General features: G+C 61.7%; 52 protein-coding genes, 2 tRNA genes and 3 pseudogenes (1 of these 57 running past the window's edge). 18 read left to right on the top strand and 39 right to left on the bottom strand.

The features are described from left to right. From JWP26_RS10865 to JWP26_RS10840, 6 genes are all read left to right on the top strand, one after another. Positions 1-511 carry the 3' portion of a sugar ABC transporter substrate-binding protein gene (locus tag JWP26_RS10865; RefSeq protein WP_299727088.1) on the top strand. The gene continues 761 nt to the left of window position 1, outside the view, so the window shows 511 of its 1,272 coding nt (coding positions 762-1,272); the start codon falls outside the window, past its left edge; it ends in the stop codon at positions 509-511. Between the two features lie 80 nt (positions 512-591). Further along, the gene (locus JWP26_RS10860; protein WP_299727086.1) at positions 592-1,446 is read left to right on the top strand and encodes a carbohydrate ABC transporter permease; all 855 of its coding nucleotides are present in this window, start codon (positions 592-594) and stop codon (positions 1,444-1,446) included. Continuing rightward, entirely contained in the window at positions 1,446-2,282 is an 837-nt protein-coding gene (locus JWP26_RS10855; RefSeq protein ID WP_299727084.1) for a carbohydrate ABC transporter permease, read from the top strand. Before JWP26_RS10860 ends, JWP26_RS10855 begins: the two co-directional genes overlap by 1 nt. A gap of 49 nt (positions 2,283-2,331) precedes the next feature. Further along, on the top strand, positions 2,332-3,249 hold the full coding sequence (locus tag JWP26_RS10850; RefSeq protein ID WP_299727081.1) for a nucleoside hydrolase: 918 nt from the start codon (positions 2,332-2,334) through the stop codon (positions 3,247-3,249). Positions 3,250-3,337: 88 nt separating this feature from the next. Next, positions 3,338-3,763, top strand: coding sequence for a gluconate 2-dehydrogenase subunit 3 family protein (locus JWP26_RS10845; RefSeq protein ID WP_299727078.1), 426 nt, complete (start codon positions 3,338-3,340; stop codon positions 3,761-3,763). Beyond that, entirely contained in the window at positions 3,753-5,399 is a 1,647-nt protein-coding gene (locus JWP26_RS10840; RefSeq protein ID WP_299727075.1) for a GMC family oxidoreductase, read from the top strand. The genes JWP26_RS10845 and JWP26_RS10840 overlap by 11 nt, the downstream gene beginning before the upstream one ends. A 162-nt stretch (positions 5,400-5,561) precedes the next feature. Here JWP26_RS10840 and JWP26_RS10835 read toward each other — a convergent pair whose 3' ends face one another. Beyond that, positions 5,562-6,152 (bottom strand): TetR/AcrR family transcriptional regulator, encoded by a 591-nt coding sequence (locus tag JWP26_RS10835; protein WP_299727072.1) that lies wholly within the window; start codon positions 6,150-6,152, stop codon positions 5,562-5,564. Positions 6,153-6,255: 103 nt separating this feature from the next. Between JWP26_RS10835 and JWP26_RS10830 the strand changes: the two genes are divergently transcribed. Further along, complete coding sequence (locus tag JWP26_RS10830) at positions 6,256-7,413, top strand: FAD-dependent monooxygenase (protein WP_299727069.1); 1,158 nt, start codon at positions 6,256-6,258, stop codon at positions 7,411-7,413. Positions 7,414-7,673: 260 nt separating this feature from the next. Here JWP26_RS10830 and JWP26_RS10825 read toward each other — a convergent pair whose 3' ends face one another. The 9 genes from JWP26_RS10825 to JWP26_RS10785 form a co-directional block, all read right to left on the bottom strand. Continuing rightward, positions 7,674-8,678, bottom strand: coding sequence for an SIS domain-containing protein (locus tag JWP26_RS10825; protein ID WP_299727066.1), 1,005 nt, complete (start codon positions 8,676-8,678; stop codon positions 7,674-7,676). Between the two features lie 35 nt (positions 8,679-8,713). Further along, on the bottom strand, positions 8,714-9,616 hold the full coding sequence (locus JWP26_RS10820) for an N-acetylglucosamine kinase (protein ID WP_299727063.1): 903 nt from the start codon (positions 9,614-9,616) through the stop codon (positions 8,714-8,716). Positions 9,617-9,651: 35 nt separating this feature from the next. Continuing rightward, on the bottom strand, positions 9,652-10,767 hold the full coding sequence (locus tag JWP26_RS10815) for an ABC transporter ATP-binding protein (RefSeq protein ID WP_299727060.1): 1,116 nt from the start codon (positions 10,765-10,767) through the stop codon (positions 9,652-9,654). A gap of 13 nt (positions 10,768-10,780) precedes the next feature. After that, a complete protein-coding gene (locus JWP26_RS10810; protein WP_299727057.1) occupies positions 10,781-11,635 on the bottom strand; it encodes a carbohydrate ABC transporter permease in 855 nt (284 codons plus the stop codon). Beyond that, entirely contained in the window at positions 11,632-12,519 is an 888-nt protein-coding gene (locus JWP26_RS10805; protein ID WP_299727055.1) for a carbohydrate ABC transporter permease, read from the bottom strand. Before JWP26_RS10805 ends, JWP26_RS10810 begins: the two co-directional genes overlap by 4 nt. 68 nt (positions 12,520-12,587) lie before the next feature. Then, complete coding sequence (locus JWP26_RS10800) at positions 12,588-13,859, bottom strand: ABC transporter substrate-binding protein (RefSeq protein WP_299727052.1); 1,272 nt, start codon at positions 13,857-13,859, stop codon at positions 12,588-12,590. A 123-nt stretch (positions 13,860-13,982) separates the two neighbouring features. Continuing rightward, complete coding sequence (locus JWP26_RS10795; protein WP_299727049.1) at positions 13,983-15,143, bottom strand: ROK family transcriptional regulator; 1,161 nt, start codon at positions 15,141-15,143, stop codon at positions 13,983-13,985. Positions 15,144-15,579: 436 nt separating this feature from the next. Then, positions 15,580-15,653, bottom strand: a tRNA-Gly gene (locus tag JWP26_RS10790). A gap of 88 nt (positions 15,654-15,741) precedes the next feature. Then, positions 15,742-15,826, bottom strand: a tRNA-Tyr gene (locus JWP26_RS10785). Between the two features lie 182 nt (positions 15,827-16,008). On the opposite strand from JWP26_RS10785, the gene rlmB reads away from it, so the two are divergent. Beyond that, positions 16,009-16,761 carry a 23S rRNA (guanosine(2251)-2'-O)-methyltransferase RlmB gene (gene rlmB / locus JWP26_RS10780; protein WP_299727046.1) on the top strand — a complete coding sequence of 251 codons (753 nt, stop codon included), beginning with the start codon at positions 16,009-16,011 and terminating at the stop codon, positions 16,759-16,761. Then, positions 16,761-17,150: a hypothetical protein gene (locus JWP26_RS10775; protein ID WP_299727043.1), complete on the top strand. Its 390-nt coding sequence runs from the start codon at positions 16,761-16,763 to the stop codon at positions 17,148-17,150. The genes rlmB and JWP26_RS10775 overlap by 1 nt, the downstream gene beginning before the upstream one ends. A 35-nt stretch (positions 17,151-17,185) precedes the next feature. Here the strand turns inward: JWP26_RS10775 and JWP26_RS10770 are convergent, their stop codons facing one another. Next, complete coding sequence (locus tag JWP26_RS10770; RefSeq protein ID WP_299727040.1) at positions 17,186-17,989, bottom strand: ABC transporter ATP-binding protein; 804 nt, start codon at positions 17,987-17,989, stop codon at positions 17,186-17,188. Beyond that, positions 17,922-18,832 (bottom strand): annotated as a pseudogene (locus JWP26_RS10765) (aldo/keto reductase). Before JWP26_RS10765 ends, JWP26_RS10770 begins: the two are co-directional and overlap by 68 nt. Before the next feature lie 487 nt (positions 18,833-19,319). Here JWP26_RS10765 and JWP26_RS10760 point away from each other — a divergent pair. Next, positions 19,320-19,499 (top strand): annotated as a pseudogene (locus JWP26_RS10760) (helix-turn-helix domain-containing protein); the annotation flags it as partial. Positions 19,500-19,673: 174 nt separating this feature from the next. Here JWP26_RS10760 and JWP26_RS10755 read toward each other — a convergent pair. From JWP26_RS10755 to JWP26_RS10715, 9 genes are all read right to left on the bottom strand, one after another. Next, positions 19,674-20,744 carry a zinc-binding alcohol dehydrogenase family protein gene (locus JWP26_RS10755; protein WP_299727037.1) on the bottom strand — a complete coding sequence of 357 codons (1,071 nt, stop codon included), beginning with the start codon at positions 20,742-20,744 and terminating at the stop codon, positions 19,674-19,676. A 92-nt stretch (positions 20,745-20,836) separates the two neighbouring features. Further along, a complete protein-coding gene (locus JWP26_RS10750) occupies positions 20,837-21,805 on the bottom strand; it encodes an ABC transporter permease (RefSeq protein ID WP_299727034.1) in 969 nt (322 codons plus the stop codon). Between the two features lie 21 nt (positions 21,806-21,826). Further along, a complete protein-coding gene (locus JWP26_RS10745) occupies positions 21,827-23,341 on the bottom strand; it encodes a sugar ABC transporter ATP-binding protein (protein WP_299727031.1) in 1,515 nt (504 codons plus the stop codon). A gap of 93 nt (positions 23,342-23,434) precedes the next feature. Beyond that, positions 23,435-24,418: an ABC transporter substrate-binding protein gene (locus tag JWP26_RS10740; protein ID WP_299727028.1), complete on the bottom strand. Its 984-nt coding sequence runs from the start codon at positions 24,416-24,418 to the stop codon at positions 23,435-23,437. A 124-nt stretch (positions 24,419-24,542) separates the two neighbouring features. After that, positions 24,543-25,433, bottom strand: a complete 891-nt coding sequence (locus JWP26_RS10735) for a GntR family transcriptional regulator (RefSeq protein WP_299727025.1) — start codon at positions 25,431-25,433, stop codon at positions 24,543-24,545. 359 nt (positions 25,434-25,792) lie between these two features. Beyond that, on the bottom strand, positions 25,793-26,995 hold the full coding sequence (locus tag JWP26_RS10730; protein WP_299727022.1) for an FAD-dependent monooxygenase: 1,203 nt from the start codon (positions 26,993-26,995) through the stop codon (positions 25,793-25,795). Further along, positions 26,995-27,702: a methyltransferase domain-containing protein gene (locus JWP26_RS10725; RefSeq protein ID WP_299727019.1), complete on the bottom strand. Its 708-nt coding sequence runs from the start codon at positions 27,700-27,702 to the stop codon at positions 26,995-26,997. Before JWP26_RS10725 ends, JWP26_RS10730 begins: the two co-directional genes overlap by 1 nt. Continuing rightward, positions 27,702-28,787 carry a type III polyketide synthase gene (locus JWP26_RS10720; RefSeq protein ID WP_299727016.1) on the bottom strand — a complete coding sequence of 362 codons (1,086 nt, stop codon included), beginning with the start codon at positions 28,785-28,787 and terminating at the stop codon, positions 27,702-27,704. Before JWP26_RS10720 ends, JWP26_RS10725 begins: the two co-directional genes overlap by 1 nt. A gap of 177 nt (positions 28,788-28,964) precedes the next feature. Continuing rightward, entirely contained in the window at positions 28,965-29,639 is a 675-nt protein-coding gene (locus JWP26_RS10715) for a phosphatase PAP2 family protein (RefSeq protein ID WP_299727013.1), read from the bottom strand. A 136-nt stretch (positions 29,640-29,775) separates the two neighbouring features. Between JWP26_RS10715 and JWP26_RS10710 the strand changes: the two genes are divergently transcribed. From JWP26_RS10710 to JWP26_RS10685, 6 genes are read left to right on the top strand one after another with little or no spacing between them, the layout of a single operon-like run. Further along, a complete protein-coding gene (locus JWP26_RS10710) occupies positions 29,776-30,369 on the top strand; it encodes a hypothetical protein (protein ID WP_299727010.1) in 594 nt (197 codons plus the stop codon). Positions 30,370-30,404: 35 nt separating this feature from the next. Beyond that, positions 30,405-31,175 (top strand): hypothetical protein, encoded by a 771-nt coding sequence (locus JWP26_RS10705; protein WP_299727007.1) that lies wholly within the window; start codon positions 30,405-30,407, stop codon positions 31,173-31,175. Positions 31,176-31,220: 45 nt separating this feature from the next. After that, positions 31,221-31,892, top strand: coding sequence for a response regulator transcription factor (locus JWP26_RS10700; RefSeq protein WP_299727004.1), 672 nt, complete (start codon positions 31,221-31,223; stop codon positions 31,890-31,892). Then, positions 31,885-33,288, top strand: a complete 1,404-nt coding sequence (locus JWP26_RS10695) for an ATP-binding protein (protein WP_299727001.1) — start codon at positions 31,885-31,887, stop codon at positions 33,286-33,288. Before JWP26_RS10700 ends, JWP26_RS10695 begins: the two co-directional genes overlap by 8 nt. Continuing rightward, positions 33,285-34,034 carry a COG4280 domain-containing protein gene (locus JWP26_RS10690; protein WP_299726998.1) on the top strand — a complete coding sequence of 250 codons (750 nt, stop codon included), beginning with the start codon at positions 33,285-33,287 and terminating at the stop codon, positions 34,032-34,034. The genes JWP26_RS10695 and JWP26_RS10690 overlap by 4 nt, the downstream gene beginning before the upstream one ends. Continuing rightward, on the top strand, positions 34,031-34,237 hold the full coding sequence (locus tag JWP26_RS10685) for a hypothetical protein (RefSeq protein ID WP_299726995.1): 207 nt from the start codon (positions 34,031-34,033) through the stop codon (positions 34,235-34,237). The genes JWP26_RS10690 and JWP26_RS10685 overlap by 4 nt, the downstream gene beginning before the upstream one ends. A gap of 161 nt (positions 34,238-34,398) precedes the next feature. Here the strand turns inward: JWP26_RS10685 and JWP26_RS10680 are convergent, their stop codons facing one another. The 17 genes from JWP26_RS10680 to xylF all read right to left on the bottom strand — a co-directional run bounded on the left by JWP26_RS10680 (position 34,399) and on the right by xylF (position 52,747). Further along, positions 34,399-36,657: a glycoside hydrolase family 95 protein gene (locus JWP26_RS10680; RefSeq protein ID WP_299726992.1), complete on the bottom strand. Its 2,259-nt coding sequence runs from the start codon at positions 36,655-36,657 to the stop codon at positions 34,399-34,401. Then, a complete protein-coding gene (locus JWP26_RS10675; protein ID WP_299726989.1) occupies positions 36,657-37,712 on the bottom strand; it encodes an ABC transporter ATP-binding protein in 1,056 nt (351 codons plus the stop codon). The genes JWP26_RS10680 and JWP26_RS10675 overlap by 1 nt, the downstream gene beginning before the upstream one ends. Before the next feature lie 24 nt (positions 37,713-37,736). Then, positions 37,737-38,768 (bottom strand): LacI family DNA-binding transcriptional regulator, encoded by a 1,032-nt coding sequence (locus JWP26_RS10670; RefSeq protein ID WP_299726986.1) that lies wholly within the window; start codon positions 38,766-38,768, stop codon positions 37,737-37,739. 112 nt (positions 38,769-38,880) lie between these two features. Beyond that, positions 38,881-40,908: a beta-galactosidase trimerization domain-containing protein gene (locus JWP26_RS10665; RefSeq protein ID WP_299726983.1), complete on the bottom strand. Its 2,028-nt coding sequence runs from the start codon at positions 40,906-40,908 to the stop codon at positions 38,881-38,883. Beyond that, entirely contained in the window at positions 40,905-41,726 is an 822-nt protein-coding gene (locus JWP26_RS10660; protein WP_299726980.1) for a carbohydrate ABC transporter permease, read from the bottom strand. Before JWP26_RS10660 ends, JWP26_RS10665 begins: the two co-directional genes overlap by 4 nt. Next, positions 41,723-42,685 (bottom strand): carbohydrate ABC transporter permease, encoded by a 963-nt coding sequence (locus tag JWP26_RS10655; RefSeq protein ID WP_299726977.1) that lies wholly within the window; start codon positions 42,683-42,685, stop codon positions 41,723-41,725. The genes JWP26_RS10660 and JWP26_RS10655 overlap by 4 nt, the downstream gene beginning before the upstream one ends. Then, positions 42,685-43,968, bottom strand: coding sequence for an extracellular solute-binding protein (locus JWP26_RS10650; RefSeq protein ID WP_299726974.1), 1,284 nt, complete (start codon positions 43,966-43,968; stop codon positions 42,685-42,687). Before JWP26_RS10650 ends, JWP26_RS10655 begins: the two co-directional genes overlap by 1 nt. Before the next feature lie 497 nt (positions 43,969-44,465). Next, entirely contained in the window at positions 44,466-45,182 is a 717-nt protein-coding gene (locus tag JWP26_RS10645; RefSeq protein ID WP_299726971.1) for a polysaccharide deacetylase family protein, read from the bottom strand. Between the two features lie 215 nt (positions 45,183-45,397). Continuing rightward, the gene (locus tag JWP26_RS10640; RefSeq protein ID WP_299726968.1) at positions 45,398-45,877 is read right to left on the bottom strand and encodes a YaiI/YqxD family protein; all 480 of its coding nucleotides are present in this window, start codon (positions 45,875-45,877) and stop codon (positions 45,398-45,400) included. Positions 45,878-45,896: 19 nt separating this feature from the next. Next, complete coding sequence (locus JWP26_RS10635; RefSeq protein ID WP_299726965.1) at positions 45,897-46,409, bottom strand: RES domain-containing protein; 513 nt, start codon at positions 46,407-46,409, stop codon at positions 45,897-45,899. Beyond that, complete coding sequence (locus JWP26_RS10630; RefSeq protein WP_299726962.1) at positions 46,406-46,900, bottom strand: antitoxin Xre/MbcA/ParS toxin-binding domain-containing protein; 495 nt, start codon at positions 46,898-46,900, stop codon at positions 46,406-46,408. The genes JWP26_RS10635 and JWP26_RS10630 overlap by 4 nt, the downstream gene beginning before the upstream one ends. 137 nt (positions 46,901-47,037) lie before the next feature. Further along, on the bottom strand, positions 47,038-48,165 hold the full coding sequence (locus JWP26_RS10625; RefSeq protein ID WP_299726960.1) for an S-(hydroxymethyl)glutathione dehydrogenase/class III alcohol dehydrogenase: 1,128 nt from the start codon (positions 48,163-48,165) through the stop codon (positions 47,038-47,040). Between the two features lie 130 nt (positions 48,166-48,295). Beyond that, on the bottom strand, positions 48,296-48,730 hold the full coding sequence (locus tag JWP26_RS10620; protein WP_299726958.1) for a hypothetical protein: 435 nt from the start codon (positions 48,728-48,730) through the stop codon (positions 48,296-48,298). Next, positions 48,727-49,395, bottom strand: a complete 669-nt coding sequence (locus JWP26_RS10615; protein WP_299726956.1) for a DUF1345 domain-containing protein — start codon at positions 49,393-49,395, stop codon at positions 48,727-48,729. Before JWP26_RS10615 ends, JWP26_RS10620 begins: the two co-directional genes overlap by 4 nt. Positions 49,396-49,511: 116 nt before the next feature. Next, complete coding sequence (locus tag JWP26_RS10610; protein WP_299726953.1) at positions 49,512-50,294, bottom strand: ATP-binding cassette domain-containing protein; 783 nt, start codon at positions 50,292-50,294, stop codon at positions 49,512-49,514. Between the two features lie 13 nt (positions 50,295-50,307). Further along, positions 50,308-51,627 (bottom strand): sugar ABC transporter permease, encoded by a 1,320-nt coding sequence (locus JWP26_RS10605; RefSeq protein ID WP_299726950.1) that lies wholly within the window; start codon positions 51,625-51,627, stop codon positions 50,308-50,310. A 76-nt stretch (positions 51,628-51,703) separates the two neighbouring features. Continuing rightward, the gene (xylF, locus tag JWP26_RS10600; protein WP_299726947.1) at positions 51,704-52,747 is read right to left on the bottom strand and encodes a D-xylose ABC transporter substrate-binding protein; all 1,044 of its coding nucleotides are present in this window, start codon (positions 52,745-52,747) and stop codon (positions 51,704-51,706) included. 204 nt (positions 52,748-52,951) lie between these two features. Here xylF and JWP26_RS10595 point away from each other — a divergent pair, with 204 nt between their 5' ends. Further along, on the top strand, positions 52,952-54,202 hold the full coding sequence (locus JWP26_RS10595) for an ROK family protein (RefSeq protein ID WP_299726944.1): 1,251 nt from the start codon (positions 52,952-52,954) through the stop codon (positions 54,200-54,202). 131 nt (positions 54,203-54,333) lie between these two features. Further along, the gene (locus JWP26_RS10590) at positions 54,334-55,761 is read left to right on the top strand and encodes a mannose-1-phosphate guanylyltransferase/mannose-6-phosphate isomerase (protein WP_299726941.1); all 1,428 of its coding nucleotides are present in this window, start codon (positions 54,334-54,336) and stop codon (positions 55,759-55,761) included. 15 nt (positions 55,762-55,776) lie between these two features. Here the strand turns inward: JWP26_RS10590 and cysN are convergent. After that, positions 55,777-57,657: pseudogene (cysN, locus tag JWP26_RS10585) on the bottom strand (sulfate adenylyltransferase subunit CysN). Between the last annotated feature and the right edge of the window lie 14 nt (positions 57,658-57,671).

Below are 57,671 nucleotides of genomic sequence, written 5' to 3'. Positions count from 1 at the left end.
CACCAGCGGCGACACCGCCTTCTATATTGGCGGCCCCTGGAATTTCGCGGCCTTCAACGCCACCGAAGGCCTGCACTATGGCGTCGCGCCGGTGCCGTACTTTGCCGGCGGCAAGCCGGTTGTTCCGACCGACTCCTGGGCCATCGCGGTTAGCCCTTATGCCGCACATCCGGCTGAGGCCAAGATGTTCGCCGAATACTTCTCGCTCGATCCCGAAGGCGCCCTGCTCTCGGTCAAAAACAACCCGATCCCGCCCGTCAACGAGATCGCCTACAAGACTTACATCGAAACCATCGCCGGCCTTGATCCCGAAATCGGCCCTGCCGCCAAGGAAATCATGACCTACGAGCTGGCCAACAATTCGGTCAGCCGGCCCCGTTCGATCGGCTACGTGGCGTTCGAGGAAATCATGAACCGCGCCTTCAGCGACATTCGCAATGGTTCGGCCGTGCAGGCGACGCTGGATCAGGCCCAGCAGCAGCTGACCTCGACACTGGCCCGTATCCAGTAAGATCGAGCCAAGCTATCGAGCGCGCCGGCCCCATGGCTGGCGCGCTCCACGCAAGACTGCCGACGGCTGGAGGGGCGTCCATGACACGAAACAAGAAACTGCTCTGGGCGTTGCTATTCCTGGCACCGGCGATCATTTCGGTGATCATATTGCGGCTCTGGCCGGCCTTAATGGCGCTGCACGAGTCCCTGCTGGCGCCCCGCGCTTCCACCTACAGCTTTGAAAATTATACCTATATTTTTTCCGATCCGGTGTTCCGGGGATCGCTGTGGACGACGCTGTTCTATTCGGTGATCGTCAATCCGTTGCAGATTGCCGTGGCCCTGGGCCTTGCCCTGCTGATGAACAACAAGCTGCCCACCACCGGCTTCTGGCGCACGCTGATCCTGCTGCCCGTCGCCATTCCCCAGAGCGTGTCCGCCGTGGTCTGGTCGGTCGGCTTCCGTCCCGACGGCCTGATCAATGCCCTCCTGGGCATGTTCGGCATCGGCGAGCAGCGCTTCCTGACCAGCCCGGAACAGGCTCTCGCCTGCATCATCATCATGGTGAGCTGGGTGGGCGTCGGCTACTGGATGACCTTCCTGATCGCCGGCCTGCAGGACATTCCGAAATCGCTCTATGAAGCCGTCACCATCGATGGCGCCAACAGTTGGCAGCGCTTCCGCTACGTGACACTGCCGCAATTGCGGCGCCCGCTCACCTTTGTGCTGGTGGCCGATACCGTGGCCAATTTCCTGGTCTTCGCACCCGTACAGATCCTGACCAAGGGCGGCCCGCAGGGGTCGACCAACCTGATTATGAACGAGGTATACACCCGCGCTTTCTTGTCCGGCGATAAAGGCAGTGCTGCCGCCGCCACCGTAGTTCTGGTGCTGATGGTCTTGATCATCGTGCTGCTGCAATTCCGCCTGATGAGCGACAAGGGAGCCGACTGATGCGGAACATGAGTGCCCGCGGGGCCCTGCAACTCGCCGTCATCGCGGCCTTCGGCCTGCTTTTCGTGCTGCCTTTGTGGTGGGTATCGATCAGCGCCTTCCGGCCCGAAGACGATATCTTCCGCTACCTTAATCCGCTCAGCTTGTGGACCTTCTTCCCCAATCGCGTGACCTTCGAACACATCGTCACCCTGTGGACCAGCCCGTTCGCGCGCGCCATCTTCAATTCGCTCTTCGTCGCCATCGCGACCGTGGCCGGTGGCCTCGTGGTGTGCACGCTGGCCGCATTCGCACTGGCGGTCATCGAATTCCCCGGCCGCTCGCTGGTGTTCACGATCATGATCGTGAGCTTCCTCATTCCCTTCGATGCTATCGCCGTGCCGCTCTACAACGTCATGCGTGGCTTTGGCTTGCAGAACTCCTATCTCGGCCTGATCCTGCCGGGCATCGGCAATGGACTGACGGTTTTCCTGCTGCGCCAGTTCTTCCTTGGCCTGCCCTCGGACCTGCGCGAGGCCGGGATGATCGACGGGATGGGATATTTCCAGATATTCTGGCGCATCTACCTGCCGCTCAGCGTGCCGGCCCTGATCAGCGCCGGGCTGATCATGTTCATCTTCCAGTGGCAGGCCTATCTGTGGCCGCTGCTGATTGCGCCTGCCACCGAATATAAGGTCGCGGCGGTCGCCATCGCCCAGTTCTCGAGCGCCTATGACGTCAATTTCGGCGTCATCTTTGCCGGCGCCATGTTCGTCTCGCTGATCCCGATGGTGATCCTGGTGGCATTCCAGCAGTATTTCACCACCTCGGTGGCGGCCACCGGCGGCAAGGAATAGCTGCAGGCCAACCCACACTTTCAAAAACAAATAATCTTGGAGGAATACCGTGCCCCTTTCCGATGCCGATCGCCTGAAGCTGCTCGCCCCCCGCGCCGGAAAGCTGCGCTGCGTGCTCGATACCGACACCTATAACGAGATCGACGACCAGTTCGCTCTGGTCCAGGTCGTGCTGTCGCCGGAGCGACTGTCGCTCGAGGCCATCTATGCGGCGCCATTCTTTAACGAGCGCTCGACCGGGCCCGGCCACGGCATGGAACTGAGCTATGACGAAATCTTGGCGCTGCTCGAGCGCCTCGACATCGACCCCGATGGCCTGGTCTATCGCGGCGTGCAGGACTATGTCGGCTTCGCCAAGAAAGCTCTGGAAGCTCCCGCCGTCGACGACCTGATCGCCCGCGCCCGCAGCGGCTCGCCCGATAACCCGCTCTATGTCATCGCTATCGGCGCCATCAGCAACGTGGCCTCGGCGCTGCTCAAGGCGCCCGACATCATCGATCGCACGGTCGTGGTCTGGCTGGGCGGCAATGCGCTGGAATGGCCCAACCAGCAGGAATTCAACCTCAAGCAGGATGTGGGCGGCGCCCAGGTTCTCTTCGACAGCGGCGTGCCGCTGGTCATCGTGCCCTGCAATGGCGTGGTTTCGCACCTGCACTCGACGGTCCCCGAGATCGAGAAATACGTCGAGCCCTACGGTGAGATTGGCAAATTCCTCGCCATGCGCTTCAAGGAATATGCCGACGATCACACTGGCTGGGCCAAGGAAATCTGGGACATGGCGCCGGTCGGCTGGCTGCTCGACGAAAGCTGGGCGCCCAGCGTACTCGTGCCCACGCCGATCATGACCGACAACACTACCTACAGCGTAGATCGCGGTCGTCCGCTGATGCGCTACGTCACCTATGTGCAGCGCAATCCGATCATCAAGGACTTCATCCTCAAGCTTCAGGCCCGCGCCGGCGCCTGACCACAAGCACTCAACTTTGCTGCCAGAGCGTGACAGTCGTCACGACCTCTGGCAGCCTGCCCACCCCACATGTTCCGAGCCCGTCATCATGACCAGCCAGGCAAATCTCGCGACCCCTACGCTTCGCGCCGTCATCGGCCGGATTATCCCCGCAGATCAGGATCCCGGCGCGCTGGATCTCGGCGCCGATAACTATGTCATCGCCCGGCTGCTTGAAAATGAGCCGCTGTCACAGTCCATTCAGCACGGACTTGTCCAGCTCGACACCGCTGCCCACAGGCGTTTTGGCAGCGCCTTCAATCAGCTCCCACCCAGCGAGCAGGACAAACTCATCACTCTCGATCAGCACACCAAATGGTTTGCCGCCCTAGCCGAACTGACCGCGGAGGGCTTTTACGCCGACCCTGCCAATGGCGGCAATCGCGATGCCCTGTCCTGGCGCATGATCGGCTATGAGCATCGCCTGCCCGATGGCCCCAACGGCCCCATGCCAAAAGCCGACTATGAGCGCTGATTATGACTGCATCATCGTCGGGGCCGGCGCAGGGCGCACCATCGTCGCGGCCCTCCTGGCCGAAGCCGGCAAACGCGTCCTGCTCGTCGAACGCGGTCGCGAAATGTCCTACGCCCGCGACGGCCGCCGCGACCACCTGCGCAACCAGCGTCTTTCCAGTCACGGCCACAATGCCGGCCCCGATGTCGACGGCAATCCCCGCGTCTTCGTCGCCCAGGACGGCACCGAACATATCGTACGACCGCACGAGCCCGGCTATCATAACAATGCCGCGGCCGTAGGCAGCGGCACCGTTGTTTACGGCGCACAGGCGTGGCGCTTCCTCCCCGACGATTTCCGCATGGCCAGCCGCTATGGCGTTCCCCAGGGATCGTCGCTGACCGACTGGCCGATAGGCTATGCCGATCTTGCGCCATTCTACGAGCAGGCCGAACAGCAGATAGGCGCGGCCGGCGACAGTCTCGGCAATCGCCAACAGGGACCAAGAGGCGCCGACTATCCCATGCCCCCGGTAGCGCAGCACCACAGCGCCGCGACCCTGCAGCGGGGGGCAGCCGCCCTGGGCATGAACAGTTTCACCCCGCCGCTGCTGATCAACACGATCCCCCACGCCGGCCGCGCCGCCTGCATCGGCTGTGGGTCCTGCGTGGGTTTCCCCTGCCCCAGCAATGCCAAGAACGGCACGCAAAACACCATGCTGCCGCGGGCTCTGGCCACCGGCAATTGCGAACTGCTGCCCAACACCATGGTCACCTCGATCGATACCGACGCCTCAGGCAAGGTGACCGGCGTGACCTTGCTTGCCGACGAAGACGGCACGCCGCAACGCCGGGGCGTTACTGCCGACGCGGTCGTCGTCAGCGGCGGCGCGATCGAATCCGCGCGTCTGCTGCTGCTGTCACGCTCGGCCCGGCATCCCGATGGCCTCGGCAATGCCAATGGCCAGGTCGGACGCCATCTTCAGGGTCACTATTATCCTTCCATTTATGGCTGGTTCGATCAGGACGTCCACGACGACGATGGGCCTGGCGTCACCATCGCCACCACCGACTTCAACCACGGCAATGACGGCATAATCGGCGGCGGCATGCTGGCGGATGACTTCATCATGCTTCCCGCCATCTTCCGGAAAACTGCCCTACCGCCCGACCTGCCCCGCTGGGGTCAGCCGGCTAAGGATTTCATGCGCGACGGCTATCGCCGGGTGCTGTCGATCAAGGGACCGGTGCATGAAATCCCAAGTCCAGACGCGCGGGTGTCGCTCGATAGCCGCGTCACCGATCGCTTCGGGCTGCCCGTCGCAAGACTGTCGGGCACTACCCATCCCGAAACCGTGCAGACGGCGCGCTTCATGTTCGAGCGGGCGCGTGATTGGATGACGGCATCGGGAGCCACGCGCGTATGGGGCCGCGAGCCGGGCCTGCAATTGTCGGCCGGCCAGCATCAGGCGGGAACCTGCCGCATGGGCGACAGACCTGAAGCGTCAGTGACCGACCAGTGGGGTCGCGTCTGGGGCCACGACAACCTGTTCGTCTGCGATGCCTCGCTGCATCCAACCAATGGCGGCTTCAACCCCGTGCTGACCATCATGGCGCTGGCGTTTCGCAACGGCGCCCATCTCGCCTCACAGCTTTAAGCCATTTTAAGGTGGCCCGACCACGTCGCTAACCTGGCCGCCGACGAGTCACGCGGCAATTGCTGCTGCCTGTTTCGCCGACGAACTCCTTGGCGGCCACGCGGGCCAGACACGGGCTATCAGCCTGCCACTTGGTCGTCCGTTGCTTCGGCCGGCCCTGCCCTACAGGTTCTGAGCGACCGCTACGCTTCGCCACCCTTGGTCGATGACCGCGAGAAAAGTCGCAGTGGCGCTTTCGCCGTCATGACTGAGGCGAAACACTCGGTGCCCCTCGAGGAAGGCTGTTGTCAATGTGGCCGTGATGAGCGCAGCGGCCAGATTGGTCGAGGTATCCGGCACTCTGGAGTCTGTTCCGCTCGATAGCGCAACGGCGATCGTCGCCGTGAGTTCGTCGCGGATTGCCCTGGCCCGTGCCTTGAGGGCTTCACTGGCCATGACTGTCGCCACGAACTTTTCGCTTCCCGGCATGAAGCGCGTGTAGGGCCTGCGCTCGGCGACCGCCTGGTGCACGAACAGCCTCAATGCTTCCACGGCCTGTAGATCGCCATCCTTGTCGAATTGCTCGAAGGCTTGATGCAGGTCCTCGCGGCCGAGCTCATCGAGATCGAAGAACATGTCTTCTTTTCGCGGGAAATGGTTGAACACCGTCATGCGGCTGACGTCAGCCGCTACCGCGATATCATCTACCGTCACCTGGTCGAAGCCGCGTTCCACAAACAGCCGGGATGCGACGTCGGAGATGTTCTGGCGCATGGCCAGGCGCTTTCGGGAACGCCGATCCAGTGGGGTTGACACTCCGTGAGCACCTCCATATTTATACTCAGTATAATAATATGCTTAGTATACGAAAGCAGTCATGACAGTTCAAGGTAACGACGCCCCCAATCGGCTCGAGAAACACACCGTTCTTGTCGCAGGAGCAAGCTTTGCCGGGCTCGCCACCGCTTACTGGATGAACCGGCTGGGTTATCACGTGACTGTCGTTGAGGTCGGCAAGGGTCTCAAGCGAGGCGGTACGCCCGTCGATATAAGGGAAGGCACCGTCGACATCATCAAGCGCATGGGCCTGTTCGAACGCACTTGGGCGCGCAAATTGCAGACGCGCTCCATGGCGTTCAAGAATGGCGACGGTGTCACGGTCGTGGAGACGCCTGCTCAACCTGCCGAGGAACAGAGCGCGTCCGGCGATTACGAGATCGATCGAGACGTACTCCTCGATATCATGTTTGACGCCGTAAAAGATGATGTTGAGTTCTTGTTCGGCGATAGCATTGCCGCACTGGACGAGACGGCAGACCACGTCGTGGTGACGTTCAAGGGCGGCTCACGTCGTTCCTATTCGCTGCTGTTTGGATGTGACGGCAATCATTCGTCCGTGCGACGTCTACACTTCGGACCGGAGTCCGAATATGCGTTCTTCCTGCAGAACTATTTCGCGGTTGAGGTTGTCAGCGGGCTGCTGATCGAAAGCAATACGTCCGTCATTTATAACGTGCCGGGCAAGGCCGTCATGATCAACAGCTATGAGGACAAGACAGACATCGTCGCGACCTTCTTCTCGGAGAAGGAAATTCCGTACAACTACCGCGATCAGGATGAGCAGCGACGCATTTTGATGAGTCATTTTTCCAAAGAGAACGCCACCTTGCGTGGATGGCTGGCGAAGATTGGCAACGCCGAAGATTTCTACTTCGACAAATTTTGCCAGATCAGGATGCCCAGTTGGACCAAAGGCCGCGTGGCCTTGGTTGGCGATGCTGGATACTGTGCTTCTCCGGCTGCCGGCATGGGAGGATCACTGGCAATTGTGGGCGCCACGGCTCTGGCTGATGCATTTGCGAAGCATCCGAGCAATGTCGCAATGGCGTTTCGGGAATATAACGAAAGCCTGCGCCCCTTCGTCGAGCAGGTGCAGGCGGACGCCATCGACTTTGGCCTCGACATGTTCGCCCCCCGCACCGCAGAGGCTATCCAGGATAGAAACGCCAATTTGACAGGTAACTCGCCTCCGTAGCGTGTCGACCGTTCGCATCTTGGGGTCTGGCAGAGCGTTGAGCACAGCTTAGTCACGCATGAGGGGTTCCACGTTCAAAAGTGGGCTGTCCACCCCACGTATGAGCTTCCAGCGTCCTAAGCTCCCTGGCTGAGTTTGAGATTTCTCTTGAGATCGTCTAGCAGTCGATGTGGTCTGCAAACCGGCCGCCCTGCCGTGGTCCCACAATTTCGACTGCAGCGGCACGGCTCCATGCCGCTGCAGAAGGTAACCAGTAGGACTCAAAGTGCCTCGAGCTGCGGGACCTTGGTGTCGCTCATCTTGTAGCGGAATTTGGTATCGGTCAGCCCGGCGGCGTCCGACAGTTCGGCGGCCAGGAGTTGGGCGGCGAAGATATCCAGAATTGCCTGGGCGATCAGGTTGTTGGCCTTCGGCACTTTGACGACCGTGAGGTGTTCCCCGTTGGGGACTCCGTCGGCAGTCGTTACCAGCAGAGTCGGGCAAGCAATGCTGTCGAGATGCTGCGCCAGTTCGATCTCACGTCCGGCGCCGAACACGACGACACCGGTGGTGGAGTCCATGGATTCCATTGGCCCGTGCAGATAGTGCCGGGTGTCATATGCGGCGGCGGGAATGCGGGAGGCTTCGCGGATCAGCAGCGAGGCCCCATCGGCGGTGCCGAGCGCCGCCCCCGCGCCGACGCAATCGATGGCGCGCCGATCGCGGAACAATTCACCCAGTCGCGACATGTGGCTGGCGGCGCCCGATAGCACGTCACGCGCCAGTTCCGGGATCGCGGCAAAGGCGTCGTCGGTTTCACCCAGCAGCTTTTCAAAGGCTATGCCCATGGCAAGCAGCGTCGCGGTGTAGCCCGTGCTTGATGGCGTGGCGTCCCCGCCATTGTTGAGGCGCAGATGCAGGTTCGCGGCCTTGGCGAGCGGGCTCTGCTTGTCGTTGGTAATGGCAAGGCGCGCAGCGGCAGGCAGGCGCTCCAGCGCCGTCACGGTCTCGACGCTACGGCCACGATGCGACAGTCCCACCAGCGCATCGCAGAGATTTCGGCCGTCATACATGTCGACGGAACGGATGGCGAAGGCACGGCGACCCTTGGCCTGCAACTCGGCGGCTCCAACCACGGCGGCGACGAAACTTGCGCCAATGCCGGTGATGCCGATGACCGGCCTATCCAGGATGGAAACATCAAGTCCGGCCAGTTCGGCGCGGCCGGCGGTGTAGGTGTCAGCCAGCGCCTCGGGCTGGCGGGCGACAGTGGCGCGATAACTCATCAGAAATATCCTTTGTTGAGGAAGCCGGTGCGGGTTCAGTTCGCAGCGGCTTGATGGGGTGAGGTGGCGAGCCGGACAGCGAGGCGGCAGGCGCCTTCCACCGGTCGGCCGGAAAAAAGACGGGGGGTAATTTGTGGTGTTGAGGCCGAAAGGGCATCGACAAAGGCCTGCCACAGGCGCGGTTGGGAGACGATGACGCTACCGCCCGCGACCGCATGAGTAGCGAGGGCCCCACGGCGATGCAGATGGCCGACAAGTTCGGCAAGGGACTGGCCGCCCTGACGGACAACGCCCGCCGCAAGTTCCGAGCCGTTCTCGGCTGCATCGAACACCGCAACCGCGAGTGCGCCGACGGCAGTGGCGTTGCCCAGTTGAGCCAATACCGTGCCCAAGCGCGGCACTGAGGTGAGCCCGAGCGCAGCAATGATGGCTTCGACCAGCGGTTCGCCGCGCGCGCCGCCTCTGTCGAAATGCCGCGATACCGCACGGACCGCGTCACGTACCAGACCCCCGGCACCGCCATCGTCGCTGATGATCCAGCCCCAGCCGCCGGCGGTCATCATTTCGCCGTCGGGGCCCCGGCAGACCGCAATTGAACCGGTGCCGGCAACCACGCCGATCTGGCCGGGAAGATCAAGCGCGAGCGGCATCAATTCGGCGTCGTTCACCACCTCCACCGGGCTCGTGGTGCGCGCGGAGATGGCAGACTGAAACGCGAGACATTCGGCAGCATCGTCGCAACCATGCGCACCGACGCCGATGGCAGCGATAGGGGCGCCCTCGGCCAATAGCGACATCATACCGACCAGGCCGGTCGCATCATCGTTCCAGTTTCGCACGCGCCAGTCGCCGCTGGGCACCACCAGGTCGCGCTCCGCGCCACCCGCCAGAGGAATGGCCCGCAAATGGGTCTTGGTGCCGCCGATATCGATGCCCACGATCAACGCGTCAGCGCCGTGGATAAGAGGAGCGATCATTGCTGGACCAGGCCCCTGCCCCGAAGGCGCAGGCCGTCGGCCGCGAACAACAACGCGCGTTCAAGGTCCAACGCAACGCGCGCGGTGTGACCGATCCGTCCTGCATCGCGCCCGGCGCGTAGGGTAACGCGCGTGCTATCGGGCAGATCGAGATGAACGAAGCTCTCGGCACCGAGTTCTTCAACAATGGCGACACGGCCCTCAAGCACGAGGCACTCCGGCGACGTTGCGCCCTCTGTGACCAGACGCAGATGCTCCGGGCGGATGCCGATGGTGACCGGACCGGCCGCGACCGTGATCCCGACGATCGGTAGCACCGCGTTACCACCGCCCCCGATGCCGGTGAGGCGTACGCCAGTTGCGTCGGCACCCACGAGCGTTGCCGGGAGGAAGTTCATCTTGGGCGAGCCAACGAAACCGGCAACGAACTGGTTGTCGGGATCGTCGTAGAGGACCAGTGGCGCACCGGCCTGCTGGATGCGGCCACCGCTCATCACCACCATCTTGTCGGCCAGCGTCATGGCCTCGACCTGATCGTGGGTCACGTAGATCATGGTCGTGCCGAGCCGGCGATGGAGGTCCATCAGTTCGGCACGCATCTGCACGCGGAGTTCGGCGTCCAGATTGGACAGCGGCTCGTCAAACAGGAAAACGCGGGGTTCGCGCACGATGGCGCGGCCAATGGCGACACGCTGTTTCTGCCCACCGGAGAGCTGACCGGGCTTGCGCTCGAGCAACTTATCGAGCTGCAGGATACCTGTTGCCTGCTGCACCCGCGCAGCGATGAACTCGGCTGTCTTGTGGGCCATGCGCAGGCCAAAAGACACGTTCTGGAATGTCGTCATATGCGGGTAGAGCGCATAGGATTGAAAAACCATCGCGACGCCGCGCAAAGCGGGCTCGACGTCGTTGACCACCTCATTTTCGATCGAGATGGTGCCGGCGCTGACGTCCTCGAGGCCTGAGATCATGCGCAGCAAAGTGGATTTGCCGCAGCCCGAGGGGCCAACGAACACCACGAACTGGCCGTGCTCGATATCGAGGTTGATATTCTCGAGAATCCTGGTGTTGCCAAAGATCTTGGAGACTGCGGAAATGTCGATGAAAGCCATATGCGTGCTCCGATTAGCCCTTGGTTCCCGACATCGCGATGCCTTCGACGATCTTTCGTTGGAAGATCAGGAAGAAGAGCAGCGGCGGGATTGCGGCCAGAAGATTTGCTGTCATCACCGTATCGACGGTGTGGTGCGAGAGAGGCGAATTGAACATGCCCACCACCTGCCCGACCGTGTACATTTCGGTACGCGTGCCGATGATCAGCGGCCACATGTAGTTGCCCCAAGTCTGGATGAAGGTGAGGATGGCCAGCGTGATCATGGCGTTGCTGCACAGGGGCAGTGCCACATGCCAGTAGATCTGGAAGTGGCCGGCGCCATCCAGCCGCGCCGCTTCGATCATCTCCTTGGGCACCGCGCGCATGAACTGCACCAGCATGAACAGACCGAACGCTGAGGCCAGGCCAGGCACGACGAGGCCCTGCATGGTGTTGAGCCAACCCAGCCGGCTGGTCAGCAGATAGGTCGGGATGATGGTGACAGCGGTTGGCACCATCAGCGCGAGCATGACGATGCCGAACATGATGCGGCGGCCGGGGAATTTGAACAGCGAGAACTCGAACGCGGCCAATGAGGCGATCAGCAGAACGCCGACGATGGTGAGCAGCGCGTAGGTGATCGAGATGAAATAGGCGCCGAGATAGCCTGTCTCCGTGAAGATCATGCGGATCTTGTCGATACCGGCGCTCAGCGAGGTGGGCCACAGTCGCGGGTTGAGCGACACGGGCTCGCCAGGCTGCGAGAAGACGACGTTGAACATCCACCAGATCGGGAAAACCGCGACGATCGCGATAGCAATGGCGAGGGTCCATTTGAGCACGGTCCAGACGGTGACCGGGCCGCGCAAAGCGGTGGTGCGGCTCATTTGCGTTCACTCCAGGCACGCAGCGCGAACATCAGCGCCGTGACGAAGACAATGGCGACGGTCAGCAGGAACCCGTAAGCGGCGGCTTCGCCGAATTTGACGCCGCCAAAGGCGCGCCCCATCATGTCCATCACTGGAAACAGCAGGGCATTGCGGCGGCCGCCATAGGAGGTGAAGGACGAGCCGGTCAGCAGCCATGGCTTGTCGAACACCTGCATGGCCGAGATCAGGCCATAGGTGAAAACGAAGAACAGCACCGGGCCAAGCATGGGGATCGTGATGTGGGTGATCTGCTGCATTTTGCTGGCGCCATCCAGGCGTGCAGCCTCATACAGCTCGGTCGGAATATTCTTGAGACCGGCAAGGATGATGACCATGTTGAAGCCGGCCGAAACCCAGATATCAACCGCGACCAGCGCGTAGATCATTGACCCGGTGTCGTTGAGGAAATTGACCGAAGGCACGCCGAACCAGCCCAGGATCATGTTCAACAGGCCGAAATTGGGGGCGTAAATCCAGCGCCAGATCGTGGCGGCGAGGAACGCCGGCAGCACCACGGGCATGAAGAAGGCGTTGCGGAAAAAGTTGGCCCAACGGCCGGTGAAACTGTCGACCAGAAGTGCAAGGCCAAGCGCCACGAAGATGCCCAGCGGCACCGTGATGGCGATGTAAAAGAACAGATTGCCCATCGCCCGCAGGAATTCGCGCGAGACGAGGATGCGATCGTAATTGCCGAGCCCAACGAATTCGGGCGCCTTGACGCCGTTCCAGTCGTGGAAGCTGTAAAACAGACCGCTCAGGATTGGATAGAGGAAGAACGCCGCGAACAAGATCATGAACGGGGCAATCATCAGATAATGCGGCAGGTAGCGACGGAACGACATGAACAGCCTCTGTCTATGCTGCGGCCGACGGGGAACGTCGGCCGCAGCGGTGTATTAGACTTGACCGATTATTGGGCCAGGCAGCCGTTCAGTTCGGCGATCATCTCCTTGGCGCCTTCGGCGGGTGTGTATTCCCCGTCGGTGGTGGCCGAGGCGTAGTCGATCACGGTCGAATTATAGCAGCTGGGCATCGTGTCCACGAAGTAAGGGGCAGCCAGATCCATTGCGCCATGGGCGGCCTCGACCGATACCCTGATCAGCGGCAATGCACTGACCTCCGGATCGGCCATGGCTGCGGCGTTCGCATTGTAACGCGACAGCAGCTTGGCCCAACGTGCCATCTGCGTCTTTTCGGTGATGAACGAGGCGAACTCGAAGGCCACCTCTTCGTTTGGACCAGGCGCCACGCCAACGATCTCGTAGCTCCGCACGCCGCCGGTCTTTCCGGCCGTGTCGCCCGGGATCAGCACGAAGTCGTACTTGAGGCCGCTCGATTTGGCAGCTTCCTCGTAGGTCGGGTTTACCCACGGCCCGATGGTGTGGAACGCCAGCTGGTTGGAGATGAACAGATCCTTGGTGGCCTGGTCGTTGCGGCTGGTACCCGTGTTGAGCGGGGCCATGTCCACAAACTTCTGCAGCACCTTGGTCATCGTCGCTTCGTCGATGCGGGTAGTGTGGTTATCCCAGTTAAAGCCCCAGGTCTGCGAATTGCCAGAGGTCGCGTAGATTTCGCCGATCGAATTGAACACCAGCGTTTCGTCAGGGATGGCAAACATGCCGGCTTCCTTGACCTTCTGCATCTGGGCAAACCACTCGTCCCAGGTTGTGGGCGGCGTGGTGGTGTCGATGCCGGCTTTCTCAAGCACGGTCAGATTGCGGAACAAGAGCGAGCCGAACCCCGTATAGGGCAGACAATAGAGCTCGTCCGGCTTGGGCATGCAGGTCGCCAGCGCGTCCTTGTCGAATTGGTTACGCACGTCCTCGGGCAGAGCCATGAACTTGTCGTAGATATTGGCGAGAGCGCCCACTTCGACCAGCTGCGCCCCAATATGCTGGGCGTTCATGAAGACGTCGGGGAGGTTGCCGCTGGCGGCGCCGGCGACTTGGCCGGCGGTGAGATCGTCATCGCCCTTGCCGGTAATGTTGACCTTCACGCCCGGATGGGCGTCGGTGAATTCCTTGATGAACTCCTGCTGCATGGCAAGCGCATCACCCTGCGCGAAGTCCGAATAAACCCAGTATTCCAGGGTTACATCCTGCGCAAACGCGGCCCCAGCTCCCCCGGCCGCCAGCAGAGTAGCGCCGGCGATTGCCGCACGCAGTGTGGTGTTGGTCCTCATGAAGTCCTCCTATCGCTCCCGCCGCACATGGCTCATCTCTCCGGGCAGGGAGTGTTAGGCACCTTAACTAATTAATGACGGAGGGCAATAGGCTTCGTGGATTGAGCACCCGATTTCGATGTGTCAGATGGTTTCGCCGAGGGCCAGCAACAGTCCGCGCTCCATGGCGAGGCGCTCGATGCCGAGCACGGTGGCGTCCGAGCCGAGGTCACTGCTGCGCACTTCGGCCGAATAGGAGAGCCGGCGAACCGTGTCGCTGACGCCAGGCAGCAACAGAGGCGACGATCCGAAACCGCCGCCAAGCACCACGACACCCGGGTCAACCACGCTCACGCAGGAGGCGACGATGGCGCCAATATCGGCTGCGTGCTTTGCCACGTGACGCTGAGCCCCAACGCCGCCGTTTCCGGCCATCAGCAGCAGTTCGGTCGTATCGAGGGGCGGAGCGCCATCATCTGGTGACCAATCGGCATGAACGCGGGCCATCAGGGCCTCAGTGCCGAGGTAATGCTCGACCTCCCCTGGCCGTGGCTCTGTGCCCGGCGCGAAAGGGAAAGCAAGGTGGCCGATTTCGCCGGCGGCCCCGTATCGGCCGCGGATCAACTGGCCGCCCAACACCAGCCCCATGCCGATCTTGAGCCCGATCTGAACATAGGAGAACGTCTCTTCGCCCTGCGCGGCGCCATAATGCATCTCGGCCACGGCCGCGCAGTTGACGTTGTTTTCCAGTAAGACCGTCGTCTGCTGGGGCGGCGTGAATGCGGTGAACACGACGTTCTGCCGGCTCGCCTCCGCGTCGCCATCCGGACCAACGACGCGCGTTGGCACCGCAATGCCCAATGTGCTCAGCGGTCCCCACTCCGGCAGGGTCGCCGCCAGAGCCGCAGCCACCTCGGCCGCCACCGCCCGGCTCACCTCGGCGCTGACCTCAAACTGACGCATGGGCAGACGGTGCACATGACTATAGAGCAGCCGCCGATCGAGGGTGGAAACGCGTAGTCGTATCGAGGTTGAGCCGGCATCGACCGCCATCACGTGACCGGCCTGCGGCCCAACGCGATATTGCGAGGCACTGCGCCCAAGCGGCCCACGCACAGCGCCGATCATTTCGACGTAGCCAAGATTTTCCAACTCAGCGATGGCCGCCGACATGGTGGGACGCGACAGACCAAGGGCCGAGCCCATATTCGGCCTGGTCGACGGACCATCGAGCACCAGACTACGGAAAACGGCCTTGGCGCTGCCGGTAATTGAGAGCCTCGCGGCGACTGCCTCAGTCCACACTAATGGGTTCCTCGAACTCGATTAGACATTCGTCCATCTCACGTCTGTCCAAGTTCCCGTCCATTGTCCAGCAGGCAAGCGAAAATCTAAGTGTTGGACCATGCCGGCCCAAATCAGCAATGCCGCAAGCGTCTGCTTTCTGGTGTCGCTGACCAAAAGCGGACAAGCCCACTCCATCTCGGCGGTTGCCGGCAGAACTGATTGAGCGGCAGAGGCGCGCTGCCCTTTATAAGTCCCCCGCAGGCGTGCCCGGCTTTTCAAGGTATCGAAAAATCTCGAAACGAACATCGGTCAGCGCCGATAATGGCAAAACGACAAATTAGGGAAAGACCCGAACTCAACGATCCTATTCCCGCGCTGGAAAGTCTTTCGATACGTCCGTGAAACGGACCGATGGGCTCAGTCGTACAACCGCAACAATTTCATAGAGAAGAGCTGGAGCGGGTAGCGGGAATCGAACCCGCATATTCAGCTTGGAAGGCTGCTGCTCTACCACTGAGCTATACCCGCCCGTTTGGCATGGGCCATGCGAGGATCGCTCGATGCTAGTTTCAATGCCGGGCCAAGGCAATGCCGGGCGGCATTCGAAACAGCGAAATGGTGGAGGGGACTGGATTCGAACCAGTGTACGCTAAGCGAGCAGATTTACAGTCTGCCGGATTTAACCACTCTCCCACCCCTCCACTGACTACGTCGCACGAGCGGGATAACGAAGCGCCTGGGCGCGTCGTCGGGCGGTTTATGGTGATCTGTGACAGGAGTGTCAACTGCTGTTGCAACTTGCCCGCAAGAAATCCAGCATGCTTGTTCATATAGGCACCCGGAGCGGCTTGCTGGACCCGCCCAAAGGCGCTACCCCTGCCCCATGAGCTTCAACAAATTTCCCGCCAAACCACGCTACGATCCCGATGACGGTCCGGTCTATCTTTATGGCCTGCACACGGTCCGCGCCGCGCTGGACAATCCCAACCGCACCAAAAAAGTCTTGTTGGTCACCCCTAACGCCTTGAATAGGCTCAAGGAAACCGGCGAGATCGGCAAGGTCTCCGTCAAGGAGACCACGCCCAAGGAACTCGATCACCTGCTCGGCGACGATGCCGTGCACCAGGGCGCGGCCCTGGAAGTCGATCCGGTCAGCCGCTTCGGCCTCAATGATATCAATCCCTTACGGCTCGTCGTGGTGCTCGACCAGATCACCGACCCGCACAATGTCGGCGCCATCCTGCGCACCGCCTGCGCTTTTGGCGCCGATGCGGTCATTACCACGGCGCGCCACTCGCCACGCGAGACCGGCGTCATGGCCAAATCCGCCTCCGGCGCGCTCGATCTGGTGCCGATGATCGAGGTGAAAAACCTCGGCGATGCAATCGAAACTCTCAAGAAACGCGGCATGTTAGTGCTGGGCTTTGATTCGGAGAGTGAACACCAGCTCAAGCCGCGCAGCGGCGACGTCCCGCTGGCGATCGTCATGGGCGCCGAGGGCAAGGGCCTGCGCCAGCGCACCCGCGAACTCTGCGACGAGGTGGTCAAGCTCGACATGCCCGGCCCGATCAAATCGCTCAACGTATCCAACGCCGCCGCCATCGCCTTGTTCGCGGCCACTGCCGGACGTTCCTGATGTCGCTCTTCGAACCCTTCGCCATCGCCCTACGCCTGTCGGGGGTCCGTGTAGGACAACTTGAGCTGGATGGGGCGCTCAAGCGCCTGAGCAGCCGCTTTGAGCCCGAGGATGACGCGGATAGTTCCTACGCTCAGGTCGACGTGGACGTGGACAATCCTGTCCGCGCAGTCCTGGAACTTGCGGAGAACTGCGGGCCGGCCATCGCCGCCATGCTGGCAGATCGCCGAATCGGCAAGGCTGTCCTCGATATCGCCTTCGACTTCCCCGAGGAGGGCGAGGCGATGTCGACCCGCCTACCCGCCCACATGGTCGCCGCCATCGCCGGCCACGACATCGATATCGAAGTCTCGGTCTATCTCACCGACGTCGAAGAGGCCGAGGACTAGTTTCGCACGTCCGCAAAAGCAGACGCTACCGTGGGTTAAGTGAGCAGAGGCATGGCGTCCCCGGCTGCGTCGAACAGCACGGCTTTATCGGGCGTGAAGCCGAGAGCCAGATCCTGGCCGAGGGCGATATTGGCGTCGCCATCGAGCGCGGCGATCAGATTGCGGCCGCTGGGCAGGTTGAGGCTAACGATGGTTTCGTTGCCGAGGCGCTCGACCAGCCCGACCTTGCCGTGGATGGGACGCGTGTCGGCAAAGGCGAGATAATTCGGGCGGATGCCGAGGGTGAGCTTGTCGCCGACCGACGCCTTGCCGATCGCCGGGATGGTGATGGCGGCTACTTCATCCGATGCCACGGTTATGCCCTCGGGTCCTATGGCGCTGACCGCGACCCCAAGGAAATTCATCTTCGGGGAGCCGAGGAAACCGGCGACGAAGAGATTGGCAGGGCGGTGATAGAGATCGAGCGGGGAGCCAAGCTGCTGCACAATGCCGTGGTTGAGGACGACTATCTTGTCGGCCAGGGTCATTGCTTCGACCTGATCGTGGGTGACATAGATCATGGTGGCGCCGAGATCCTGGTGGAGCTTTGAGAGTTCCATGCGCATATCCAGGCGTAGCGCCGCGTCGAGGTTGGATAGCGGCTCGTCGAACAGGAAGACTTCCCGTTTGCGCACAATGGCGCGGCCGATGGCGACGCGCTGGCGCTGGCCGCCGGACAGTTGAGCGCGCTTGCGTTGCAACAGATGTTCCATCTGCAGGATACGAGCGGCTTCACGAATCTTGGCGACGCGCTCCTTCTCCGGCGCCTTGGCCAGTTTGAGGCCGAAACCGCGCGCCAAAACCGCCTTCCGACAGGATTTCCTTGATCTTGGCCAGGTCCTCCGCTGTCAGCACCATATCGGCAGCGAAGCGTTCCGCCTTGCGGAAGCCGGGGATCGGCACAATGTCGTTGCCTTGCGCGAGCAACCGGGCGAGCGCCAATTGCGACACTGTGGCGCCCCTCAAACTGGCAAGCTCGGTCCACTGGCGAACAGCTTCGACATTCTTCTCGAAATCGCCGGGCTGCCAGCGTGGGTCGCCCCGGCGCATATCGCTCTCTTCAAGTTCGCCGGCAGGCCTGACCGCACCGGTCAGAAAGCCACGACCGAGCGGCGAGTACGGGACAAAGCCGATACCGAGCTCGTGCGTGACCGGAAACAGGACTTCAACCTCGCGCTCAAACACAGAATACTCGGTCTGGAGCATTGCGACTTCCTGCACGGCGTGCGCTTTGCGGATGGTTTCTGGTCCGGCCTCGCTCAACCCGAAATGCTTGACCTTGCCCTCGGCAATCAGGTCTTGGACGGTGCCGGCGACATCTTCGATTGGCACATTGGGATCGACGCGGTGCTGGTAGAGCACATCGATATAGTCGACGCCGAGATAGCTCAGGCTGTTCTCGGTGACGTCGCGGAGGTGCGCGGGCCGGCTGTCGGTTCCATAAGCGCGGGTAAAGCCGAACTTGGTTGCCAACACTACGTCATCGCGGAAGCCTTTGACGGCGCGGCGATGAACTTCTCGTTGTCACCCCAGCCATAAAGCTCGGCTGTATCGAAGAACGTCACGCCAAGATCGTAGGCACGACGGATTGTCGCCAGCCCCGCCTCTTCGTCGGCGGAGCCGTGGGCCAGATGAAAGCCCATGGCGACGTAACCGATGGCAGAGACTTCCGGGCCGTTGGTGCCCAGTTTACGTTTTTGCATGACCGTACCTTTCGTTATGTGAAAGGAATCTGGGTTACGGGCAGGCTTTTCGCCATGCCTGATGGTCCTGATAAATTGCCTGATCCCGCCGAGGGGTTGATCTTTTCAGGCAAGTGGCCCCCTGATGAGGCATGGACAAACTCGATGAAATCCGCGCCTGGCAGTCCGTCACGCCGGTGTCAAACATCCCGGCATGCCGCGGCTGAGCGTCATTAGCATCACTGAGCCGACCAAGATGAATTGCCTGGTTTTTGACCCGATGGCATTCATCCTGCTGCAAGCACCAAGCGGACGATAATCGGGGATCAGGTGTTCGAATATGGCCCCGGACAGACCATGGTCGTCGCTGCCGAGGTTACGGCCATGGGTCAGATCATAAGGCATCGCCGGAAAAGCCTTTCCTGGCGATCAACCTCCCGCGGTGATCATGAACGTGGTGCTTTACCTGTCCCAGACCCAGGAGCTGCAATACCAAAAGCACATCCGGCTGCAGGAAGCCCGCCGTCGCCTGGTTTCCAAGGAGGCCGACGCGGCCTCCATATCGTTCGCTGTCGGCTATAGGAGCACCTCGCAATTCAGCAGGGAATACAAGCGCCTTTTCGGCGAGCCTCCGCGTCGTGATGCCAACACGGTGCAAACGATGGTCGAACTGCCTCGCAATAAGCGTAGAGGCGTCTGGTTTTTTCCGTGTTTTCGTACGGTCCTCGGTGTCTGTTTTCTGAGATCAAAAAGCGAAGCTGCCAGTCCCTTCCCGCCCCACCGGGGCCGAAGCAGCCTCCGTTCAGTCCAACGGTTCGAGGCGCACCAATATCTTGGTGAAACTGCCGGGCTGGCTATCCCAGCGTGCCAGCGCAGCTGGAGCGTCGGCAAGACTGACAGTCGCGCTGACGATCAGGTCACCAGCCTCCGGATGCTCCGTCAGCCAGGCAATAACATCGTCGAAATCCGAACGCATGGCATTGCGTGAGCCACGGATATCGAGCTCCTTGGTGATGAACTGTTTGGTGTCATATTCGACAGGGTGCTTGGCGTAGCCGATATAGACGATCCGTCCGCACTGCCCGACAATATCGACCGCCTGCAGGAATGTGGCTGTCGTCCCGACAGCTTCGATAGCGACGTCCGGCCCCTCCGGCAGGATGGCGGCGATCTGGGCGCCGACGTCGCCATCTGCGGTACAGATGATGCTGGCGGCGCCGAGCTTTTTGGCGACCTCAAGCTTTTCGGGGCTCACATCGACGGCAATGACCGTCGCTCCACGGCGCAAGGCTCCCATCAGGACACCCAGCCCGATCATGCCACAGCCCAGAACCACGACCGTTTCTCCCCGGTTAATCTGGGCGCGATTGACCGCGTGAAAGCCTACCGAACAGGGCTCTATCAACGCCGCATCTCGCAGCCGCACTCCACCAATGGGCAGGACTTTCTCCCGCGGCACGACCACGCGCGCGGTCATGGCGCCTTCGCGCTGAACGCCCATTGTCTGGTTGTAAAGGCAGGCATTCGGCCGGCCGGCCCGACACGCCCGGCACTTGCCGCAGTTGAAATATGGCAGCACTGTCACGCTTTCGCCGACCGAAAGGCCTTCGACCCCAGCGCCCAAACTGGCGATCGTGCCCGCGATTTCATGTCCCGGCACACGGGGATAGCTGACCAGCGGGTTAAGCCCGCGATAGGAGGTGAGGTCCGACCCGCAATAGCCAACGAAGGCCAGATCGATGGCGACTTCGCCGGCAGCGGGCACCGGAACCGGCACCTCGATGATTTCGGCATTTCCAGGAGACGTGATGACGAGCGCTTGCATGAGCGTGAACCATTTCTGATTGGTATTGTTGGGCGGGCGGCGGGTCATGATGACTGCGCCCAGCCCCGTTTAGAATTTCCGCCTGAGCGACATTGAGGCAGCGATGCCGTTCACGTGCCGAGGCGGATGCCGGCCAGGCTCTAGCGTCCGCGCCGCCGCAACTGATCGAAAAACACGATGACGATGATCAGCACGCCGGTAATGATGCGCTGCCAGAACGAATTGACGTTGAGCAGGTTGGCGCCGTTGCTGATGGTCGCCAGGATGAAGGCGCCGATCAGGGGGCCATGCACGGACCCGACGGCCCCGAACAGCGACGTGCCGCCGATGACGCTCGACGCGATGGCCTGCAATTCCCAGCCCTCGCCCTGGGTCGCATTGCCTACGCCCAGACGGGCCGCCAGCATGACCCCCACAAAAGCCGCGCACATGGCTGAAAGGCCATAGGCGATGAAGATCATCTTGGGGACGCTGACCCCGGACAGGCGGGCCGATTCCGAATTGGAGCCGACCGCATAGAGATAGCGGCCCCATTTGCTGAGGTGCAGGAAGATATAGGCCGGCACGGCGACGATCACCACCATCCAGAACAGGTTGGGAATTCCCAGGAAGCTCTCGCGCGAAAACTGGGTGAATGCCGGATCGGTAATATTGATGGTCGATCCGTTGGTCATCAGCAAGCCCATGCCGCGCAAGGATGTCAGCGTTGCCAGCGTGATGATGAACGGTGGCAAGCCCATCTTGACGATGCCAAAGGCGTGGAAGAACCCGATTGCCAGGCCCATGAGCAGGGTGATGATGATCGCCAGCCAGATCGGCATGCCACTTTGAATCAAGCCTGCCACGATCACGGTGGAAAAGCCGACGATGGCCCCGACCGACAGATCGATGCCTCCGGTAATGATGACGAAGGTCTGCCCGATCGCGAGGATCGCAATCATCGAGCCTTGCCGCAACAGGTTCGAGATATTGTTAGGAGTGGCGAAATTGGGGGTCGCGATGCTGAGCACCACGCATAGCAGGAGCAGCAGCCCGACCAGCGTCAGCGCAAACAGGAAGCTGAAATTGCGCTTGGCCTTGGTCGTTGTCGGGGTAACTTCGGTTGTCATCAAGCTCTCCAATGGATGGCGTCAGACGCCGATGGCCTCGGCCAGAATGTGTTCGTGAGAGGATTGCCGATACGTCTGCGAGCCGGTGAGCCGGCCATCGCGAAACACATGCAGCGTGTCAGCCAGCTCATACACCTCGGGCAGGTACGACGAGATCAGGATGATCCCCGCGCCGTCCTTGAGCAGCTTGGCAAACAGGCGATAGATTTCGGCCTTGGTGCCAACATCCACGCCAACCGTGGGCTCATCGAAGATGAAGAGGTCAGCCCCGTGGTTGAGCCACTTGCCGATCACGATCTTCTGCTGATTGCCCCCGGACATCGAGGAAGCCAATGAGCGCCGCGACGGCGTCTTGATGCCCAGGTCCTTGATCTGCTGGTCGGCGCGCCGCTTTTCCTCGCCGACATCGACGAAGGGACCGCGCGTCAGCCGATCATAGATCGGCAGGTTTAGGTTCAGTCCGATCGGCAGGTTGAGGTTCAATCCCTGGTCGCGACGGCTTTCCGGTGCCAACGCAATCCCCAGCGCGATCGCCTTGCGCTCATTGCGGATATTGACCTCCTGGCCTTGCCATTCAATTGATCCCCCAGTCTTGGGATTGCGCCCGAACAGGCTCAAGGCGAACTCGCTTCGGCCAGCGCCGATCAGGCCATAAAGCCCCACGATCTCGCCCGCATGCACCTTGATCGAGATGTCCGAAAAGCCTTTGCCGGAGAGTTGCTTGGCCTCGAGCAGCAGTTTGCCGAAGGGTATGGTTTCCTTGTGGTAGATCTGGTCCAGCGTCCGGTTGATCATCATCGCGACCAGTTCGGTATCATTGGTCTCAGCGATATTGCGCGTTCCCACCAAGAGCCCATCGCGCAGCACCGAAACGCGGTCGGCGAGTTCGAATATTTCCTCCATGCGGTGGCTGATATAGACCACGGTCACGCCTTCACCCCTGAGCCGGCGGATCAGGGCAAACAATTGCGCGGCTTCCTGCCGGGTCAGATAGGCGGTGGGCTCGTCGAAGATGATGAACTTGGTGCCGCGCACAGAGGCGCGTGCCGTCGCCACCAATTGCTGCTGCCCGATGGTGAGCGAGCCCAGGATCGCATCCGCCTTCAGATCAAATCCGATGTCATCGAGGATTTTCTGCGCGGCGCGGGTCATGGCGCCTTTTTGCAGCATCCCGAACCGAACGGTTTCATCACCCAGGAAAATGTTGGCCGCGACCGATAGATGGCGGCATAGCACGACTTCCTGATGCACCGCGTTGATGCCGTGGCCAATCGCCTCGCTGGGATTGGCCAAGCCAACTTCCTGTCCGTTCCACAGGATGGCGCCGCCAGTGCGCTGAATGACGCCGGTCAACAGCTTTATCAGCGTCGACTTGCCGGCCCCGTTCTCCCCGACGATGGCGTGAATTTCACCACGGTTGAAATCGAGCGAACTCGGCTTGAGCGCCTGGATATGGCCATAGCGCTTTTCCAGGCCGCGCAACTGCAAGATCGGCACGATTGCCGCTTGGGCTGAATCGCTTGCAAGCTCAGTCAACGCAAATCTCCTCCGCCGTGTGGCGCCCCAGGCAAGTCGTCGCATCGATGGATGCGGGGCGCGGTCATCTCGTCAGACCGCGCCCCGTACCGATCAGTTGACCTTGGGGTTCAGCAGTTCCTGGCTGCGAGGATCGTTCATGTTCGCGGTGGTGATCAGATTGGCACCAGTATCGACGAACTTCTCGACGGCTTCGCCCTTGGACGCGGCCAATGCAGTTTTGATGCCGTCATAGCCCATCCGGTAGGGGTCCTGGACGACCAGCGCGTCGATCGTGCCGTCCTTGAGGAAACCAACCAGCTTGTCGTCGCTGTCGAAACCGATCAACGCCACTTTCTTGGACGCGTCGTTCTCAGCCAGAGCCTGACCCGCACCCTGCGCCATGATCAGGTTGGAGGCAAAAATGCCAACCAGGTTTGGATTGGCGGTTAGCAAGTCGGTGGTGATGTTCAAGCCGGTCGCTGCCTGGCCGTCGGCATACTTGTCCGCGACCAGTTTGAGGCCGGGATACTTGGCCGCAAGCTGTTCCGTGAAGCCTTTGCGACGCTCTTCCAGCGAGCCGGCATTGGGCACGCTGGTGATCAGTGCGACTTCGCCCTCGGCCTTGCCCGTTGCGGCGATGATGGCGGCGGCCAGGCCGTCAGCGGCGATGCGGCCACCCTGGACGTTGTCGGTTGTCAGGAAGGATGTAAAGGCGTCCGAGTCAGCCGAGGAGTCGATGCCCACGATCGGCACGGACTTGGCCGCCTCGGTGATCGGCGCACCGAGCGCCGACTTTTCCGTCGGCGCAATCACGACCGCTGCGGGCTTGCCGGCGACGGCATTTTCGAGGATCGAAATCTGGCCGTTGATGTCGGTTTCAGCCTGTGCCCCAAGCTCAGGCACGTTGACGCCCAGATCCTTGCCAGCTGCGCGCGCGCCGGCAAGCACGATCTGCCAGTAGAAGGACGTGGTGTCCTTGACGATGATCGGAATGGTCACATCCTGGGCGAAGGCCGGCATCCCCGACATACCGGCGAGCAGAGCGATGGCGGAAAGGCCCAGGACCGCGCGGCGGCCCAGTTTTACGGATTTCATTATCAACTCCCTTTGGTGCGCGTTTTTTGCGGTCTCTCCCGGACCGCCGCGCTGCACCATCTACGCACAATCAAAATTGCCGCGCCATATGTTTTTTATGCATAGAAAACATACCAGCAGCGGTTTATTTCCTTGAGAAGGCTTCCAGCATGGTTGTGCGGGCGGACGCCAGATGCCGGTTGCAGGCCGAGTTGACCTTTTCCAGGTCGCGGCTCTTGAGAGCGGCTATGTAATCGAGGTGTTCGCGGATCGCCACGGCATTGCGGACGCGCTCGTCACGTTTGTTCCACTGGTAGTGATAGTGGAAAATCAGCGTGATGATGTCGTAGAAATCATCAATGAAGCGATTTGGCGAAGCGCCGTTGATCAACCTGTGGAAGCGATTGTCGAGATCGGAGAAGTCATGAAATTTGGTGTCTATTGTATCCAGCAGTTCGTGATGTTGAAGCTCGATCGCGTTCAATTTCGTCCAGGCCGAGGCGTTCTTCGGTAATCGGGCAAATGCGAGCGCCGACCGCAATTCGAACATCTGTCGGATCTCGAAAAGTTCGATCCCGAAATCTTGAGTGAACCCCTTGAACAGCCAACCTGATTTGCGGCGTTTCTCGATCAGTCCGAAGCGCTGGAAACGGTTGAGAAATTCTCTGATGACGGTAGTGCCGACATTGAATTCCCGCGCCAGTTCCAGCTCATTGATCAGCGTTCCCGGCTTGGTGTCCGCCCGCAACATCCATTCCATGAACTGGTTCTCGACCTGTTCGGAGGTTGAGACGGTTTCGGTAACGGGAAAATGTGCCGCTGGGGTCGCCGGCGCAACGGCGATACGCGTCTTGCCCACTCGAGACACCAGTTCGCGCTGGTCAAGCAAGGCAATGGCTTTTCTGACCGTCGTGCGGCTGACGCCAAGCCGGGCGCTCAAGACATTCTCGGACGGCAGGGCTTGCCCAGTTGGCAACGCGGCCAAAAGGCCCAGCAATTGATTGAACGCTTGTTTAAAAACCGTGTCGCTTTTCATCTCGAAAAGGGCCCTTCGGGGTTCCAAGCATCCACGTCACCTGTTGAATGAGTTTGTCTCATTCGTCCGGCCTCTTGAGCTTTTTCGGCGGCCTGCTCGTACATCATGCGCCAACTGCAGATATCCGAGCGGCTAACCATGAAAGCACTGTCTCCAGACGAATCGAAAGGCTGTCTATCCGTGTGGTGCTGAAAATAATTACGGCGCGACGGCCTGCGATTGTGGTTGGATTGGCCAATGTGCAAGCTTTAGGCTCGACTGTCTTGGCACTCTTTGTGTCGAGCCGCCAGCGTTTCCAAACGGCGAGAGCGCGTCGCCAGCCGCGATGTCGGATTACCGTTGGACCGAGCCGGTTTCCATTACTTGACAATGCAGGGTGTGAACTCTGGCAGCCTTTTTGTTTTTCCGCTGAGGCGTGCGCCGGTCGACAGGCTGACCGGAAACCGGCTGATGACAAGATGCATAAGCTTCGCGCCATTGGCCGAAGTCGCCAGTCCGGACAGCACGGAAGCCAGCCGAATGCGTGTCGCAAACTGCTTGCGCCAGACCGACGCATAGGCCTTCCCTGCTGCAGCTCGCGCGGTGCTATCCCAGGCGTCGAACTGGCCAAGCTGCGCTGCAAGGATCCAGCCCGATTGCAATGCCATGGCGATGCCCTCGGCGATGATGGGATGGGACTCGCCGGCGACATTGCCGACGCGGAAAATGTCGTCGGCGTAAGCTCGGCGAATCCCAGGACGGATCGGGCCTGCGGCGAGCCAGGGACCGGCCAGTTCCGCGCCATGCAAGGCCTCGGCGACGCCGGGGCAATATCTGAGGATGTGATTGAACGCGGCTTCCGCCGCGCTGCCGTCTGGGCTGACGCGGCGGGCTGCAGCCAAAGCGTCGCGGCGGATGCAGAACGACAGCGACAAGCGATCGTGGTCGGCCCAGACCATGCCGCCATACCCGCCTGGAAACGCGATCAGCGGCATGAGATCAGGCGGCAACCTGCCACCAATAAAATGAGCCTTGAAGCCCAGGAAGTCATGCGGCCGATTGATCTTGGTGAGATTGGTTGGAAGTTTGCCGGGTTCCCAGGACCCGTGCGCTGCCACGATAACGGGAGCCTCGAGTTGCAGTTGCTCCGTCGCCGATTCTATCGTGACGGAAGAGCGTTCGACGCCCGCCACGATGTCGGTCGCCCGCCACGGTTGAAAAACGATAACGCCGCCGGCACGCGCCGCGTCCAGCAACAAACCGTCCAACACGTCCCGCCCAAGCGCCCGCCCGAAGGCTGTACCCTGCCCTTCCGGCATAGGCGCTTCGACCGCGTCACCCGCTGCGAACAGTGCGACACGCCTGACCTCCGGTCCGGCCTGGGCGCGAAACTCCGCCCCAACCCCAAGCTGGTCGAGCAGATCGATATCGATGGCCGAGGTGAACTCGCCACAGACCTTGCGGCGCGGAAATGCGCTGCGTTCCACGATCGCCACCGAACGTCCCTGCTGCGCTAAACCAATAGCTGCTGCTGTGCCGGCAGGACCGGCGCCGATGATCACGGCATCGAAATGTGTGTTCATCAGCCTGTGCCGCGCGCCACAAAGGCATGGGTGAACGGCCCAACCCGGCGTTCCTGAAAAGCCGTTGCCGTTCCCCCGGGCCAAAGTCGGGATAGATCGTCGCTAGCAAACCCGGCCCGCACGCTGGCCGCCGCATCATGCAGCGTCACCGTATTGGCGCCGATGGCACGCAACCAGCCGGTACACCACAAGGCCAGCCCGCTCCGGCGCGGCTCCGTGGCCAAAAAGCATGACGTCAGCCTCGGCATGACGGACAGCAGTTTCTCAAGCTCCAGATCCTCGAAATGATGCAGGAAAAGATTGGCGGAAACGGCATCGAAAATCCCGATGTCCGGTCTGTCGATCCACTCGAAGACATCGGCGACCACCGACTGCGCACGCCAGCCGAGAGAGGCAAAGGCGGCTTTTATGCTGGGGGTCAGCAAGTCGGCCTGATCGAGCATTATCACCTCGACATTTGGCCATTGTGGCGCCAGCCGACGGGCGACCGAAAGCATGAAGCGGCCATCGCCTGCGCCGATCTCCAGGATGCGCAATGGCTTGCGCTCAACGTTGGCGCCCAGCAGACGCGCCATGATGGCGCTCTGGAACATCACAGCATTGACGCGGACTAGATCGCGCCGTGACGCCATGGCGCGGGGATCGTCTACCGCCATCGTGTCGAGCAGTTCCGGCTCGATCCGCCGGCGCGACAATGGACCGGGCATTAGTGCGCCGTCCCAACCGCCTGGAACATCATGGTTTCGGCGGTCAGGCCGGGCCCGAACGCCATGGCGCAACCAAGGTCTCCAGCGGTGGGGTCGGCCAGCATGCGCTCCAGCACGAACATGACCGTTGCCGAAGACATGTTGCCGTTTTCGCGCAGCACAGCTCGTGACGGCATCAGCGCTTCAGGTGGCAAGGATAGCGCCCGCTCGACAGCGTCGAGGACTGACTTTCCCCCTGGATGTACGGCCCACAGGTCGATCTCGGCAACGCTCTTGTTGCCCAGGATGATGCCAATGCCGGCGTTCAACGTGTCATGGATTGCCGATGGCACCTGACCCGACAGCACCATATCGAAGCCATCGTCACGCACGCTCCAAGTCATCAGTTCGCGGCTGTCTGCCGCCACGATGGCGCGGAAGCTATCGAGGCTGAAGCCTATGGCATCGGCACTGACGATCGAAGCGGCGCAGCCATCGCCCCACAGGCAGAACGACAGCAGCTTTTCGAGGTCGGTAGTTTCCTTGAGATGGAGCGTGCACAGCTCGATATTGACGATCAGAACGCGCGCCTCGGGTTCGGAACGCACGATGTGTCGCGCCTGCTTGAGCGCATTGATGGCGGCATAGCACCCCATGAAGCCAATGATCGTCCGCTCGATCGAACTCGACAGGCCGCACAGGGCGATGACTTCGAGGTCAATACCGGGGGCGGAAAATCCGGTGCAGGTGGTAACGATCAGATGCGTGATTGTGGCGCGATCCTCGCCATCGAGAACCTTTTCGACAGCTTGACGCGCCAGTTCCGGAGCGGTTGCGGCAAACATGTCCATTCGTTTGGCCGTCCCCGGAAAACCACCTCGCGTGAAAATCCCCGCGCCATCGACGATGGGCCCTTCCGGGTCGCTCGCCTGCTCGAAGCAGGAAAATCGATGCTCGATGCCGCCCTTGTCGGCCATGCGGTTGAAAATTGCCCTTCGACGCGGGTCCTGGCTAAGTTGAGAGCTCGCAAACCCAATGAAGAACTGGTGGACGTCATTTGACGGAACCGCGGTGGCAATGCGATTCAGGTAGGCTTGAGCGGGCATGTGCAGTCCTTCTTGGGCCGAAATCGGCCACCGCTCAGCGGGCGGGTAATCGGCCAGCCTGAAATATCTGTGGCTCTACCAGTAGAACCTGACGTCAAGCTGAAGGCTAAACGACTTTGCCCATCGGTAGTTCCAGCAGGTCTTGGTCGGCCGGAGCTTGCGGCTGAAATACGGCGCTCAGCGCCGGTTCAACCCCAGCAGATTAGCGCCCACCCAGCACAGCAGGGCCCAGGCCGCCCCAAGCGACCAGCCGGCAATCACGTCGGTGGGATAATGCACGCCCAGATAGACCCGCGAGACGCCGACCAGCAGCGTCAGGAAAATACCGGCGACGATGCAAAGCGTTGCCAGACGGCGGTCGGCGCAAAGGGGCGCCAATAGCGCCGCCAGCGTTAGATAGACCACCGCCGATACCGTCGCGTGCCCGCTGGGGAAGCTCGAGGTAAACACCCGCATCGCCTCCAGCATGGGCGGCCGGGGCCGATCGTAAATCTGCTTGAACACCGATGATAGGACGGTGCCACTGAGCACCGCAAAGGTGACATAGGTTGCGGTCAAAGGACGCTTGATCAGCACCAAGCTGATCAGCACCAGGATGACGATCAGGCCAAGTATGGAAAAGCTGCCCAGCGAGGTCACGTCGCGACCAGCCTCTTCGAGCCATGCCGGCCCAATCGGATTCATGATGTCGCCGTTGTCGCGCAGGACCATGGTGACGGCGGTATCGAAGACGACGGTGTCGCCCTCGATCACCTCATCGGCGACGAAGCCGAAAGCTCCGAGCAGCACCGCCAGGGCCAGGGCGGCAAACAGGATGGGGCGGCGCGAAGCGGGAATGACTGGCAATTTCATAGCTTTGCTATGCCATGCCGCGCGCACGGTGTCTCCCGCCGGTTGATTTCTTACACCGATGTATAGCCGCTGACAGGCTGGCGTGACCGGCCCTGACTATGGTGAGCGCCAGCCGATCCACGCTTTGGAGCCCACGATGAGACTTTCGCACTTTGCTCTTGCCACCTGCCTGTTCGCCCTGCCGATAGCGGGCGCCGCGACACTCCCCGCCTTCGCCGCCGTCACGGTCAGCGAGTTGGGCGACCTCTCGGCCATGCATACCATCGTGGCCGATACCCAGGCGCTGGTGGCGTCCAATGACCTGGCCGGCGCCGAGACCAAAATTACCGAATTCGAGACGGCCTGGGACAATGCCGCCAACGACCTGCGTGCCAGGAATGCGCAAAAATGGGATGCCATCGACGCCGCTTCCGATGCCGCGCTCGAGGCAGTGCGGGCGGACGCGCCGGCTTCGGACGCGGCGCTGACGGCGCTACTGGCCCAGCTCGACAATCCGGGCGCCACCAATGCCGCCGGTGTCGTTACCACCGATACGTCCGGCAAGCCCCTGCCCTGCGAGGACATGCTGGCCAAGTATCGCGCCGCGCAGCCGAAAGCCGCCAGTCTCGACGACGCCACCAAAGCCAAGGTCGCCGAGCTGGAAGCCAAGGGTCTGGAGCGCTGCAACGCCGATGACGACAAGCGCGCCGATGACTTCTTCGGCCAGGCCATTCAACTGATAGGTGCATGATGGAAATCGCCAGCACAACACGTTCCGGGCCGGAAATGGCCACTATCGACGGCGTCGAGGCCTATAACCGCGTGCCCCGCGTCACCGTCGATTTCTGGCTGATCAAGCTGATGGCGGTCACGGTCGGGGAAACCGCAGCCGATTTCCTCGCCCTTAATATGGGGATAGGCCTGCAGACCACGACCATCATCATGATGGTCGTACTGGCCGTGGCCATCGGCCTGCAGTTCAGCCGCAAGCGCTATGTGCCATGGACCTATTGGCTGGCGGTAGTGCTGGTGAGCGTCGTCGGCACGCTGATCACCGACAATCTGGTCGATACTTTCGGTATCCCGCTGGAGACCACCACGATCGGCTGCACCATCCTGCTCGTGCTGACCTTCGGTGCCTGGTACGCCAGCGAAAAGACGCTGTCGATCCACACCATCGTCACCACGCGCCGCGAGATTTTCTACTGGCTGGCGATCCTGTTCACCTTTGCGCTGGGTACGGCCGTGGGCGACTATGTCGCTGAGACCCTTGGGCTTGGATATCTGGCCACAGGCGGACTGTTCGCGGCCGTCATTGCGTTGATCGCCGTAACTCACTTCGTGCTGAAGGCAGACGCCATCCTGACCTTCTGGCTGGCCTATATCCTGACCCGGCCGCTGGGCGCCTCGTTCGGAGACTTGCTGTCGCAACCGATGGAATATGGCGGGCTGGGGCTCGGCACGATCATCACCAGTGTCATATTCCTCGCAGTCATTGCCGCCCTCGTGATCTATATGAGCCTGATGGTGCCGCGACGGGATGCCAGCGCAGCGTAAGGCCATTTCGTTGACGCACCGTCCATCCTGACCGAGACTTGCCCCATGCGTATCCTGTTCGTCGAAGACGATGCCCGCACCGCCGAGTATGTGAACCGGGGCCTCACCGAGGCGGGCCATGTCACCGACGTCATCCGCGACGGCCGCGATGGTCTGGTTCAGGCCATGAACGAGCGCTTCGACGTCATGGTGATCGACCGCATGCTGCCCGGACTCGATGGCCTGTCGCTGGTCAAGGCGCTACGCGCCTCCGGCAATACCACGCCGGTCCTGTTCCTGACCGCGGTCGGCGGCGTCGACGACCGAGTCGATGGCCTCGAAGCGGGCGGCGACGATTACCTTGTCAAGCCATTCGCCTTTTCCGAACTGCTGGCGCGCCTGAACGCCCTGGCGCGCCGGCCACCGGCCCAGACCGAGAAGATCAAGCTGCAGGTTGGCGATCTCGAAATCGACCTAGTGCGTCATAGCTGCCGGCGCGGCTCGGTGGCGATCGACCTGCTGCCGCGCGAATTTTCGTTGCTGACCTATCTGATGCAGAACGAAAACCGCGTGCTGACCCGCACCATGCTGCTGGAGCGGGTGTGGGATTTTCATTTCGACCCTCAAACGAGCGTGGTCGAGACCCATATCAGCCGCCTCCGCGCCAAGATCGACAAGCCGTTCGATAGGCCCCTGCTCCATACCATTCGCAATACCGGCTACAGCCTGCATGCTTAAGGCCCTCTACCGCAGCACACCGTTCCGGCTGATGGCGCTGCTGAGCATGGCCTTTCTGGCGTTCCTGGGCCTGGCGGGATTTATCGCCTTCGGGCTGATCCGGGCGGAGCTCGACGCCCGTCTGACACAGCAGCTGGAGCAGACCTTTTCGATCATTGCCCAGTCCTACGGCGAGAACGATCTCACCGACCTGGTCGATCTCGTGCGTAGCAACGCGGCCGCCAATCCGGCGCTGGAGCGGGTCTTCTTATTGCGCGGTCCCGCAAGCGAGGTGCTCGGCGGCAATATCACCACGGCGCCGACGGCCACCGGCTGGTCCGTCACCACTGCCGCCCAACTGGGTCTGACCGCCGACGACGAGATGTACCGCATCTATTCCGGCGCGGTCGGGGGCAATACGCTCGTGGTCGGCGCCAGCTTCGATGAAACCGAAGCCGTCGGAAGCATTGTGCTCAACAGCCTCGGCATGGCCGGTGTGCTGTTCGTCATCCTTGTGGTCATCGCCGGCATCCTGATCGCCACGCGCGGCCAGCGCCGGATGGATCGCATCGCCAATACGATGGCCTTGGTCGGTCGTGGCGAACTGGCGGCCCGCATTCCGGTCCAGCGCAACCGCGATGACCTGGACGATCTGTCCACCCAGATCAATCACGCGCTGGAGCGGCTGGCGGGCCTCGTGGAAGGCATGCGCCAGGTCAGCGTCGACATCGCGCACGATCTCAAGACACCGCTCAACCGCCTCAGCTTCACCGTGCAAAACGCCATCGAAAGCGAGGAGGCCGGCCAATCCGTCGCCACGCTGCTGCAACAGGCGCAGGAGGAGACCCGGCAGATCAACATGACCTTCGAAGCCCTGCTGCGTATCGCCCAGATCGAGTCCGGCGCCAGACGGGCGCGGTTCAAGGACCTTGCCGTGGCTCCGATCCTGCAAACCCTATTCGAGGCCTATGCCGACGTTGCCGAGGAAAACGGCCAGACCCTGACCATCGCCGTTGAGCCATTGCCTGACATCCATGGTGACAAGGATCTGCTGACCCAACTGTTCGCCAACCTGATCGAAAATGCCATCCGCCATTGCCCGCCCGGCACCACAATCGCCATGTCCGCCGACGCGACCAACGGCCAGGTTTTCGAAGTCAGCGTTCGCGACAATGGGTCGGGCATTCCCGATGCGGAACGCGACAAGGTCTTCCAGCGCCTCTATCGCCTCGACAAGAGCCGGAGCACGCCGGGCCATGGCCTCGGCCTCAGTCTGGTCAAGGCCATCGCCGAACTGCACGGCGCCACGATCATGCTGGCCGACAATCGACCGGGCCTGTGCGTCCGCGTAAAATTCCCCCAGACAAATGCCGCTACAACCCAATCCAATCAGTTCACAGATCGGAACCCCGCATGACTGCTACCGTCTTCTCAACGGTGACCGCGGCCTTCCTCGCTTCCTTCGTGGAAGTGGTGGAGGCGTTCACCATCGTGCTGGCCGTCAGCCTGACCCGCGGCTGGCGTCCCGCAGTCGTCGGTGCCGGCCTCGCTCTCCTGGTGCTCATCGCACTGGTGCTGGTGTTCGGCCCGCTGCTGGCGCTGATCCCGATTGCCTATGTGCAGTTTGTGGTTGGCGTGTTGCTGATCCTGTTCGGCATGCGCTGGCTGCGCAAGGCGATCCTGCGCTCCGCCGGCGTCATTGCGCTACATGACGAGGATAAGGCCTTCGCCGCCGAAACCGCCGCGCTGGCCCGACAGGCGGGCGACCGCCGCGCCGACTATCTGGCCGGTCTCGCCGCCTTCAAAGCGGTGCTGCTCGAAGGCATCGAGGTGATCTTCATCGTCATCGCGGTCGGCACCACGCGCGGGCTGACGCTCTACGCCGGCCTCGGCGCACTGGCCGCCGTCGTCGTGGTGATGGGCTTGGGCATGGCCCTGCACCGGCCGCTGTCGAAGGTGCCCGAAAACACCCTCAAATTCGTCGTCGGCCTGATGCTGACGAGCTTCGGCGTGTTCTGGACTGGCGAAGGGCTTGGCGCCGAATGGCCGGGTGCCGATCTCGCTTTGCTCGCCATCTTCGCCGTTTTTGCCATCGCGTCCTGGGCGATCCTGCAAACCGCGCGTCGCACGCGGCTTACCGTCACCGATGAGGCAGCCCAATGAAATTCTTGCGCATTGCCGCCGACGAACTCATTGGCATGTTCATCGACGACGGGAGCCTTGCCCTGTGGTCGGTGGTGCTGATCGCCATCGTTACCGCTGCGGTGCTGTGGCTTGGCTTTCCGGGCCTTTGGGGCGGGGTATTGCTGGTTCTGGGCTGCGTCGCGAGCCTGGCCGCCAGCGTCATGCGGGCCGTCAGGCGATAGCGGGAAAGCTCAGGACAGGCAGCTTTCGGGGTGGGTGATGCGATTGGTGGATACTTGGTCTGGGGTTGAAGGTCCATTTTGGCGCTAAGTGCCTGCTGACCATGGTTCGCATTATGTCGCGGTCACGCCGCTGAAAACCTTGGGTCAGTTCTCGATGGCGATCACCATTGGCTTGCACTGAATTCGTGCTGCATCACCTCATTTGCGAGTGTGCTTAGCCTGATCGTTTTGCCGGCGTGCACCGTGATTTCGCGGTTCTTTGCGCTCCACACCCGTACCCAGCGAACCTCGCCATTGTCCCAGCCGAAATCCAGCTCCACGCCGCCCCTTGCCCGCACGCCGCGCAAAGTGCCCTTTGGCCAGCTCGCTGGCAAAGCCGGCAGAAGCCAGACAGCATCTTCCGTCGACTGCACCAGCATTTCGAGAATGCCGGCGGCGCCACCGAAATTGCCATCGATCTGGAAGGGCGGGTGGGCGTCGAAGAGGTTGGCATAGCTGCGGGACGGGCTGAGCAGCAATTGCAATACCGCATGGGCGCGCTCGCCCTCGCGCAGGCGGGCCCACAGATTGATCCGCCAGCCGATGCCCCAGCCGGTGGCTTCGTCGCCGCGGATTTCGAGGGACCTGCGGACGGCGGCAGCCAGGTCGGGGGTTGTATCGAGGTCGATCTGGTCGCTCGGATAGAGCCCATAGAGGTGCGAGACGTGGCGATGGTGGATTTCGGGAACGTCCATGTCCCAATCCTCCATCCACTCCTGCAACTGGCCGGCTTTGCCGATGCGGTGCTCGGGCAGGCGCTGGCGTGCCGCAAGGGCCGCATCCGACAAGTCGGCATCCTCGCCCAGTTGTTCTGCGGCTTCGGCAAAAGCGGCGAACAGATCGCGCAGGATCTGGTTGTCCATGGTTGGCCCAGCGCAGAGCGAGGACCCGAATGGATGACGGTTTTCCGGCGAGATGGATGGCACGGTGACCAGATAGTCAGTGCCCGGCAGTGGCACGAGGATATCGAGCGCGAACTGCACGGCGCCCTTGAGCGGGCCATAGAGTCGCCGCACCAATCCCTCCGGTCGCCCGTCGAACCGAGCGTGATCCCAGAGCTGCGCCATGAGCCAGGCGCCGCCGGTGGGCCAGACGCCCCAGGCCGCACCATCCACCGGGCCGGTGGCCCGCCAGATATCGGTATTGTGGTGCATGACCCAGCCGCTCGCGCCGTAATGCGCCCGCGCCATTTCAGCGCCGGTGATGGCCAGGTCTTCGGCCAGGGCGATAACCGGCTCCATCATCTCGGGCAGGTTGGCGGGATCGGGCAGCCAGTAGTTCATCTGTAGGTTGATATTGGCGGTGTACTTGCTGCCCCAGGGGGGCCTGGTTTCCTTGTTCCAGATGCCCTGGAGCGTGGCCGGTTGGGTGCCGGGGCGGCTGGAACTGATCATCAGATAGCGGCCATATTGAACGTAGAGTGCCGCAAAAGCCGGATCGTCGCCCTTGGCGAAATTGGCGATCCGTTCGTCCGTGGGCAGGTCATCGCGGCCCACACCCAGATCGATCTCGAACCGGTCGAACTGGGCCCGATGCGCCGCAATGTGATTGGCCAGCAGAGTGTCGAAGTCCACCGCGTCCAGCTTACTGCGACGGGCAGCCAGCCGAGCCTCGGGATCGCCGGAGACATCGTCGAAACGGGTAAAGCTGGTGGCCATATCGATGAGAAAAAGGGCCGAAGTCGCGTCACGCACGACGAGGCGCCGACCCCGCCGCTCGACACTGCCGCCTTCGACACGCAGGTGCACGTCGATACCGAAACTCAGTTGTCCCGGCACCCCATGCTTGCCGAAATTGTGGCCCCGATAGGATAGAACGCTCGCGTCGCCGGCCAGGATGTCGCCCTCTTGCGGGCTATCGAGCCACGCTTCGAAGGCCAGCGTACCGGGCAGCGAGGACGAGACCTTCAACACCATCAAGTCATCGGCCGCCGAGACGAAGGTTTGCCGGGTGAACTGCGCCGCGTTGGGCTCGAAGCCGCTGCCGAGCAGGCCATAGCGTGTGGTCGCAACGCCCGTGGCGAGGTCGAGCTTGCGCAGGTAGCTGCCGGCAATGGCCTCGTGCTTGAAATCGAGGAACAGATTGCCCGCTGGCTGATAGCTCATCTGCAGGTAGGGCTTGGCCAGCAGGTGGGTCTGGGCCAGCGCATGCGCCTCCTCAAAGCGTCCTGCGAGGATCAGCTCGCGCACCTGCGCCAGATTGGGCAGGGCTTCGGGATTGGTGGGCTGGTAGGGCCCGCCCGACCACAGGGTGGATTCATTGAGCTGCAATTCCTCGCGCCCCACGCCACCATGCACCATGGCGCCGAGCCGGCCATTGCCCACAGGAAGAGCGTCCGTCCACTCGGTGGCCGGCTTTTTGTACCAGAGTTCGTGGGTCATCAGAGGTTCCGAAGTCTTGTGCCGGAGGGTGAAAACAGCATGGCCCGTTCGGGCTTGATGCCGAAGGAAATTTGGTCGCCGGCCCTGATGCCGCCGCGCTCGCGCGCCTCGACGACGACGCTTTCCCCCGAGCCGAGCGTGCCATAGACGAAGCGCGTGCCGCCAAGGTTCTCGACCACGTCGACCTTGACCGACACATCGGCGGCGCCGTGCCCGGGTTCGACGAAATGTTCGGGCCGCACGCCAACCAGCACCGCGCCATCCGGCACGGCCCCGGCCCATTCGGCCCCGGTTTCGAGCCGCAGCCGGCCACCGCCAAAGGCGCCGCGCAGGAAATTCATGCGCGGTGAGCCAATGAAACCAGCGACGAACAGATTGTCGGGATTGTCGTAGAGCTCCTCGGGCGTGCCCGCCTGTTCGATCTTGCCGGCGCGCATCACCACGATCTTGTCGGCCAGCGTCATCGCCTCGGTCTGGTCGTGGGTCACGTAGATCATCGTCGAGCCCAGCGTATTGTGGAGCTTGGCGATTTCCACCCGCATCGAGACGCGCAATTCCGCATCGAGATTGGATAGCGGTTCGTCGAACAGGAATACTTCGGGATCGCGCACGATGGCGCGGCCGATGGCGACGCGCTGGCGCTGACCGCCCGAGAGTTGTCCCGGCTTGCGCTTGAGCAGCGGCTCGATCTGCAAGGTCTGCGCCGCGACCGCGACCCTGGCGGCAATGTCCTCCTTGCTCAGCCCGGCCATGCGCAGCGAAAAACCGATATTCTGCTCGACCGACATATGGGGATAGAGCGCGTAGTTCTGGAACACCATGGCCACGCCGCGCTCAATCGGATCGGCCTCGTTCATCGGCTTGCCGTCGATTTCCAGCGTGCCCTTGGTAATGGGCTCAAGCCCCGCGATCATGCGCAGCAATGTCGACTTGCCGCAGCCCGAGGGACCCACGAACACGGTGAAGGAGCCGTCCTTGATGGCAAGATTGAGCCCCTCGATGACCTCGAGATTGCCATAGGATTTGCTGACATTGCTCAGTACGACATTGGCCATTCTCGCCTCCTCCGGCACGGCTCGTTAGCGTCGCAAGCGACGGGTCGAGCCTCTTAGTGTGATATCCGCATCGATACGCACGCGGCGTTTGCCCAGCGGGCCTTGTTCCTTGAGCCGCTCCGCGAGGATCGAGACGATGGATTCCGCTATCTTCTCGACCGGCTGGCCAACGGCCGTGATGCCAGGACGATGCACCGAGAAGGCCGGGACGTCGTCGAAGCTCACCAGCGAGATGTCTTCGGGAATGGACATGTCGTGCTCGCGCAGCCAGCGCAAAGCGCCAATGCTCATATTGTAATTGGCGCCGAACACTGCGGTCGGCGGGTTGGGCAGCGCCATCAGATCGCCCATGCCGGTATAGCCGCCCTGCTCGTTCCAGTTGCCATCGACCAAGAGCTCGGGAATTTCAGCCACTCCATGCGCCTTGAGCGCATCACGGTAGCCTTCAAGACGATCGCGGCCCACGGAGTCCCGGAGATTGCCGTGGATGGTTGCGACTCGCTCGTGACCGAGCTCGAGCACATGGTCAACCAGCCGCTTGCTGGCCTGCCGGTTGGCCACGAAGACGCCATCCGCCAACAGGCCGGGCATGTCGTTGTCGTACAGCACGACCAGCATACCCTCATCGATATAGGGGACGAGCCGGTGCCCAAGCTCTGCATAACCATCGATCACCACCGCATCGACGCGATGGCTGGCGAAAAATTCCAACCCGTCCATGAATGAGGTCGGATCGGTATCGTGGCAATAACAGACCACTGCGCGCCCAGTCTGGCGCATGCGGCGGGTCAGTTGATCGAGCAGGGCCGCGTGAAACTCGCCGACGGCGGGAACCATCATGCCTACGATGTGGGTCGTATTGGTCTTCATCGATGCCGCAGCGCTGTTGCGGCGATAGCCCAGTTCCTCGATGACCTGGGCAATGCGCTCGCGATTGCCGACGCGAATGGGTAGGCCGTTGATGTAACGCGACACCGTACCCACGGCGACACCGGCTTCCCGGGCAACATCGATGATCGTGGCCGGGCGAGGCCTGGTGATGGTTTGGTCGGTCATCCGTCTGCTAATCCTGCGTGAACGCGCCCGGCCCCTTTCGGCCAGACGCCTTCTGTTTGCATAGTCCGCGTTTGCTGCCGGTGCTACCGCAACCGGCCAAGCCAAGCCGGTTCTAGGCACGATCTTCGAACACGACCGCGGCATGAATGCGCAGCCGGTCCAGCGTAACGCCATATTGGCCATCCCCCAGATCGGTAATGACGACCGGCTCGCCCGATATTGCCTCATAGGCGCGCTGGGGCGGATTGGGCAGCCGAACCCTGGCGCTGACCGGGCCGATGGCCGGAATATCCTCGATCATCTCCATGACGCGAGTGCCATTGCCGGCGGGCACCGCATTGCCGCGCACCTGCGGCGCGCCATAGAGCAGATGCAACACATGCCGACCGCGCTCGTCCTGATGGGTAAGCGAGGCACGACCCGAACTCGGCAGATCGGTGACGAGGGCCGGATCGGGCAGCAGTCTGTCGAGCAGGCCACGCACCACGTAGCGATAGAGCGGCTGGCCCATGGCCCGGTAGATCGAAAAGATCGGATAGGCCACATACGCCACCCCGTTATGGATGGTCACCCCGGCGCCGAGCGGCGCTGCACTGGTGTCGTCGGGGGCGTGGGCATGGGAGGAAAAATGCTGGTAGGTGCGATTGAAATAGGGCGGCACGACCTCGGCCAGAACGGTTGCGCCCTCGGCCACGATGGCCTGCGCCCGCCCGTAGACCACGAAAGGCGATTGGGTCATGGATGGGTCCAGATCCCTGCTGGCCCGCAGGTAGGACGGCTCGAATTCGACCTGCCCGGTATTGCGGATACCCGACGGAACAGCGAAGTGTCCATCGTCCTGCAAAGCCGATATGCCGCTCATCAGGAGCTTGCCGCCCCCTGCGAGGTAATCTTTGAACCGCTGCGCCAGGTCATCCTCGACCGGCACTTCGTCGGGCAGGATGATGACGCGATAGCGCGAGAAATCGGCGCTTGGATCGATCACGTCGAACGGCTGCTGCAGTTCCTGCAGCATCTGCGCCGCGCCGTCGTCGGCATTATTGTTGCGGTCGCCAGCATGGTGGAAATATTCCGCCGACAGAATCGCGACCTCGGAAACTTGCCTCGCCCCTTCAAGATAGGGTTCGAGCTTTTCCACCCTTGCATAGGCCGGGCCGATGGAGGCGTACGTGTCCGGATTGATCGCCCCATTGGGATGCAATTGATCGCCCACGAGGCATCTCGAGCCCAAAGCCACCATTTGCGCGGCTTCGAATTCGAGCGCGTCGGGATGCTTGAAGCCGCCGAACTCACCCCAAGAGGTGTGGAATTTGCCGGTATGAGCGACAAAGTCGAGGCCAAGGGTGGCGGCATAACGCGCGCTGGCCGGGAAGTGGTTATAGCCCCAGCCGCCGGTTGGCAGGCTTTCGAGTTCGAGATGGCTATAGGGCGCGAAGCGCTCGGGGCCTTGCTTATGGATATGGCCGCAATTGTAGAAGATGCGGAGGCCCGGGAACTCAGCGTTCAGCGCCGCGCTCATTTCGGTGCGGAACACCTCGTTGACCCATTCGTCCTTGGTCAGCCGATCGGCTGCATTCTCGGGGTCCAGCCCCTGCGCCGCCATGGTGCCGAGGCATTCCTGACAGACGCAGTCTGGCGTCAAAACGATATCGAAGAAAATGCCCGGCGTGGCGTAGCGGCTGGCGACTTCGCGCGCCATGGCGAGCAACTCGTCCCGATAGGCTTTGTGGTTGAGGCACAGCGTATGCCACCCCGCCTTGAGCTGGCTGGGATCGAACCGGTTGTCCGTAGCCGAGCGGGCGCGCCATTCGGGATGCAGGCGCGCATTGCGCTCGTCCCACTGCACGGTGATGTAGATCGGGCATTCGATATCGGCCGCGTTGAGCGCATCGACCATCTCACCCAACAGGTCCGGTCGCGCCAGATTGGGATGCGGCGCGCCCACTTCGGTGGGGTAATACGCCCAGCCATGATGGCATTTGGCGAAAATGGTCACCGAATCCACATGCGCCTTCTTGAAGGTCGCGACGAAGTCGGTGGCATCGAAATCGGCACCAATCGCGGGAATATGTTCCGAGGTATGGAAGTCGAGATGGATCTGGCGGTAACGCATCGGTTTGTTGGTACGGATTTTAGTCACTCTTTGGCCCCTGTGCGGGTCTGTGACCCGGCAGCAAATTGACGTTGAAAGACGACGAAGACGATGAGCGGCACGATAGTGGTGACGATGGCCGCAACCGAGCGCAGGTCCCAGTTGCTCTCATAAGTGCCCGCCACCTTGGTCAGCAGCACCGGCAGCGGCTGCATGCTGCGCAGGTAGAGCATGGGCAGCAGCAGGGCGTTCCAGGTCCACAGGAACTGCAGTACGCCCACCGCGTAGATCGGGCTCGTGGCATTGGGCAGCACGACATGGCGCAGGGTGGAAATCGGCCCGCAACCATCGATTTTTGCCGCCTCGATCAGCTCCTTGGGAAAGTCCTCGAGGAAGTTCTTCACAAGGAAGATCGACCACGCAAAGCTGAGGCCAATGTACGGAATGAGCACCGCCGCGATGTTGTCGATGAGCTTGAGATCGCGCCACAGGATGAACAGCGGGATCACCACGACCTGCTGCGGCAGCACGAAGGCGTTGATGATGATGATCAGCAGGACCCGGCGGAACCGGAACTTGAGGAAGTGGAACGCATAGGCCGCGACGGGCGCAAACAACATGGTGCCCAGCGTCGCTATTGCCGCCAGCATGCCGGTGAACCAGAACGCCTGCGCCAGCGGATATTCCGACCAGACGCGAATCCACGCGCTCAGCGTGAAGCTCACATTGTCGATCCGCCACCATCCGAGCGCCACTTCGCTGGGTGGGCGGATGGAGGTAATCACGATGCCCAGCACCGGGATGACCCAAATCGTGGCGATGACGCCCACGACGACGACCGTCCACCAGGGAATGCGCCCGATCATTTGGCACCTGCCGTACGCTGGATAATGGCGGGTATGGAGATGACGAGGACTGCCACCAGCAGCACCACGGTGGCGGCCGCGCCATAGCCGAGTTTGAACTGGGTCATGGACTCCCGGTACATGAAATAGCCCACCGTTTCGGTGGCGCGTACGGGTCCGCCGCCGGTCATCACATAGATGATGTCGAAGGCGCGCAAGGCGCCCAGCAGGTTGATGAAGACCGCGACGCGCACGCCCGGCAGCGACAGCGGCATCATGATGTGCCGCATGATCGAAAACGGCTTGGCGCCATCCATATAGGCGGCTTCAAGCACGGTCCGGGGAATGGACTGCACGGCCGCAAAGCACAGCATCAATGGCAGGCCGACGCCGCTCCAGGAGGCGACGAAGATCAGCGCCCAGAGCGCGGTATTGGGGTCGCCGAGCCAGGAATGAGCATAGCCGGGCACGAAGATACCGATGACCGCATTGAGCAGGCCAGCCTTGTCGGGCCGCAGGATATTGAGCCACATGTAGCCCGAGACTGCTTCGGATATGCCGAAGGTCACGAACATCATGCCGCGGAACGGCGTGGTCTGCGCCGGCGCAAAAGCGCAGAGCATGGCGAGTGCCCAGCCCAGGCTCACCGAGATCACGGTGGTGCCCACCGTAAAGATCAGCGTGGTCAGCAGCGTATTGCGAAAGGTCGCATCGCCAAACAGCGTGACGTAATTGCCCAGTCCCACCCACTTGGCTGGGGCCAGGCCCTTGATATCGAAAAATGAAATCCGGATCGTGTCGAACAACGGATAGACGACCGAAATCCCGAACAGCACGATAACGGGGGTGATGAGCAACCAGGCCGCCGGCGCGTCCGTGAGGCGCCAGCCGCGGGTGACGGGCAGCCGAAGCCGCGCGCCACCCTTGGAGGAGGAAACCTCCCCTGGGCCTGCCGCCTGTTCTGCGACAGAATTGGCCATCAGTAAGCCGTCGCCGCCTTGGCCTCGATCGCGGCGAGAACCGTGTCGACAGTGGCCTCACTCGGGTCCTGCAGGAACTTCTGCAACTGTACCCGATATTCGTCGACCAGATCGCCAGGCAAAAGATCGCCCAGCACGAACTGCACCTTGGCCTTGGCCACGGCAGCGGTCGCGATCTGCTGCACCGAACCCAGCAGCGAATTATCCGCCGCCGTGCTTGGCGAGGCATAGCCATACTTGGCCATGATGTTGGCCGCGTCCGCCCCGATGATGAAGTCGGCGAAGGCATCGGCTGCCGCCGGATTGGCGCCATTGGTGGTGAGGTTCAGCTCCTTGGCGTCGACGCTTGCCGTGTCGTCAAAGCCCGCGCCCAGGCTGGGGAACTGGAAGATCGAGTAATCGACCCCTTCCTTGAGCCCGAGATCGTTCTTAAGCGCCGAATTGGTCCACATGCCGAACAGCAGATAGCTCGAGTCCTCTGACGTATAGAGCGTGGGATAAGGCTGTTCGATGGCGAGCATCGTGGCCGGCTCGGCACAGCACCCTGCCTTCAGCATTTCAGCGTACTTCATCAGCGCCACCTTGACCTTGGGGTCAGTCCAGGGAACCTTGTGAGCGGCCAGCTCGGCGGCGAAGTCGACGCCTGCCGTGCGCAACAGCAGCGTCTCGAACCACTCGGTATGCGCCCAGTACTTGGCCGGAATCACCACCGGAGCGGGATAGCCGGCGGCCTTGAGTTTGTCGAAACTGGCGAGGAATTCGTCCCAAGTGGCGGGCGGGGTGATACCGGCCTTTTCGAGCTGGGATGTCTTGTACCAGATGGCCGAACGGTCGCCATAGGTGTAGGTCACGCCATAGGTGGTGCCATCGATACTGCCCAGATCACGCCAGGCCTGGCTCAGCTTGCTGTCCCAGCCGAAGCTCTTCCACTGATCATCGACCGGACGCAGGATGCCCGAATTGACCAGTTCGGCGCGGAACGCCGGCCAGGTGTTGATGATGATATCGACGACCTCGCCGCCTAGAACTGCAGTGCGGATACCGCCGCGGGCATCGCCTTGAGTTCCTGCCGGCGGGAACTCGCGGATGGTCACGCCCGGGTTGAGTTCCGTGAACTTGGCTTCGACCTCTTTCCACATCTGGCCATCGGTACCGGTCTGCCACTGCAGGATAACGAGTTCGCCACTCAAACCCTGCGCCAGAACCATAGGACTGGCACTGGCGAGGGCTGCGAACATGGCGCCGGCCAAGACGGTACGGCGCCGCATAGTGCGGTTGAACATGATTTCTCCTCCTCCTGACGCGGCTGTTTCGCCGTTTCATCAAGTAAGTTGAAACGTTATCAACTAAGATGGTTTTGGCAAGTTCTAATTTCGCAACGGTGTGGCCGTGAGAGGTTTTGAGGTGTGATTTTGGCACTGCAGCCTCTAGCCTTGCGACAGAGGCCAGTTCTGATGATGTCCGCTTTTAGGGCGCTAGGAGGTCGGTGCAAACGACCGACATGGAGCTGATTGCGGAATGGCCGGATTGTCGCGCCAACGGCCGGGGCGATGTGGGAATTGGCTATCCCGGACAAGTTATATTTGTTGATGCCAACTATAGTAGGGCTCAGCCAGACCCCTGGAAAGGTGAAGTGCCAGTTTCGTTGTCAGACAGAAAAAGTACTTAGCACCAAGGACCACAGCCGTGACTGCAACCCGACTCGTATCGGGAAACCAGACTTGCATTCGCTTGAGTCAGCAAAACTCAAATGTCTCACCGGCGGTCTCGAAATTCCGATTCAGTCGCAGCACGCCGGAACCGGCGCCTCGGCGGTGATGACGTCGCGGCCGAAGACGCCTGGATCGCGCGGCACGAGCCGGACCACCGAGTAGCCCCGCTCACCCAATTGCGTCAGGAAATCCGGCAAGAGGGCGACGGTGCGCGCGTGGATGTCATGGAACAGGATGATGCCGCTGCCGCGCACCTCCAGCCGCTGCAGGGTGCGGGCAATGACCTGGTCGGGCGTCTCGGAGTAATAGTCCTTGCTGTCGATATTAACGTCGAGCATCACCATGTCGTTCTGCGCCATATTAGTGCGCAGGAACCCGGTCTGCGCCAAGTACGGAAATCGGAAAAACGGCGATAAAGTCGCGCCACTGCCCGCTAGCGCCCGCGATATCGCTCGTTCGCCCCGGACGACGTCATCAAGCGCTGCCTGGCTGGTCAGCTTCGACAGATCGGCATGATCGTAGCTATGGCTGCCGATAGTATGGCCATGCGCCGCAACTGCCCGCACCAGTTCGGGATGTGCATCGGCGGCGCGGCCCAGCATCAGGAAGCTGGCCTTGAAGTCATAGCGGTCGAGAATGTCAAGAATTGCGTCGGTGCGACCAGCGCGCGGACCATCATCGAAGGTCAGGATGACCTCGCCGGGATGCAGGACGATGTCGGCGGATGATGCCACCGTCAGCGTGCGGCCACTCAGCGGGCCGCGCGAAAACAGCCGGTCAGGCATGGATTGCGGGTAGCTTGCCGGCGATACTTGGGGAACGCTGCCTGTTATTGCCGGCACTGAGGCCGCAAATTCCAGGCGCGAGCTCGGTGGCTTGGCGCATCCGCCAAGCAGCATACTCGCAAAGGCGGCGACAATGACAAAACGCGAAAGCAACACGACCTGAACTCTGCACCATCACCACAGAGCCAGTTTTTGCGATTATGGTTAATTTTGCGTCAGCGGCCGGACGGTTCCGAGCGAGCGGCGACTTTTGCCTTCACCACCAACGTGTCCAGCGCGCTGAGAAAGGCCGAACGATCGGCCGGCCGGAAGCTGGCATTGTAACCCTTACTTTCACCGGTTTCGCGCAGGTGCTGGTTGAGTTCGCGCATCGCCAGCGCCATGCCGATCGACGCCTGCGTAAAGGGCTTGCCGGTGAAGCCGAGCACGTGCGAGCCACGCGCCAGCGCTCGCCCGGCCAAGGGAATGTCCGCGGTCAGTACAATATCGTTGGGCTGCGCCTGCTCGACAATCCAGTCATCTGCAGCGTCGGCGCCCTGCGGCACTACGACGACGCGAACCATCGGATCGCGCGACGGCCTGATGCCGCCATTGCTGACAAAAGTCAGCACCAGCCCATGCCGCTCGGCGACGCGTAGGGCTTCGTCTTTGACGGGGCAGGCATCGGCGTCGACGTAAATTTGAGGAGTTGACATGGGCTGGTGCTGTATCGGGCTAGACTGCTTTGATCGGAGGATGCAGCCGCGTATCGAGCGCGAAGCGCTCCTGCGACCGCAGGCTGAAGGCCCCAGCAGCAGCCGAGGCAACAAAAATCAGATTCCAACTATGAATCGAGACCGCGCTCGGCAACAGAACAAATTTGTGCTGCGCCAGCAAGGCGTCGCCATAAGCCTGCTGGCCTGCGCTGGGATTGCCGGGATGGAGCCAGTTCGGATTGGGGATGGCGGTAGGATCGACCACATGAACCCGGGATGGGTCGGTGATCGTCAACGATGTCAGCACATGCGCGACTGTATCCAGAATATCGAAGCCCTTGTGGACCGCGACTTCCAGAATTGTCGTTGCTGGATCGATGGAGCAATAGACCGCACGCACACCCCGACTACTCCAGCGTCCACCAAAACGGTACGCCCCCTCCCCGCTGTCCCAGGTACCAGCGAAGCGGGCGTCGTCAAGGCGCCAGGCGACAAGTTCGGTGCCGCCTAGCGCGGCGGGCAATGGCGTCACGTATAGACGCCATATTCGATGCGTCCCAGCAGCGTCTCGACCAGATCGACGCCGGCTTGAGTGGCCAGCAGATCGATCGGGCGGCGGCCGTCAAGGCCAATGGCCCGGCGCTCCAGCCATTGTTCCGCCGGACCCTGCCCCCCGAAAATCTCGCTGGCCTTGGCCAGGATTTCCGCGAACTTCCAGGTCCGGTTGCTTTGCTCGGTGTTCAACGCCTGGCTCGGATCCGCCTTGCGGCGCTGCACGGTGCGCACGCTCATGCCGATAGCTTTTTCAAAGGCGGCCGCATCGAGAAATTTGAGGCTGCGTTCCAGATAGGTCAGCGCCTCCCCCGGCAGGCCGGCCAGCAGCATTTCATGGGCATCCAGCGGACCGCTCAACGTATGCTTAAGCACCCGGCGCCCACCCAGCAGCGCGGCGACGTGATTGACGTCGCCCGCCTCGAAGGACGTCTGCGCCTCTTCAAAACCAGTCATCGCAATTTGAGTCATTTGCCGCCTCCGTCACGTGTCGTAAAATATATGTCACGTGACGGCAGAGAATGCAACCTCAGACACTGCCCTAATCTGAAATGACCACGCGGCTTCTTGCTGAAGCTCGCGTACCGAAACGACGCTCCGCTGATGGATTAGAACACCACGACGCTACGGATGCTCTCGCCCGACCGCATCAATTCGAACCCCTTGTTGATGTCCTCGAGGCGCAGCGTGTGGGTGATCATCGGGTCGATCTCGATCTTGCCGTTCAGATACCAGTCGACGATTTTCGGCACGTCGGTACGGCCCTTGGCGCCGCCAAAGGCGGTGCCCATCCAGGTGCGGCCGGTGACCAACTGGAACGGACGCGTTGAAATCTCCTGCCCCGCGGCCGCAACACCGATGACGACAGACTTACCCCAGCCGCGATGGCTGGCTTCCAGCGCCTGGCGCATCACCGTGGTGTTGCCGGTGCAATCGAAAGTGTAATCCGCCCCACCAATGGTATCGCCGCGCCGTTTGGTCATGTTGACCAGATAGGGAACGATATCGCCCTCGATCTCTTTCGGATTGACGAAATGGGTCATGCCGAAGCGCTCCCCCCATTCCTTCTTGGAATTGTTCAGATCGACGCCAATGATCATGTCCGCCCCGGCCAGGCGCAGGCCCTGGATGACGTTGAGGCCGATACCGCCCAGACCGAACACCACGGCGGTGGCGCCGATTTCGACCTTGGCGGTGTTGATGACTGCGCCGATGCCGGTGGTGACACCGCAACCGACATAGCAAACCTTCTCGAACGCCGCCTTGGCGTCGATCTTGGCGACGGCGATTTCGGGTAAGACCGTGTAGTTGGAGAAGGTCGAGCAACCCATGTAGTGGAACAGCGGCTGGCCCTTATAGGAGAAGCGCGAGGTGCCATCGGGCATCAGCCCCTGCCCTTGAGTCGAGCGGATCGCCGTGCACAAATTGGTCTTGCCCGAGCGGCAAGAATAGCACTCGCGGCACTCCGGCGTATAAAGCGGAATGACGTGGTCGCCCACCTTGAGGCTGGTCACGCCCGCGCCAACCTCGACGACCACCCCTGCACCCTCATGGCCGAGAATGGCTGGGAACAGACCTTCCGGATCGGCGCCCGACAGGGTGAAATCGTCCGTATGGCAGATACCCGTCGCCTTGATTTCGATCAGCACCTCGCCGGCCCGGGGGCCATCCAGATCGACTTCAACGATTTCAAGCGGTTTTCCAGCCTGAAAGGCGACGGCGGCGCGGGATTTCATGATGCGGTTCCTCGATTCAATCCCTCGCAGTTCTGGCATGATGTGCCGGAGCCGACAACGTTAAAGGTCTTGAACGACAGACGCCGGCGGACTTACCACTGATTACAAGCACTTGCGGACGAAACCGGACTCAATCCGGCAGGTGACACCGCACCAGGTCGCCCTCGGCGTCATCGATATTGATGGTCTCGCTGTCGATCACTCGCACGGAGAAAGTGGCTTCGGCGTGCTCGCCTTCATCCTCGCACATGGCGGTCAGTGAGAATCCGTGCGGTGTGGATAGCGCCGGCCCGGTACTGCAATAGGAGCCGTAACTGCGCAAATGGGTGGGCGTCATGATGACGAAACCATCATAGGGCATATCGGTCTGAATGATGGCACAATCCAGCGGCGTATCGGCCCAGACGCCCACATAGGACAGACCACTGCTCTTCCAGTCAAAGCGCGCGGCTTCGAGCGTTTCGGCATCCAGCCGGGCGGCGGGTTGCAGCAAAGCCGGCGGCGCGGCCATCGCCGGATGCGCCGCCATCAATCCGAGCATCAATCCGACGAGAGGCAATTTCATTTCATACCGCCGAGTGTGACGGCCACATTGACGGTCGCCGCGAGGATGACGGTGTTGAAGAAGAACGAAAAAATGCCATGAAACAGGACGATCCGCTGCATCTCTCGTGAGGTGACCGAGACATCGGCGACTTGGGCCGTCATGCCGATGACATAGGAGAAATACAGGAAACTGCCGCCATCTGGCTCCTCGCCAGTAGGAAAATCAAGGCCGCCGACCACGGCCTTCTTGTCCTTTTTGCCATTCGGGCCGGATTCTGGCACTTCGTAATATTCATAGGCGTAGTGGTGAGCCACCATGGCGTGGATGGTGAACCACCCCAGCGGCACCGACACCGCGGTAACGATCAGCCGGAGCGCATCGCCTGGCCCGCCGGCATTCAACAATTGGAACAGCGAGATCACCGACGCAATGATCACCCCCGCCGTCACCACGAAAATGATCCAGACCGGCGCGTCTTCCTCGTCCGCGTGGTTTTTAAGAAAGGCCGCGCTGGCTCGCGGGAAAAATGCCAGGCTCACCACCAGATAGCCGATGAAGAAGGCATTGGCGCCCCAGACCACCGCTTGCGCCGGCAGCACAAATAGCGTCGCCACCAGCGCCACGAACCCCGCGGCCAGCCCAATATAGAACGCCTTATGCCGCCGATATCGCCCCAAAACCATGCCAGTCCTCGCCATGTTCAGGCGAGGATAGCCCCTTCCGTCGGGCCGTCAAACCTTTGAACGCGCTACCGAACCCCGGATACCGCTTTTCGCAGCAGACCGGCGATGCCGGGCGGTCAGTCCTCGAGCGCACCGGGCCCGGCTGTGGCGCCCGGAGGCACCTTGCCCAGAATGATCATGCCCAGCACTTCGTCCTTGGTGACATCCTCGGTGCGAGCGCTGCCCACCACCTGGCCGTTTTTCATCACCACGACGCGATCGGCGAGGTCGAACACGTCGTGAATGTCGTGACTAATCAGGAAAATGCCGATGCCGTCGGATTTGAGCTGCTTGATCAGGTCGCCGACCTGGGCAGTTTCCTGCGGGCCGAGAGCTGCCGTGGGCTCGTCCATGATCAGGATGCGGGCATTAAACAGGATGGCGCGGGCAATGGCGACCGACTGGCGCTGGCCGCCGGACAAGGCCTTCACCGGCTCCTTGAAGCGGCGGAAATTGGGATTGAGCCGCCCCATGACTTCGCGCGCCTTGGACTCCATCGCGGCATCGTCAAGCGTACCGATCGAGGTCACCAGTTCACGCCCGAGGAACAGGTTGGCGGCGGCGTCGACATTGTCGGCCACGGCGAGCTGCTGATAGATCGTCTCGATCCCGTAGCCCTTTGCATCGCGCGGATTGTTGATCGTGGCGTCCTGGCCGTTGATGCGGATCGAGCCGGCGTCGCGCTTGTAGGCGCCCGACAGGATTTTAATCAGCGTCGACTTGCCGGCGCCGTTATGGCCCAACAAGCCCACGACTTCACCGGGATAAAGATCGATCGAGGCCCGGTCGACGGCACGAATGCCGCCGAAGGAGATCGAGATATCGTCCACTTCGACGAGCGGCGTTCTGGTGTCCAGCATGATCAAGGACTCCCTAATTCTTGTTACGGCGGTACAGCGTGTCGAGCCACACCGCGAAGACGAGGACGATGCCGACGACGATGGATTGCAGCGGGCTATCCATGCCCATCAGCACCATGCCGGATTGCAGCGATTGCATGACCAGGGCGCCGAGCAGCGCGCCGGCTATGGTGCCGACACCGCCCGCCAGCGAGGTGCCGCCGATCACCGCCGCGGCGATGACGTAGAGCTCGTCGAGCGTGCCCAGGGCATTGGTCGCGGCGTTGAGGCGGGCCGAGGAGATGGCGGCGGCGATGGCGCAGAGCCCACCCATCAGCATGAAAATCTTGACGGTCACCCAGCGGGTATTGATACCCGCCAGTTCCGCCGCCTCGGGGTTGCCGCCCATGGCAAAGACATAGCGGCCGAAGCGGGTGCGCATGGAGATGAAGGTCATCACCACGCCGACACCGACTGCGATCAGCACCGGAATGGCGATGCCGTGGGAGATGAATAGTCCGCCTTCGGGAATGGTGATGCCGTTGGCCGCGGCAAAATTCTCGGCGATACGGCGCGGCCAGGGATAGGCATTGGCCACCCAGACAGCCGCAATGGCAAGGCCGCAACCGATGACGCCAAGCGAGATTTCGGCCCAGATCGGACGCAGCGGAAAATTGAAACGCAGGCGCTGCTTGCGTCCGAAATACAGCCCCACAAGGATGGCGACGCAGGCGATGGCCGCGACCACCCAGCTCCAGAAGAACCCGATCGAGCCGGCAGGACCGCCGCCCATCAACTGGAATCTCACATCCATCGGCGCCACGGTGCGTCCCATGGTGACCCACCAAGCCGCGCCGCGCCACACCAGGTAGCCACCCAGCGTGACGATGAACGCCGGCACCTTGAGATAGGCGATGATGACGCCTTGCAGCGCACCGATACCGACACCGACAACAAGGCCGGCAGCCAGGGACAACACCCAGATCATGGGATGACCGAGGCCCAGCCCGAGCTGGTTGGGCAGGATATCGGTCTGCATCACGCCCATCACCATGCCGACAAGGCCGAGGATGGAGCCCACCGAAAGGTCGATATTGCGGGTGACGATGATCAGCACCATTCCGGTGACCATCACCGCCACGGAGGCGGTCTGCACCGACAGGTTCCACAGATTGCGGGGCGTCAGGAACAGCCCACCTGAGAAGATGTGAAAGCCGATCCAGATGATGGCAAGGGCCCCCACCATGCCGAGCAGGCGCGTGTCGAGCTCGGTCGCAGCCAGAAAGCGCTGCAGCGGATTAGTCACGTGCCGGCTTGGATGTGCTGCAGTTGAAACCGCGGGCTGATGAGCCATCATATAGTCCCCCATTTACAGCGGTGCCGCGGCTGAGGCCACGGCACCGCCAGTTCGATCAGATTATAGCGCGTTCTTAGTTGCAGGCTGCAACTGTGCCGGCAGCAACGCCTTGGCACACGACATCCTTGGTCACCCAACCCGCGTCGATGACGACGTTGAGATTGTCCTTGGTGATGGCCACGGGTGCGATGAAGAACGAGTTCATCTCGACGCCCTTTGGCCCGCCCGAGAACTTGGTGCCGCCGGTGACAGCGTCAAGCGCCGTGCCGCCAGCAAGCTCAAGCGCCACTTCAGCGGCCTTCTTGCCCAGTTCGCGTGCGTCTTTCCAGACCGACACGGTCTGGGTGCCGAGCGCGATCCGGTTGAGGGCAGCGTGGTCGCCGTCCTGGCCCGAAACCGGCACGGAACCGGCGAGGCCCTGAGCAGTCAGCGCCGCGATGGCGCCGCCAGCAGTGCCGTCATTGGAGGCGACGACGGCGTCGACCTTGTTGTCATTGGCGGTCAGGAACTGTTCCATGTTCGCCTGAGCGACTTCGGGGTTCCAGTTGTCGGTATAGGCTTCGCCGACATTCTTGATGGCGCCGGAGTCGATGGCGGGTTTCAGAACTTCCATCTGCCCGGCGAACAGGAAGTCGGCATTGGGATCGGCACCATTGCCCTTGATGAAGACGTAGTTGCCGGTCGGCTGTGCGGCGAACACGGCCTGAGCCTGCATACGGCCCACTTCCTTGTTGTCGAAGGTCAGGTAGAACGCATCCGGATTTTCGATCAGGCGGTCATAACCAACCACCGGGATGCCTTCGGCGACAGCAGCTGCGACTGCAGGACCCACAGCGTCGCTATCCTGCGCCAAAACGATGATGGCATCGGCGCCCTGGCTGATCAGGCTTTCGATATCGGTCAATTGCTTGCCGGCGGACGACTGGGCGTCGGCCGAAATATAGGTGGCGCCGGCGGCGTCGAGCACGGCCTTGATGGCGGCTTCGTCAGTCTTCCAGCGTTCTTCCTGGAAGTTATTCCAGGACACGCCAACGGTCAGCTTGTCCTGCGCCAGGGCGGCGCCGGCAGCACTGGAAATGACGGTCGTGCAGAGCAAGACCGCGAGAAATTTGTTCATGATGTCCTCCCATTTGGCGGTTTCCCACCCGATTGCTGGCGAAAGCCCAGCGGGCCCCTCCAGCGCCCTGAGCATTATTTTCAATGCTCGAAAAAACAATTCGCATGAGGTACGTACGTCTGTCAACATCATTTCGATACTCGAAATAATCAACTGAGTACGCTATCGATACACAAGGGGATAAGTTCTGATGGGGAAAGCGGCTTGACGCGATTTGTCAGCGATAGCGACAGCGTCCGGCGGCAAAACCGTGGCCTGGTCCTGAGCGCCCTGCGCGTTCATGGCCCGCTGTCGCGTACCGTTCTGGCCTCCCAGACCGGCCTCAGTCATGCCAGCATGACCGCGATCACCCAGGACCTGCTGGCCCAGCACATCGTTACCGAACTTGCCGAAACGCCAAACTCCGACGCCAAGACGCGTGGCCGCCCCGCCGTCAGGATGGGCTTCAACCGCACCGCCGCCTATGCCGCACTGTTCGAGATCGAAGTCAGCCGGGCACGCCTGTCGCTGGTCGATTATGGCGGCACTCTGGTGGACCGCATCGACCTGCCGCTGGCGCCCACTCTGTTCGCCACCATAGCGCCGGGCGAATTCCTGCGCGAACGCATCGAGTATCTGCGCACGCGCAATCCCGTCGAAGCCAAAACTCTGCGGCGGATCGCAATTTCCGTGCAAGGCATTCTCGATCGCGATGGGCGGAGCCTCAAATGGTCGCCCATAGCCCATCTGGCGGGCACGCCATTCGCCGATAGCCTGGCGGACGCATTCGATCTGCCGGTGACACTCTACAAGCGCGGCCGATTGCTCGCGGAAGGCACTCGCTGGCTCAACCCCGAACTGCACGACGCCAGCGTCGCCACTGTCTTTGTTGGCTCCACCGTCGCCATGGGCATGACCTTTCCCGGCGAAATCCTTGGCCGTGGCAGCGAAGGCACCACCGAGTTCGGGCACATGAACCATATGCCCAACGGCGCGCTGTGCCGCTGCGGCATGCGCGGCTGTATCGAGGCTTATGCGTCCGACTACGGCGTGTTGCGCACCGCCTATTCGGTGCCAGAAACCACCACCCCTGCCCCGTCCGTACCACCACAGCAATATGACGACCTGATCCAGCGCGCCGAAACCGGCGACCGCAGCGCCACACATGCCTTCAACATAGCCGGCCGCGCCATCGGCTTCGGGCTCAGCCGCATGATGGCGGTGTTCGATCCATCCCATATCCTGATCGTCGGACCGGGTGCCCGCTCGTTCGAACTGATGCGCCCCGAGATCGAAGCCGCATTGGCCGGCGCACTCGTCTGCCGCGTCAACGGCCTGCCCGCCATCGTCGCCTATCGCGACGAAAAGGAGCCCATCTTTCGTGGCTTGATGATGAAGGCCCTCAACGAGATCGACCAGGCCGAGTTCGCCGCATTGCCGACCTCGTCGCGCGGCATCGAGCGCTCGGCGGGCTAGGCAACCTTCGCCGCCAATAGCTGTTAGGCGTTTTCAACTGCGCGCAGATTTCTGCCACGAAACCACCGTTGACGTAATATAGAAGCCGCGAACATCTGTTGGTATCGCCCCTAGCCTTTCCCGGAGCCTCCATGACGAAATTGATTGTGCCTGTGGTGCTTGCCGGTGGCCAGGGCACGCGGTTATGGCCGATGTCGCGCGCGGCCCGACCCAAGCAGTTCCTGCCGCTGACCGGCCCAACCAGCCTGTTTCAAGCGACACTGCAGCGCGTCGGCGATCCCGAGGTCTATGCCAGGCCCATCATTGTCACCAATGCCGAGTACCGCTTCCTCGTGGCCGAACAGGCGCTGGAAATCGGCTGTGAGCTTGGCGGAGTGCTGCTGGAGCCGGTGGCTCGCAACACCGCCGTCGCCATCGCGGCGGCTGCCGCCTACGCGATGACCAATTTCGGCGCCGATGCCATCCTGCACGTGCTGCCGTCCGACCACGACGTGCTGGTCGACGAGGGCTATGCCGTCTCCGCCCAGCGCGCCGCCGAGGCAGCCCGGGCGGGCAAACTGGTGACATTCGGCATTGTGCCAACCATGCCGGAAACTGGTTACGGCTACATCAAAACCGGCCAAGCCGTGGGCGAAGGCGTCAACGCCGTGGACCGTTTCGTCGAAAAGCCCAATCGGGAAACGGCGGAGAGCATGCTGGCCAGCGGCGGCTTCCTGTGGAATTCGGGCATGTTCATGCTGGGCGCCGGCAAGTTCCTCGAAGAGTGCGAGGCGTTTTCACCAGACACCTACACCGCCGCCAATGAAGCAGTCTTGCACGCCAAGATCGACCTGGACTTCGTGCGCCTGGACGAAGCCGCGTTTGCGCAAGCGCCAAATATTTCAGTCGACTATGCCATCTTCGAAAAGACCGCCGATGCGGTCGTAGTGCCGGTCAGCTTCCACTGGTCCGACCTGGGTAGTTGGGACGCAGTGTGGAAGGTCGGCAGCAAGGACGCCGCCGAGAATGTCACCAGTGGCGCCGTCACGCTCAACAATGTCAGCAACTCATTGGTGATGACCGAGCACGCCCATATCGCCATCGACGGGCTCGACGATATCGCCGTGATCGCCAGCGACGACGCCATTTATATCGGCAAGCTGTCCGAGGCGCAGAAAGTCGGCGCCATGGTCAAGGTGCTGCGCGGCGATACCAACACCGCGGCGCTGACCGAAATTCACAAGACCGCCTATCGTCCCTGGGGCGGTTATTCCTCCGTGGTCAGCGGCGAGCGCTTCCAGGTCAAGCGGCTGTTCGTCAAGCCGGGCAAGAAGCTCAGCCTGCAGAAGCACCATCACCGCTCCGAGCACTGGGTGGTCGTGCGCGGCACCGCGGAGGTCACCCTGGACGGCAAGGTTACCATGCTGGCCGAAAACCAGTCGATCTACCTGCCGCTCGGCTGCACCCACCGCCTGGCCAATCCCGGCAAGATCGAGCTGGAACTGATCGAAGTCCAAACCGGCTCCTATCTGGGCGAAGACGACATCATCCGCATCGAAGACGAGTTCGGCCGGGCCTAACGCCCGACCACTCACTCAGCGCGCAAACACCAGCTTGGCATAGAGCTGCTCGGCCAGTTCTTCCGGCGTATTGAGCGCGCCATGCAGCACGATGTCGGGCGTCTTGGGCGGCTCGAACGGGGAATCGATACCAGTGAAATTCTTGATTTCCCCTGCCCGCGCCCGCGCATAAAGCCCCTTGGGATCGCGCGCTTCGCACACTTCCAGTGGCGTATCGACATAGATTTCCGTGAACGGAATATCGCCGGCGATCTCGCGCGCCAACTGCCGCTCCTTGGCGAAGGGCGAGATGAACGATACCAATACCACGAGGCCAGCATCGGCCATCAACCGGGCGACTTCAGCGACACGGCGGACATTTTCGACACGCGCGGCTTCGGTGAAGCCCAGGTCCTTGTTGAGCCCATGACGCACATTGTCGCCATCCAGAATATAGGCGTGGCGACCCTCGGCGGTCAGGCGCTTTTCGATCAGGTTGGCGATACTCGACTTGCCCGAACCCGACAGGCCGGTGAACCACACCACCTGAGGCGTCTGCCCCTTCATAGTGCCGCGAACCTCGCGATTCACGTCGAACGATTGATAGGTCAGGTTCTGCGCCCTACGCAGTCCGAATTCGATGGTGCCGGCGCCCAGCGTGGCGTTGGACAACCGGTCGATCAGGATGAACCCGCCGGTCAGGGCATTGGAGGCATATGCGTCGAAAGCGATCGGCTTGTCGGTGGCGATGGTTAGTGTACCGACCTCGTTGAGATCAAGCTTGGTCGCCGCTGTCTGTTCCAGAGTATTGACGTTGGTGCGGAATTTCAGGTCCGTAATCGTCGCCGGCACCGTCTGGGAGCCGATCTTGAGTAGATAGGAGCGCCCCGGAAACGCCGATTCTTCACTCATCCAGACCACGCGAGCCTGGAACTGGTTGGAGAATTCAGGCGTCTCGCCGCCGTGCGTCAGCACATCGCCGCGCGAAATATCGACTTCGCGGTCCAGTACCAGCGTCACCGCCTGCCCGGCGGACGCATAATCCAGGTCGCCATCCATGGTGACGATCCGCGCGACCTTTACCGGCTTGCGCGACGCCGCGACGAGCAGCTCTTCGCCGACGGCGACGCGGCCCGACGCAACGGTGCCGGAAAATCCGCGGAAATCGAGGTTGGGCCGATTGACCCACTGCACCGGAAACCGCATCGGCTGCGCTGACAGGTCCTCGCTGACGTCGATGGTTTCGAGATACGGCACCAGCGATGGGCCATTGTACCAGAGAGTATGCTTGCTCTGCGCCAGCATATTGTCGCCACGCAGCGCCGACACGGGTATCGCAGCCAGCGTCTTGAAGCCCAGCGGCGCGGCGAAGGCTCGATACTCCGCCTCGATACGCTCGAACGTGGCCTGATCGTAATCCACCAGATCGATCTTGTTGATCACCAGCACGACATGCTTCACCCCGATCAGCGACAGGATAAAGCTGTGCCGCCGGGTCTGAGTCAGCACACCCTTGCGCGCGTCGATCAGCACCAGTGCCAGTTCGGCATTGGAAGCGCCGGTGGCCATGTTGCGGGTATATTGCTCGTGGCCCGGCGTATCGGCGACGATGAACTTGCGCTTGTCGGTCGAGAAGAAGCGTTAGGCGACGTCGATGGTGATGCCCTGCTCGCGCTCGGCGGCCAAGCCGTCGACCAGCAGCGAAAAATCGATACCCTCGTCGCCCGTGGTACGGTTGCGGCTTTCCTTCTTGAGGCTCGCCAACTGGTCGTCGAGGATCAGCTGGCTGTCATAAAGCAGGCGGCCGATCAGCGTGGATTTGCCGTCATCGACCGAGCCGCAGGTCAGAAACCGCAGCAGCTCCTTGTTTTGAGCGGCGGTTTCGAGAGCGGGCCGGTCCGCGGCGGGGACGGTCAAAAATAGCCCTCCCG

This window comes from Devosia sp. (genome assembly GCF_028290435.1).
In the GTDB taxonomy this organism is placed as follows: domain Bacteria; phylum Pseudomonadota; class Alphaproteobacteria; order Rhizobiales; family Devosiaceae; genus Devosia.
The sequence above is the reverse complement of the archived record's forward strand: the minus strand, read 5'-3'. Positions and strand labels throughout refer to the sequence as shown.

Coding starts and splice junctions, on each gene's coding strand:
- JWP26_RS10860 (WP_299727086.1), top strand. CDS start 592: ATGACACGAAACAAGAAACTGCTCTGGGCGTTGCTATTCCTGGCACCG.
- JWP26_RS10645 (WP_299726971.1), bottom strand. CDS start 45,182: ATGCCTGACCGGCTGTTTTCGCGCGGCCCGCTGAGTGGCCGCACGCTG.
- JWP26_RS10660 (WP_299726980.1), bottom strand. CDS start 41,726: ATGATCGGGCGCATTCCCTGGTGGACGGTCGTCGTCGTGGGCGTCATC.
- JWP26_RS10845 (WP_299727078.1), top strand. CDS start 3,338: ATGACCAGCCAGGCAAATCTCGCGACCCCTACGCTTCGCGCCGTCATC.
- JWP26_RS10695 (WP_299727001.1), top strand. CDS start 31,885: ATGCTTAAGGCCCTCTACCGCAGCACACCGTTCCGGCTGATGGCGCTG.
- JWP26_RS10815 (WP_299727060.1), bottom strand. CDS start 10,767: ATGGCTTTCATCGACATTTCCGCAGTCTCCAAGATCTTTGGCAACACC.
- JWP26_RS10640 (WP_299726968.1), bottom strand. CDS start 45,877: ATGTCAACTCCTCAAATTTACGTCGACGCCGATGCCTGCCCCGTCAAA.
- xylF (WP_299726947.1), bottom strand. CDS start 52,747: ATGAACAAATTTCTCGCGGTCTTGCTCTGCACGACCGTCATTTCCAGT.
- JWP26_RS10750 (WP_299727034.1), bottom strand. CDS start 21,805: ATGACAACCGAAGTTACCCCGACAACGACCAAGGCCAAGCGCAATTTC.
- JWP26_RS10810 (WP_299727057.1), bottom strand. CDS start 11,635: ATGAGCCGCACCACCGCTTTGCGCGGCCCGGTCACCGTCTGGACCGTG.
- JWP26_RS10700 (WP_299727004.1), top strand. CDS start 31,221: ATGCGTATCCTGTTCGTCGAAGACGATGCCCGCACCGCCGAGTATGTG.
- JWP26_RS10715 (WP_299727013.1), bottom strand. CDS start 29,639: ATGAAATTGCCAGTCATTCCCGCTTCGCGCCGCCCCATCCTGTTTGCC.
- JWP26_RS10800 (WP_299727052.1), bottom strand. CDS start 13,859: ATGAGGACCAACACCACACTGCGTGCGGCAATCGCCGGCGCTACTCTG.
- JWP26_RS10710 (WP_299727010.1), top strand. CDS start 29,776: ATGAGACTTTCGCACTTTGCTCTTGCCACCTGCCTGTTCGCCCTGCCG.
- JWP26_RS10655 (WP_299726977.1), bottom strand. CDS start 42,685: ATGGCCAATTCTGTCGCAGAACAGGCGGCAGGCCCAGGGGAGGTTTCC.
- rlmB (WP_299727046.1), top strand. CDS start 16,009: ATGAGCTTCAACAAATTTCCCGCCAAACCACGCTACGATCCCGATGAC.
- JWP26_RS10730 (WP_299727022.1), bottom strand. CDS start 26,995: ATGAACACACATTTCGATGCCGTGATCATCGGCGCCGGTCCTGCCGGC.
- JWP26_RS10825 (WP_299727066.1), bottom strand. CDS start 8,678: ATGAGTTATCGCGCCACTGTCGCCCGCCAGCCCGAGGCGCTGGCTGAC.
- JWP26_RS10590 (WP_299726941.1), top strand. CDS start 54,334: ATGACGAAATTGATTGTGCCTGTGGTGCTTGCCGGTGGCCAGGGCACG.
- JWP26_RS10740 (WP_299727028.1), bottom strand. CDS start 24,418: ATGAAATCCGTAAAACTGGGCCGCCGCGCGGTCCTGGGCCTTTCCGCC.
- JWP26_RS10720 (WP_299727016.1), bottom strand. CDS start 28,787: ATGCCCGCTCAAGCCTACCTGAATCGCATTGCCACCGCGGTTCCGTCA.
- JWP26_RS10835 (WP_299727072.1), bottom strand. CDS start 6,152: ATGCGCCAGAACATCTCCGACGTCGCATCCCGGCTGTTTGTGGAACGC.
- JWP26_RS10735 (WP_299727025.1), bottom strand. CDS start 25,433: ATGAAAAGCGACACGGTTTTTAAACAAGCGTTCAATCAATTGCTGGGC.
- JWP26_RS10725 (WP_299727019.1), bottom strand. CDS start 27,702: ATGCCCGGTCCATTGTCGCGCCGGCGGATCGAGCCGGAACTGCTCGAC.
- JWP26_RS10605 (WP_299726950.1), bottom strand. CDS start 51,627: ATGGCTCATCAGCCCGCGGTTTCAACTGCAGCACATCCAAGCCGGCAC.
- JWP26_RS10755 (WP_299727037.1), bottom strand. CDS start 20,744: ATGACCCGCCGCCCGCCCAACAATACCAATCAGAAATGGTTCACGCTC.
- JWP26_RS10840 (WP_299727075.1), top strand. CDS start 3,753: ATGAGCGCTGATTATGACTGCATCATCGTCGGGGCCGGCGCAGGGCGC.
- JWP26_RS10615 (WP_299726956.1), bottom strand. CDS start 49,395: ATGGTTTTGGGGCGATATCGGCGGCATAAGGCGTTCTATATTGGGCTG.
- JWP26_RS10680 (WP_299726992.1), bottom strand. CDS start 36,657: ATGACCCACGAACTCTGGTACAAAAAGCCGGCCACCGAGTGGACGGAC.
- JWP26_RS10705 (WP_299727007.1), top strand. CDS start 30,405: ATGGCCACTATCGACGGCGTCGAGGCCTATAACCGCGTGCCCCGCGTC.
- JWP26_RS10620 (WP_299726958.1), bottom strand. CDS start 48,730: ATGAAATTGCCTCTCGTCGGATTGATGCTCGGATTGATGGCGGCGCAT.
- JWP26_RS10630 (WP_299726962.1), bottom strand. CDS start 46,900: ATGACTCAAATTGCGATGACTGGTTTTGAAGAGGCGCAGACGTCCTTC.
- JWP26_RS10650 (WP_299726974.1), bottom strand. CDS start 43,968: ATGTTCAACCGCACTATGCGGCGCCGTACCGTCTTGGCCGGCGCCATG.
- JWP26_RS10690 (WP_299726998.1), top strand. CDS start 33,285: ATGACTGCTACCGTCTTCTCAACGGTGACCGCGGCCTTCCTCGCTTCC.
- JWP26_RS10855 (WP_299727084.1), top strand. CDS start 1,446: ATGCGGAACATGAGTGCCCGCGGGGCCCTGCAACTCGCCGTCATCGCG.
- JWP26_RS10805 (WP_299727055.1), bottom strand. CDS start 12,519: ATGTCGTTCCGTCGCTACCTGCCGCATTATCTGATGATTGCCCCGTTC.
- JWP26_RS10625 (WP_299726960.1), bottom strand. CDS start 48,165: ATGAAATCCCGCGCCGCCGTCGCCTTTCAGGCTGGAAAACCGCTTGAA.
- JWP26_RS10685 (WP_299726995.1), top strand. CDS start 34,031: ATGAAATTCTTGCGCATTGCCGCCGACGAACTCATTGGCATGTTCATC.
- JWP26_RS10675 (WP_299726989.1), bottom strand. CDS start 37,712: ATGGCCAATGTCGTACTGAGCAATGTCAGCAAATCCTATGGCAATCTC.
- JWP26_RS10670 (WP_299726986.1), bottom strand. CDS start 38,768: ATGACCGACCAAACCATCACCAGGCCTCGCCCGGCCACGATCATCGAT.
- JWP26_RS10610 (WP_299726953.1), bottom strand. CDS start 50,294: ATGCTGGACACCAGAACGCCGCTCGTCGAAGTGGACGATATCTCGATC.
- JWP26_RS10775 (WP_299727043.1), top strand. CDS start 16,761: ATGTCGCTCTTCGAACCCTTCGCCATCGCCCTACGCCTGTCGGGGGTC.
- JWP26_RS10830 (WP_299727069.1), top strand. CDS start 6,256: ATGACAGTTCAAGGTAACGACGCCCCCAATCGGCTCGAGAAACACACC.